General features: G+C 60.7%; 54 protein-coding genes. 25 read left to right on the forward strand and 29 right to left on the reverse strand.

Annotated features, from left to right (window positions below; translation table 11 throughout):
• Positions 1–163 precede the first annotated feature (163 nt).
• Positions 164–334, forward strand: coding sequence for a helix-turn-helix transcriptional regulator (locus OE747_RS19425; protein WP_263830162.1), 171 nt, complete (start codon positions 164–166; stop codon positions 332–334).
• A 76-nt stretch (positions 335–410) separates the two neighbouring features.
• Complete coding sequence (locus OE747_RS19430) at positions 411–611, forward strand: hypothetical protein (protein ID WP_263830163.1); 201 nt, start codon at positions 411–413, stop codon at positions 609–611.
• On the opposite strand, the gene OE747_RS19435 is transcribed toward OE747_RS19430, so the two are convergent.
• A complete protein-coding gene (locus tag OE747_RS19435; RefSeq protein WP_263830164.1) occupies positions 605–1,183 on the reverse strand; it encodes a hypothetical protein in 579 nt (192 codons plus the stop codon). The two genes, OE747_RS19430 and OE747_RS19435, sit on opposite strands and share 7 nt — an antisense overlap.
• Positions 1,184–1,315: 132 nt before the next feature.
• Here OE747_RS19435 and OE747_RS19440 point away from each other — a divergent pair, with 132 nt between their 5' ends.
• The 14 genes from OE747_RS19440 (at position 1,316) to OE747_RS19505 (ending at position 12,587) form a co-directional block, all read left to right on the forward strand.
• A complete protein-coding gene (locus OE747_RS19440) occupies positions 1,316–1,630 on the forward strand; it encodes a hypothetical protein (protein ID WP_008335576.1) in 315 nt (104 codons plus the stop codon).
• 103 nt (positions 1,631–1,733) lie between these two features.
• On the forward strand, positions 1,734–2,267 hold the full coding sequence (locus tag OE747_RS19445) for a lytic transglycosylase domain-containing protein (protein WP_263830165.1): 534 nt from the start codon (positions 1,734–1,736) through the stop codon (positions 2,265–2,267).
• Positions 2,268–2,283: 16 nt separating this feature from the next.
• Entirely contained in the window at positions 2,284–2,565 is a 282-nt protein-coding gene (locus OE747_RS19450) for a TrbC/VirB2 family protein (protein ID WP_009574106.1), read from the forward strand.
• A gap of 15 nt (positions 2,566–2,580) precedes the next feature.
• Entirely contained in the window at positions 2,581–2,859 is a 279-nt protein-coding gene (locus OE747_RS19455) for a type IV secretion system protein VirB3 (RefSeq protein ID WP_038070148.1), read from the forward strand.
• Positions 2,834–5,227 (forward strand): VirB4 family type IV secretion/conjugal transfer ATPase, encoded by a 2,394-nt coding sequence (locus OE747_RS19460; RefSeq protein WP_263830166.1) that lies wholly within the window; start codon positions 2,834–2,836, stop codon positions 5,225–5,227. Before OE747_RS19455 ends, OE747_RS19460 begins: the two co-directional genes overlap by 26 nt.
• On the forward strand, positions 5,224–5,433 hold the full coding sequence (locus OE747_RS19465; protein WP_263830167.1) for a hypothetical protein: 210 nt from the start codon (positions 5,224–5,226) through the stop codon (positions 5,431–5,433). The genes OE747_RS19460 and OE747_RS19465 overlap by 4 nt, the downstream gene beginning before the upstream one ends.
• Positions 5,430–6,542 (forward strand): lytic transglycosylase domain-containing protein, encoded by a 1,113-nt coding sequence (locus tag OE747_RS19470; protein WP_263830168.1) that lies wholly within the window; start codon positions 5,430–5,432, stop codon positions 6,540–6,542. The genes OE747_RS19465 and OE747_RS19470 overlap by 4 nt, the downstream gene beginning before the upstream one ends.
• Positions 6,539–7,306 (forward strand): type IV secretion system protein, encoded by a 768-nt coding sequence (locus OE747_RS19475; RefSeq protein WP_263830169.1) that lies wholly within the window; start codon positions 6,539–6,541, stop codon positions 7,304–7,306. Before OE747_RS19470 ends, OE747_RS19475 begins: the two co-directional genes overlap by 4 nt.
• Before the next feature lie 8 nt (positions 7,307–7,314).
• Positions 7,315–7,740 (forward strand): hypothetical protein, encoded by a 426-nt coding sequence (locus OE747_RS19480; RefSeq protein ID WP_263830170.1) that lies wholly within the window; start codon positions 7,315–7,317, stop codon positions 7,738–7,740.
• A complete protein-coding gene (locus OE747_RS19485; protein WP_263830171.1) occupies positions 7,741–8,754 on the forward strand; it encodes a type IV secretion system protein in 1,014 nt (337 codons plus the stop codon).
• Between the two features lie 17 nt (positions 8,755–8,771).
• A complete protein-coding gene (locus tag OE747_RS19490) occupies positions 8,772–9,452 on the forward strand; it encodes a virB8 family protein (RefSeq protein WP_088726004.1) in 681 nt (226 codons plus the stop codon).
• A gap of 5 nt (positions 9,453–9,457) precedes the next feature.
• Positions 9,458–10,180: a TrbG/VirB9 family P-type conjugative transfer protein gene (locus OE747_RS19495; protein ID WP_088726003.1), complete on the forward strand. Its 723-nt coding sequence runs from the start codon at positions 9,458–9,460 to the stop codon at positions 10,178–10,180.
• Between the two features lie 2 nt (positions 10,181–10,182).
• On the forward strand, positions 10,183–11,607 hold the full coding sequence (locus tag OE747_RS19500; protein WP_088726002.1) for a TrbI/VirB10 family protein: 1,425 nt from the start codon (positions 10,183–10,185) through the stop codon (positions 11,605–11,607).
• Positions 11,604–12,587, forward strand: a complete 984-nt coding sequence (locus OE747_RS19505) for an ATPase, T2SS/T4P/T4SS family (protein ID WP_263830173.1) — start codon at positions 11,604–11,606, stop codon at positions 12,585–12,587. Before OE747_RS19500 ends, OE747_RS19505 begins: the two co-directional genes overlap by 4 nt.
• A 103-nt stretch (positions 12,588–12,690) precedes the next feature.
• On the opposite strand, the gene OE747_RS19510 is transcribed toward OE747_RS19505, so the two are convergent.
• The 6 genes from OE747_RS19510 to OE747_RS19535 form a co-directional block, all read right to left on the reverse strand.
• On the reverse strand, positions 12,691–13,215 hold the full coding sequence (locus OE747_RS19510; RefSeq protein ID WP_088726000.1) for a hypothetical protein: 525 nt from the start codon (positions 13,213–13,215) through the stop codon (positions 12,691–12,693).
• Entirely contained in the window at positions 13,193–14,524 is a 1,332-nt protein-coding gene (locus tag OE747_RS19515) for an AAA family ATPase (protein WP_088725999.1), read from the reverse strand. Before OE747_RS19515 ends, OE747_RS19510 begins: the two co-directional genes overlap by 23 nt.
• Before the next feature lie 148 nt (positions 14,525–14,672).
• Positions 14,673–15,071 carry a VUT family protein gene (locus OE747_RS19520; protein ID WP_263830174.1) on the reverse strand — a complete coding sequence of 133 codons (399 nt, stop codon included), beginning with the start codon at positions 15,069–15,071 and terminating at the stop codon, positions 14,673–14,675.
• A gap of 860 nt (positions 15,072–15,931) precedes the next feature.
• On the reverse strand, positions 15,932–16,525 hold the full coding sequence (locus tag OE747_RS19525) for a 7-cyano-7-deazaguanine synthase (protein ID WP_088725998.1): 594 nt from the start codon (positions 16,523–16,525) through the stop codon (positions 15,932–15,934).
• Positions 16,522–17,715, reverse strand: a complete 1,194-nt coding sequence (locus OE747_RS19530) for a PfkB family carbohydrate kinase (RefSeq protein WP_088725997.1) — start codon at positions 17,713–17,715, stop codon at positions 16,522–16,524. Before OE747_RS19530 ends, OE747_RS19525 begins: the two co-directional genes overlap by 4 nt.
• 460 nt (positions 17,716–18,175) lie before the next feature.
• Complete coding sequence (locus tag OE747_RS19535; protein ID WP_263830175.1) at positions 18,176–18,901, reverse strand: 8-oxoguanine DNA glycosylase; 726 nt, start codon at positions 18,899–18,901, stop codon at positions 18,176–18,178.
• A 142-nt stretch (positions 18,902–19,043) separates the two neighbouring features.
• Here OE747_RS19535 and OE747_RS19540 point away from each other — a divergent pair, with 142 nt between their 5' ends.
• Positions 19,044–19,331 carry a helix-turn-helix domain-containing protein gene (locus OE747_RS19540; RefSeq protein WP_143597940.1) on the forward strand — a complete coding sequence of 96 codons (288 nt, stop codon included), beginning with the start codon at positions 19,044–19,046 and terminating at the stop codon, positions 19,329–19,331.
• A gap of 104 nt (positions 19,332–19,435) precedes the next feature.
• On the opposite strand, the gene OE747_RS19545 is transcribed toward OE747_RS19540, so the two are convergent.
• The 5 genes from OE747_RS19545 to OE747_RS19565 form a co-directional block, all read right to left on the reverse strand.
• Positions 19,436–21,346, reverse strand: a complete 1,911-nt coding sequence (locus OE747_RS19545) for a type IV secretory system conjugative DNA transfer family protein (RefSeq protein ID WP_088726041.1) — start codon at positions 21,344–21,346, stop codon at positions 19,436–19,438.
• A 14-nt stretch (positions 21,347–21,360) separates the two neighbouring features.
• Positions 21,361–23,289: a relaxase/mobilization nuclease domain-containing protein gene (locus OE747_RS19550; RefSeq protein ID WP_088725994.1), complete on the reverse strand. Its 1,929-nt coding sequence runs from the start codon at positions 23,287–23,289 to the stop codon at positions 21,361–21,363.
• Complete coding sequence (locus OE747_RS19555; protein ID WP_088725993.1) at positions 23,282–23,902, reverse strand: helix-turn-helix domain-containing protein; 621 nt, start codon at positions 23,900–23,902, stop codon at positions 23,282–23,284. The genes OE747_RS19550 and OE747_RS19555 overlap by 8 nt, the downstream gene beginning before the upstream one ends.
• Positions 23,903–24,314: 412 nt before the next feature.
• On the reverse strand, positions 24,315–24,491 hold the full coding sequence (locus tag OE747_RS19560; protein WP_168174933.1) for a hypothetical protein: 177 nt from the start codon (positions 24,489–24,491) through the stop codon (positions 24,315–24,317).
• Positions 24,492–25,113: 622 nt separating this feature from the next.
• Entirely contained in the window at positions 25,114–25,452 is a 339-nt protein-coding gene (locus OE747_RS19565) for a DUF736 domain-containing protein (RefSeq protein ID WP_263830176.1), read from the reverse strand.
• A 1,129-nt stretch (positions 25,453–26,581) separates the two neighbouring features.
• On the opposite strand from OE747_RS19565, the gene OE747_RS19570 reads away from it, so the two are divergent.
• Positions 26,582–27,979: a hypothetical protein gene (locus OE747_RS19570; protein WP_143597953.1), complete on the forward strand. Its 1,398-nt coding sequence runs from the start codon at positions 26,582–26,584 to the stop codon at positions 27,977–27,979.
• An 80-nt stretch (positions 27,980–28,059) separates the two neighbouring features.
• On the opposite strand, the gene OE747_RS19575 is transcribed toward OE747_RS19570, so the two are convergent.
• Entirely contained in the window at positions 28,060–28,341 is a 282-nt protein-coding gene (locus OE747_RS19575; protein ID WP_088726249.1) for a hypothetical protein, read from the reverse strand.
• 88 nt (positions 28,342–28,429) lie between these two features.
• Positions 28,430–29,728: a DUF5623 domain-containing protein gene (locus OE747_RS19580; RefSeq protein ID WP_088726248.1), complete on the reverse strand. Its 1,299-nt coding sequence runs from the start codon at positions 29,726–29,728 to the stop codon at positions 28,430–28,432.
• 279 nt (positions 29,729–30,007) lie between these two features.
• Between OE747_RS19580 and OE747_RS19585 the strand changes: the two genes are divergently transcribed.
• Positions 30,008–31,063, forward strand: coding sequence for a hypothetical protein (locus tag OE747_RS19585; protein ID WP_088726247.1), 1,056 nt, complete (start codon positions 30,008–30,010; stop codon positions 31,061–31,063).
• Complete coding sequence (locus OE747_RS19590; RefSeq protein ID WP_088726246.1) at positions 31,057–31,815, forward strand: hypothetical protein; 759 nt, start codon at positions 31,057–31,059, stop codon at positions 31,813–31,815. The genes OE747_RS19585 and OE747_RS19590 overlap by 7 nt, the downstream gene beginning before the upstream one ends.
• Positions 31,816–31,870: 55 nt before the next feature.
• Here the strand turns inward: OE747_RS19590 and OE747_RS19595 are convergent, their stop codons facing one another.
• The 4 genes from OE747_RS19595 to OE747_RS19610 form a co-directional block, all read right to left on the reverse strand.
• The gene (locus OE747_RS19595) at positions 31,871–32,134 is read right to left on the reverse strand and encodes a hypothetical protein (protein ID WP_263830177.1); all 264 of its coding nucleotides are present in this window, start codon (positions 32,132–32,134) and stop codon (positions 31,871–31,873) included.
• A gap of 218 nt (positions 32,135–32,352) precedes the next feature.
• Entirely contained in the window at positions 32,353–33,552 is a 1,200-nt protein-coding gene (locus OE747_RS19600) for a nucleotidyltransferase domain-containing protein (protein WP_088726244.1), read from the reverse strand.
• Positions 33,549–34,535, reverse strand: coding sequence for a CBASS cGAMP-activated phospholipase (locus OE747_RS19605; RefSeq protein ID WP_088726243.1), 987 nt, complete (start codon positions 34,533–34,535; stop codon positions 33,549–33,551). The genes OE747_RS19600 and OE747_RS19605 overlap by 4 nt, the downstream gene beginning before the upstream one ends.
• A 7-nt stretch (positions 34,536–34,542) precedes the next feature.
• Entirely contained in the window at positions 34,543–34,767 is a 225-nt protein-coding gene (locus OE747_RS19610; protein ID WP_088726242.1) for a DUF2188 domain-containing protein, read from the reverse strand.
• Between the two features lie 103 nt (positions 34,768–34,870).
• On the opposite strand from OE747_RS19610, the gene OE747_RS19615 reads away from it, so the two are divergent.
• Positions 34,871–35,941 carry a helix-turn-helix domain-containing protein gene (locus OE747_RS19615; RefSeq protein WP_088726241.1) on the forward strand — a complete coding sequence of 357 codons (1,071 nt, stop codon included), beginning with the start codon at positions 34,871–34,873 and terminating at the stop codon, positions 35,939–35,941.
• A gap of 8 nt (positions 35,942–35,949) precedes the next feature.
• Positions 35,950–36,453: a PIN domain-containing protein gene (locus OE747_RS19620; RefSeq protein ID WP_088726240.1), complete on the forward strand. Its 504-nt coding sequence runs from the start codon at positions 35,950–35,952 to the stop codon at positions 36,451–36,453.
• A gap of 87 nt (positions 36,454–36,540) precedes the next feature.
• Here OE747_RS19620 and OE747_RS19625 read toward each other — a convergent pair whose 3' ends face one another.
• The 4 genes from OE747_RS19625 to OE747_RS19640 are packed head-to-tail and all read right to left on the reverse strand — an operon-like array spanning position 36,541 to position 40,077.
• On the reverse strand, positions 36,541–37,698 hold the full coding sequence (locus OE747_RS19625; protein WP_088726239.1) for a HEPN-associated N-terminal domain-containing protein: 1,158 nt from the start codon (positions 37,696–37,698) through the stop codon (positions 36,541–36,543).
• A 59-nt stretch (positions 37,699–37,757) separates the two neighbouring features.
• Positions 37,758–38,498 (reverse strand): peptide arginase family protein, encoded by a 741-nt coding sequence (locus tag OE747_RS19630; protein WP_088726238.1) that lies wholly within the window; start codon positions 38,496–38,498, stop codon positions 37,758–37,760.
• Between the two features lie 38 nt (positions 38,499–38,536).
• Positions 38,537–39,127 (reverse strand): SMC-Scp complex subunit ScpB, encoded by a 591-nt coding sequence (gene scpB / locus OE747_RS19635; protein ID WP_088726237.1) that lies wholly within the window; start codon positions 39,125–39,127, stop codon positions 38,537–38,539.
• A complete protein-coding gene (locus OE747_RS19640) occupies positions 39,124–40,077 on the reverse strand; it encodes a DUF1403 family protein (protein ID WP_088726236.1) in 954 nt (317 codons plus the stop codon). The genes scpB and OE747_RS19640 overlap by 4 nt, the downstream gene beginning before the upstream one ends.
• Positions 40,078–40,233: 156 nt before the next feature.
• On the opposite strand from OE747_RS19640, the gene OE747_RS19645 reads away from it, so the two are divergent.
• Positions 40,234–41,331, forward strand: a complete 1,098-nt coding sequence (locus OE747_RS19645; protein ID WP_263830179.1) for a tyrosine-type recombinase/integrase — start codon at positions 40,234–40,236, stop codon at positions 41,329–41,331.
• 12 nt (positions 41,332–41,343) lie between these two features.
• Here the strand turns inward: OE747_RS19645 and repC are convergent, their stop codons facing one another.
• The 4 genes from repC to OE747_RS19665 form a co-directional block, all read right to left on the reverse strand.
• Entirely contained in the window at positions 41,344–42,624 is a 1,281-nt protein-coding gene (repC, locus tag OE747_RS19650) for a plasmid replication protein RepC (protein WP_263830180.1), read from the reverse strand.
• A 160-nt stretch (positions 42,625–42,784) separates the two neighbouring features.
• Positions 42,785–43,780: a plasmid partitioning protein RepB gene (repB, locus tag OE747_RS19655; protein ID WP_263830181.1), complete on the reverse strand. Its 996-nt coding sequence runs from the start codon at positions 43,778–43,780 to the stop codon at positions 42,785–42,787.
• A gap of 103 nt (positions 43,781–43,883) precedes the next feature.
• Positions 43,884–45,095 (reverse strand): plasmid partitioning protein RepA, encoded by a 1,212-nt coding sequence (repA, locus tag OE747_RS19660; RefSeq protein ID WP_263830182.1) that lies wholly within the window; start codon positions 45,093–45,095, stop codon positions 43,884–43,886.
• A gap of 492 nt (positions 45,096–45,587) precedes the next feature.
• The gene (locus OE747_RS19665; RefSeq protein WP_037207756.1) at positions 45,588–45,926 is read right to left on the reverse strand and encodes a DUF736 domain-containing protein; all 339 of its coding nucleotides are present in this window, start codon (positions 45,924–45,926) and stop codon (positions 45,588–45,590) included.
• A 586-nt stretch (positions 45,927–46,512) separates the two neighbouring features.
• On the opposite strand from OE747_RS19665, the gene OE747_RS19670 reads away from it, so the two are divergent.
• Together OE747_RS19670 and OE747_RS19675 are read left to right on the forward strand one after the other, a co-directional pair.
• A complete protein-coding gene (locus OE747_RS19670) occupies positions 46,513–46,905 on the forward strand; it encodes a type II toxin-antitoxin system RelE/ParE family toxin (protein WP_263830183.1) in 393 nt (130 codons plus the stop codon).
• Positions 46,902–47,195, forward strand: coding sequence for a helix-turn-helix domain-containing protein (locus OE747_RS19675; RefSeq protein ID WP_263830184.1), 294 nt, complete (start codon positions 46,902–46,904; stop codon positions 47,193–47,195). Before OE747_RS19670 ends, OE747_RS19675 begins: the two co-directional genes overlap by 4 nt.
• An 8-nt stretch (positions 47,196–47,203) precedes the next feature.
• Here the strand turns inward: OE747_RS19675 and OE747_RS19680 are convergent, their stop codons facing one another.
• The 3 genes from OE747_RS19680 to OE747_RS19690 form a co-directional block, all read right to left on the reverse strand.
• Positions 47,204–48,115 carry a DUF2493 domain-containing protein gene (locus OE747_RS19680; protein WP_263830185.1) on the reverse strand — a complete coding sequence of 304 codons (912 nt, stop codon included), beginning with the start codon at positions 48,113–48,115 and terminating at the stop codon, positions 47,204–47,206.
• 297 nt (positions 48,116–48,412) lie between these two features.
• Complete coding sequence (locus tag OE747_RS19685; RefSeq protein ID WP_263830186.1) at positions 48,413–49,459, reverse strand: DUF7146 domain-containing protein; 1,047 nt, start codon at positions 49,457–49,459, stop codon at positions 48,413–48,415.
• Positions 49,456–51,640 (reverse strand): strawberry notch C-terminal domain-containing protein (locus tag OE747_RS19690; protein WP_263830187.1); only part of this gene is annotated, 2,185 nt, incomplete at its 5' end. The genes OE747_RS19685 and OE747_RS19690, both read right to left, overlap by 4 nt.

Genomic DNA, 51,640 nt, shown 5'->3' on the forward strand with positions numbered 1-51,640 from the left:
CGGAACTGCATGCAAATTGGTCCTATTTCTCTAAGCACCGATTTTCGATTTTTCTGCTCCCTCACCTTCGAATGTAACATATATCGCGTGGCGATATTTCGCGCACCATGTCCGTTTCGCGGGCATGAACTTGCGGGACCGTGTAGCACTGAACATCCAGGAATTGAGACGCGCCCGCGGCCTCAGCCAGGAGGAGCTTGCTCATCGGGCCGATGTGAGCCGCGGCCATATGGGCAAGGTCGAAAACGCCAAGTTCGCGGCCTCCCTCGACCTTCTCGAACGCATCGCCAAGGCGCTCAATGTCGATCCCGAAGAGCTTTTCGCGAGGCGTTAATCCGCTTCCTGAGGCTTTGATCCCGCCTCAATTTCAAAAGTTAAAACGGCAAGAACGGTACGAGTAGCGCGGGTACATGGCGAAAAGAAAGACAGGCTGGCCCTTCCAGGAAGGGTTTATCATCGACGGAACGGACGAAACCCATGTGTTTACCGACTATCGCTGGGATGATGGAAGCGTGAGCCGCCGCCAGTTTGTGGATCCATGCAGTTACGACCATACGCTTGTCGAATTACGGACAGTTTCACTCAAGTTGCCGGACAGCCAAGATCAGTAGGAAAACCACTCCGAGTGGCCCATGTTGACCTCGTAGTCGCCGTATTCGACCATGATGCTGCGGGAATAGAAGTGCCATAGGCCACCACCGCTTGGGTAGGCAATCTCCTGACCGCTTTCGGAGATGAATGTCGCGGGCCAAGGCGTGTGGGAACCGTGAACCCGCTGAATGTAGCGGCAGGTCCGGTTCTCACGATCGCAAGAGCGGATCGACCAGTCCCACTGTCGCGGCTCGTCGCGCGGCTCGTACGAGCGCCCGGTGAACCAGATCACGTGGGTCCGGTTCAGCCATTCGTATTCCGGCAGATTGGTGTCGAGCTCGCCCTCCCCGCCGGGCCCGCCCAGCTCGACCGGCACATGGGCGAAGGTGCAGACCCCGAAGGGCGGCAGGCTCGGCCAGGGGGTTATGCGGCGGATCATGGTGCGATAGGCCCGCGCGCAGACCGCGCTCGGGGGGAAACCACCCGCCATGCAGAGCATGATGGCGCAGTCGATGTCATAGGCCTGCGCCTTCTCAGGGGCTCCGAACACCGCCATCACTCCCATTGCAGCTGCCATCGCCTGTCGCTTCATGTCGCTCTCCCGCAAAAGTTGCGCAGACTATCGCGCAATATGTTTTTATCTGCAATATGTCGTATTGACTCCATATGACTTTATGGATTTAAGCGCAGGAAGTAGAAGGGCTCTCGTGGGGAGAGTCCGAACATGCCGATAGCGCGCAACCAGATCCTGATCACCATCGATGGTGTCAAAGACCTGTCCGAGAAGGGCATCGCGTTCCGCTGCCGGTATGAACTCGTGGGGTTCACGGACGATGGCAAGCCGCGCTACCAGTGCATCTACCTGCGCGAGGGTGAGCCGGAAGCCATTCTGGTCTCTACCCGGATCACCCCGCACGGGCCCGAGCCGCGGTATTTCAACATATGGCCGGGGCTCTTCAAACATCATCTCGAGTTCGGTGACGGGCGCGATCTGCGCTTTGGTCCTGACTACAGCATTACCCTCGAGGAGCGCGGCTGACGTCATCGCCTTCGGCCGCGACGGGACAGCCCGGACCTCGGGCTGGACCTTTCATGGCGAACGACCTGCTTGGGCGGGGCTGGGTGATAGCGCTGAGGCCGGGGTGGTTCTTGCCTCGCTGGATGCCACACCGCCGTCCGGACGCGACGACATTTTCTCCCTAATCCGCACGACTGCTGACCGGCACCAGGGGAACCGTGCCCTGCGGCAAGTCGGCCTGGGTGCCGACGACTGGCAGATCCTGTTCCGCGCCCTGGTCGAGGCCGAGAGCAGCTACAACCCAACCGCCGTGAGCCCAAAGGGCGCTTACGGTTTGGGCCAGTTGATGCCAGACACGGCCCGCGCGCTCGGCGTCGATCCGCGTGATCCCTCCCAGAACCTCGACGGCGCGGCGCGCTACCTGCTCGCGCAGATCGCCACGTTCAAGGACATCGATCTGGCGCTCGCAGCCTATAACGCGGGCCCGCACCGCGTGGTCGAGTACTCCGGCATCCCGCCTTTCACCGAGACTCGCGACTACATCGCGCGCATCCATCGGATCCGGTCCCGGCTGGCGGGTGCGCCTTTTTCCGCGCCGGATATCCGTGTCGCGACCCGCGTGCCTGCCCGCGCGCCGGTCCTTATCGAACTTCAGTAAAACAAGGGAACTTCGCATGCTTCGACATCGCCTCAGCCGCCTCTTGCCTGCCGCCACAACCCTGGCGGCTTTCGCAACGCCCGCCCTCGCGCAAGACTTGTCACCGATCCAGACCATGCTGGAAACCGTCGAGGCCGCGCTGACCGGTCCCATCGGGATCGCAGTCGCCACGCTCGCCGTCATCGGTACCGGCTTCATGTGCATGATGGGACGGCTCAACTGGGGCTGGTTTGCCTCGGTCATCATCGGGATCGTGCTGATCTTCTCGGCCGGCACCATCGTCGACGGATTCTCCTGAGGTTGGAGAATAGAGTTGGCAGAACGATCCCCCCTTTTTCTGGGCCTCGCCCGTCCGCCCAAGTATCTGGGCCTCCCTGTCGGATACCTGGTGGTGCTGGCGACAGGGGTCGTTTTGCCGTTCATCTGGACGAAGTCCATGGTCTTCTTTCTGATCGGCCTCGTTGCCTATCCGATCCTCTGGTTCGTCGCCGACCGCGAGCCGCATTTCTTCGAGGTCCTGCGCGTCTCTTACGGCTCGGTGCGCCCGACAAAGAACCGCGCCCTGCATGGGGGTGACAGCTTTGGCGCTTGATGCGGGCACACTTTCCACTCACGGAACGGCACTCCTTCAAGCAGGCGGCCGGGAGTTCGCGCGGGAGAGCTATCTCGCCGAACACCTGCCGTATTTCGCGCTGGCGGATGAGGATGTGATGGTGCTGCGCGAGGGCGACCTCATGGCCACCCTGCGCCTTGATGGTCTGAACCCGATGACCAGTGAGGACGCCCGGCTCGATGCGCTCAAACGCGCGGTCGCCGCCATCGTCGCCCAGACCGGCAACGCCTTTGGTTTCTACATCCACCGCATCTCGGTGCCGCAAGATCTTGGGATGCGCCCCATCGAAGGGGACAGCTTTGCCGCCGCGATTGATGCGCGCTGGCAGACCCATGTCAAAGACCTCCGCCCCGCCAAGCGCCAACTCTATCTCAGCGTCATCCGGCGGCCCGACATTTCGTCGCGCATTCCGCTCCTGCGGGCGCTGGCCCGCAAGGCCTGGGTCAAGGACCGCGCCACGCGTGTACAGGAACTCAACGAGGTCATGGGCTTTTTCGAGGTGGCGCTTGCCTCGGCCAACCCGGTCCGGCTCACGAAGTCGGGCGGGGAGTGGCTGGGCTATCTCAATACTCTGAACGCGGGCAGCTTCTCCCCCATCGGCTTCGGGCAAAGCGCCCTGCCCCTCTCGCATACATTGAGCAATTGCCGCGCGACCTTCGATGGCGACGTCGTCACCCTGAGCGACGCCGTGACCGGTCAGGTCAAATACGGTGCGCTCTTCTCGATGAAGACTTATCCGGCGCTCACGGACGTCACGCTGCTCGACGCGCTCGACCTGCCCCTCGACATCGTGCTGACGAACTCCTTCAGCCCAATCCCGAACAACATCATGGCCGAACGCATCCAGCGCATCATCCGCCAGATGCATGCCTCCGACGATGCCGCCGTCTCGCTGCGGGAACAGCTCGGGCAAGCCGCCGATGACCAGGAGGCGGGCCGCATCGCCTTTGGCGACCATCACCTCTCTATCGCCGTCTATGCGCCGGATCGCGACATCCTCGAACGGGCCGCCGCCCAGATCAAGCGCGTCGGCCAGGAAATCATGTCGGTCATCGTACGCGAGAACATGGCGCTGAAAGCCACCTACTTCGCGCAGTCACCCGGTAACTTCGGCTACCGGGCGCGGAAGACGCCTATCTCCTCGATCAATTTCGCCGACTTCGCGGCCCTGCATGGCAGCGTCGAAGGGCGCGGTCCTGACCAATCCCCTTGGGGTCAGACGATCTCGGTCCTGCCCACGGTCGGCACCTCGGGTTATCGCTTCAATTTCCACGAGGCGGGCAGTCCCGGCAAGGAACCCACGGTCGGCCATACGCTTGTGCTCGGGCGCACCGGCACCGGCAAGACGCTCACCACCGCCTTCCTTGCAGCCCAGGCGCAGCGGGTCGGCGCGCGGCTCTTTTTCTTCGACAAGGACCGGGGGCTCGAGATGGCGGTCCGCGCCCTTGGCGGCCGCTACAACGAAATCCGCGCAGGCGTACCGACGGGCCTGAACCCGCTCGCCACCGAGACCGACGAGCGCGGCCGCGCCTGGCTCTCGGACTGGCTTGCGACACTTCTCACCCGCAATGGCACGCTCTCGGGCGAGCAATCGCGCCACATTCAGAGCGCCGTCGGCCAGAACGCCGATGCGGGCGCGGCCCTGCAGCGCTTCGCGAGTTTCGAGACGCTGTTTCAGTCGCTTGACGATGATGGCGAGCTGCAATCCCGCGTTGCCGAATGGGCGCCAGGTGGGCGCTATGGCTGGGTCTTCGACGAGCCCGAGCGCGGCGCCGGCCTCAAGCTCACGGGCGATATCGTCGGGTTCGACATGACCGAGATCCTCGACATGACCACCGAGCGCATGGCCGTGCTCTCCTACATCTTCCGCCAGATCGAACGCGTGGTCGAGGATCGCCGCCCCACCATCATCGTCCTCGACGAGGCCTGGAAGCTTCTCGACGATCCCTACTTCGGGGCCAGGCTGGAAAACTGGTTGGTGACGCTACGCAAGATGAACTGCGTCGTGATCATGATGACGCAGTATCCGAGCCAGCTGCGCGACAGCCGCGTCGGCAAGACCATCGTCGAGACGGTGCCAACCCAGATCCTCTTCCCGAACGATCGCGCCACGGTCTCCGATTACGATTTTCTCCGCGTGAACGCCAAGGAGGCTGCCCTTCTCGTGCAGCCCACCATTGGCCAGCGCATCGCGCTTGTGCGCTCGGCGGGCGACAGCGTCTTCGTCGATGCGGACCTCTCAGCACTTGGCGATCTCCTTCCCATCCTTGGCGGCGGCGCCACCGGCGAAGCCCGCGTGCCCGCCGATTGGCGCGCCAATCCCGATTTCTGGAGACATGTGATATGAGTTCGAAACCTCTCCTCGCGCTTTGCGCCGCCGCGAGCCTTCTGGCGGCTTGCGAGACATATACCGAGAAAACCTCGCCCTGCTTTGGACGCAATGGCGAGCCGCAGGTTACCCGGTCCGCGCTTTCCTTCTCGACCATGGGCGCACCGGCTCAGGAGACGGTCAAACCCGACTGCAATTTCGAGCCCCTGCCCCGTCCGGAATGAGCCGCGCCGCGATCATATCCGCCGGGCTCTGCCTCGGCCTCAGCGGCCTACCCGCGCATGCCCAGGGCGTGCCGACGCAGGACAATTCCGCGATTGGCCGCGCCATCGCGCGGGTGACGGCGCTGGCCGAGGATCTAGGCGTCCAGCAGGACAAGGATCGGACCGAGTCCACGCTGGCCGATGTGCAGGCCGACCAGCTGCGCGTCCTCGAAGAGATGACGGCGGCCATCACCGGGCCCGGCTTCGATATCCGCGCGCTCGAAGGAAACGCGGATTTTGGCGTGGCGGCGGTCTATCCCAATACCGATCCGAATCCGATGAACAACCGCCTCTTCGGCGAGGGACGCGAGACGGTCGAGATGATGATCGTCGAGGTCGCGGGCGAATTCGCTGGCGCCCCGGGTGTGGCCCGCGCCGGTCTCTCGGCCACCCAGTGGCGCTGCCTCTTTCAGGCCCTGATCAAGCAGGAGAGCCGCTTCAACGTCGCCGCCGAAAGTCCGGTCGGGGCCTATGGTCTGACCCAGCTCATGCCCGGCACCGCCGCCGATCTCGGCGTCGACCGCTATGACGTGAAGGACAACCTGCGCGGCGGGGCGCGCTACATCACCACGCAGCTCAACCGCTTCGGCAACATCCCCCATGCGCTCGCGGCCTATAACGCAGGCCCCGGCCGGGTGATCGAATATGGTGGCGTGCCGCCCTTTGCCGAGACTCAAGGCTACGTCCGCAACATCTCCAAGTTTTATAACGAGTACCTGGCCGTGGTGGGCGGCGCCGATGCGCTCGGTACGCTCTCGCCCTCGGACTTTGCGCTCGCTGAATATGCCAGCATCTCCGAGGCCGGCGTCTATTACGCCGCCGACAGCTCGGCCACGACCGAACAGGTCATCAGCCGGTTGCGCGCGATCATCCTGCAGATCGATGCGCAGCCCAATGCCAAGGCGGCCTGGGAGCTCAACACCTACGCCAAGGCCGAGATCGGTCGCATTCTCAACCTCCGTGTCCGGCTGATGGCGGCAAACCAGCAGCGCGAGGCGGCCTACGCGCAACACCTCGTCGCCGACCGGCTGGCCGGGCGCGACTTCATGCAGATGGGAGTTCCCGAATGAGACATTTTCTTCTGGTGACCACCGCGGTCGTCGCGCTCGGCGTTGGCGGACCGGCCAAGGCCCAGGGCGTGCCGACTTTCGATGGTTCGCAGCTTGGTCAACTCGTGGCCCAGCTCGAGCACATGGCCGAGGACCTGAACGTCCAGATGCAGCAGCTCGCGACCATGCGGCTGGAACTGGAAACCCAACTGTCACAGCTGACGAACCTCGAGGCGCAACTGACCTCGCTCATTGAAGGCAGCGGGCTCGGAGAACTCTTTGCCACGGTCGAAGAATTCCGAGCGCTGCGCGGCAAGCTGATCGCGCCCCTCAATACCGCACAATCTCTGGCAAGCGGCGATTTTCTCAGCGGCTTCAATCCCGGCGCGGAACTCTCGGCCTCGGTCGAGCGGGTTTTGTCTGGCAGCGGTTTCACGTCAGAGCGCCTGATCACGCTCTCGGGATCGGATCAGCCCGCCGACAACCGCATCGCCACCTCGGCAGGGGCCAGCGCCATGTTGTCGGTCGCCGCACAGGAAAGCCACGAAGAGGCGGGGCAAAGCCTTGAGCGGCTCGAAACCATGGTCGGGCTCATCGACGACCAGGACGGGCTGAAAGCCGCCGTCGATCTCAACACCCGCGTCACCGCCGAGCTCGGCATCATCTTGACCCAGATCTGGCGGCTGGAAGCGGCCCAGGGCGTCAGCGCCGGCCAGCTTGGCGTTGTCGATGCCGCGACGCTCGCGGATGAACGCAAGTTCCGCTCGATGGCGGTGGATCCATGAGGCAAGTCATGACCCTCAACTTGGCACCAGTTCTATCTCTTGGTCTCGCCGCGCTTGTCGTGGCCGCCCTACCAAGTGTTGCGTTGGCCCAAACTCCGACCACGCAGCCCTCCGGTGACACACCCTTCAACTCGATGGCCATCGCGCGGGACGAGGCCGACGCATGCCGTGTCCCGAAACCGCCCATCGATCTGGCCAAGACCGCCTATCTGCGCAACGGCTACCGGGCGATCCTGCGCATCCTGATTGCCGAAGAGGCGCTCGCCTCAGAGAACTGCACCTGCCTGCTCGACCAGTTCAGCTGGGATCAGGCGCTCACCGCCCTGCCCCGGTTCCAGACCACGGACAACCTGCGCCTGCCGTTTAAGGTGCTGGACCTTTACGCCAAAGCCGACGCGCTCGAGGCGCAAGTTGCGGAGGCCTGTGCCGAGTAGATGGGCGTTATTCGCGACATCCTGAGCCAGGTCGACGCCGCGGTGGATACCGTGGCGCAGGACGGCTTTCTCTCTTCGGCAGGTGCTGTCGGCGACGTGATCTCCGCCGGGGCTGCGCTCCTCGTTGTGCTCCTCGGGATCAACGCGGTGATGCAGCTCCGCCCCCTGCCCTTCGGCACCGGCTTTGCCTTCGGGATGAAGGTGGCGCTCGTGGGGATGTTCGCGCAGAGCTGGGACAATTTCAGCGTCATCTATGACATCGTCACACGGGTGCCCGACTCCGTCGGCGCGTCGATCCTGGCGCTCACCGGCTCGGGCGACGAGGCCGGGGTCTATGAGAGCCTCGACAACATGGTCGCGCGCATCACCGCCTATGGCGACACGATCGGCGACCGCGCGGGCTGGGTCTTCGGCGCGGTTCTGGGTGCCATCTTCTTTGTCCTCTCCGCCGTCTTTGCCGCCGTCACTGCCGGGATCATCGCCTTCGCCCGCATCGTCTTCGCGCTGATGATCGTGATCGCCCCCTTCATGATCGTGACCTCGCTGTTCAAGCCGACCCAGTCCCTCTTCGAGGCATGGACCCGCGCCACCATCGGCTATGCGCTCATGCCCGTCGCCGCCGCAGGCGCCGCCGGCATCATCGTGGCCATCGCCGAGGCCATCGGGGATGCTTCCGCCGATCCGGGCGATGTCGAGACCGTCAGCCTCATCCTGCCCTTCCTCGTCATTCTGATCCTCAGCGCCGGGATCATGGCCTCGGTCCCCTACATCGCCTCCAACCTCACCGGCGTTGTCGGCATTGCCTCGAATGCCGTGGGGCTGACCGGCCTCGCGCGGCAGGGGTTCGTAAACACGCGGGAGTATGGCACCGGAGCGACCTCACGCCTCGTCACCGGTAAATCTCCGCACGAGTTGAACCAGATGGCCAATGCAGGAGTGGTGAAGACAGGCGAGCTGATCCGGCAAAGCCCCGGCGCGCTTCTCTCGGCCGCCAAGGCCTTCCGAAAACCCTGATGTGAAAGACGACGACTTTGAAGAAGCTTGTGACCAGTTCCGCGAACCACGACCGCGACGCTTTCGAGGCGGATTTCATCTACGGGCCCAGGCGGCGCGAGCGCTTCGCCTGGTTCGTGGCAGCCGCCGGCGTGCTGGTCGGCGTCGCCGGCATGGTCGCGGGCGCGAGCCTCTTTCCCCTCAAATCCACCGAGACCTTCGTGGTCGTGGTCGACAAGGAGACCGGCGAGATGGACCGGGTTGCGGCTGTCCAGGCGCTGACGCTTTCCGAGAGCGACGCCATTATCCAGGCGAACCTCGTGGCCTATGTCGACGACCGAGAGACCTATGACCTGACCGATGGCGAGCAACGCATCAACTCGGTGCTGGACCGTTCGGACGGCGACGCCGCCCGCACATTGCGCGATCTCTGGTCCTCTACCAATGAGGACTATCCGATCACCGTCTATGGCCGTGACGCCAAGATCGAAGTGGTCATCAAGTCCGTCAACCAGATCGAGCGCGGCGTGGCCCAGGTCCGCTTCACCCGCACGCTGCGCCGGCCGCGCGACACGCGCACCGTCACCCGGTCCTACGTGGCGACCGTCGGCTACGACTTCCAACCCGAAACCCGCCAGCGCCTTCAGGACGTCTGGGCCAACCCCTTGGGCTTCGTGGTGACCTCCTACCGCGTCGACGCCGAGACCCTGGAGAACTGACCCCCATGAAATCCCTGCCCGCGCTCCTCCTGGCGCTTGCCCTTCCTGTTGCCGCCTATGCCGAGGCCACGCCGCAAGGCGGCCCGCTCGACATCCGCATTCGCACCGCCGTCTATGATGAAAACCAGGTCTACCGGATCGAGACCGATCTGCGGCACTCGACCACGATTCATTTCGGGGCGGGGGAGCGGTTTGAGGCCGTGATCGTCGGCGACACCGAAAGCTTCCAGGTCGATCCAATCCCTGAGCTTGGCAATGTGCTCACGATCAAACCGCATGTGGCCAATGCCTCCACCAACATGACGGTCATCACAAACCGCCGCACCTATTCCTTCCATCTGCGCGAGGGCTCGATTCCGAACCGCACCGGCATGTTCTTCGAGGTGCGCTTCCGTTACCCCGACGAAGAACGCCGCGCGGCGAGTGCAACCCAGCCCAAAGGCTTCGAGGCCTCGCGCAACTACAACTACCGCGTCTCGGGGATCGGCGACTTCCGCCCCAGCCATATCTATGACGACGGGCGCTACACGTATTTCGTTTTCCCGGAGAACGGTCGCCAGCCCGCCCTCTTCAAGGCCGATGACCAGGGCCGTGAGCGCACCGTGAACTGGACCCAGCAAGGCAACACGGTCCGGGTGCTCGGGGTCAACAGCTATTGGACGTTGCGCATCGGCGACGAGGCCATCTGTGCCTGGCGCGACGAGAGCGCCATCTACGTGAGCAACTGACCATGGCCGATCAAACCCCTCCCGATCTGCAAGACCGCCTTGATCAGTTCAGCCAGCGCGGCAAATCCAAACGCCGGGGCAACAGCCTCGGGGTCGGCGCGCTCGCCGCTGCCCTCGCCGTGGGCGGTGCCGGGGTCGCGTATTTCCTGGCCACCGGACTGCAAGAGGGCGATAGTGCGCTCGAGACCTCCGATGTCGAGACCTTCCAGGACCGCCGCCCCGGCACAGGCGGGCGGCTGGAGTTCCCGCCCGACGAGACAGAGCAAAGGGTGAATGACGCGCTGATCGCGGTCGAGGAAGCGCTCGATGTCCCCGCCGCCCCTGCCCCGGAACCGAGCACCGAGGTGCTGGCAGAGATCGCCAAGCTGCGCGAGGCCCTTGCCGCCAGCCAGGCCGCCCGCAACTCGGAAATCCAGTCCGCTGTTGCGGACCTGCGCGAGGCCTTCGACGAGCAGAAGGCGGCGCTCGAGGCGACCCTGACAGCAAAGGAAACCGAGCTTGCCAACCTGCAGCGCCAGACCGAGACCCGCATCGAGGGCTTGCAGGCCATGCTCGATGCCGAGAGGGCGCAGCGCGAGGGGCTCGAGGCCGAGCTCGACCGCGAAGGGTTGATCGCCGATCAGCGCTTGCTCGAAGAACGCCGCCGCCAGGAAGAGGAGCAACGCCAGCGCGAGGCCGAACGGATCGCCGAGGAGCTTCTGACCGCGCAAATCAAATCCCCTGCCGTGGTCTATGCCGACGGTCCGCGCGGCGGCGCGAGTAGCGCGGCGGTGGCCGATCCTGCTGCCGCTGGCACTGGCGGGCCGGTCCTCTCGGGTAATGAGGCGTTCCTGCAGAGTGCGCGCCCGCTCGAGGTGCAGGAGGCCGCCCGCCTCTCCCATCCCGAGCGCACCCTGACCCAAGGGTCCGTCATCCAGGCCGCGCTCCAGACCGCCATCAACAGCGACTTGCCGGGGTCAGTCGTCGCGGTCGTCTCTGAACCGGTTCCGGCGTTTTCCGGGGACCGGATCCTGATCCCCCGGGGTTCCCGCCTTTTTGGCCAATACCGCTCCGGGATCGAGATGCACCAGAAGCGCATCCTGATCCTCTGGACCCGCGTCCTGACCCCGGACGGCACCTCGATGGAAATCGCCGCCGTGGGCGGAGACCAGCTTGGCCGCTCAGGCCTCACCGGTCTCGTCGACACTAAGTTCGCCGAACGTTTCGGCGGGGCGGCGCTGATTTCCGTGATCGGAGCCGCGCCTGCGGTGGCGGCGGAAAGCGCCAACAATGAAACCACAAGCATCGTCCTGGGCGATGTCGGCAGCGACCTTCAGGACGCGGTCGGTTCGGTCATCGCGGATCAGGTCTCGATCGCGCCGACGATCTATGTCGATCAGGGCGCCTCGGTCACCGTGCTCGTGGATCGGGATGTGGTGATCTATTGACCAGGACAGAAAGCCCAGCCTCCTACCTCGAGCGATATCTCGACCCGTTCCGCGACCTTCTGCGGCGCTACGACGTGGTCGAGATCGCGATCAACCCGGACGGCAAGGTCTGGCTGGAGGTCGCAGGCGACGCCACCATGCGCCACGAAGGCCAAACTGTGGATCGCACCACCGCCCTCAACATGGCCCAGACCATCGTTGGCGATGCCAAGGCCCGCGTTTCTGAAAAGAACCCGCTCGTGTCCGGCAAGGTGGAATATGCAGGCCGGCCCCTCCGGGTCCAGGTCGCCGTGCCGCCAGCCATTGATCGCGGTGCCTCGATCACCATCCGCCTCTTCGCCTCGGGCAGCGTCAGGGACTACGCCCCAGCCTATCTCTTCGGCAAGGCCGTCTCGCTCGATACCCTCCGAGCCGAGAAGATGAAGAACATCGCCAGTCTTGCCGAAGAGAACCTCGAGGTCGCGCTGCAAACCCTGGTCGAGGCACGGCTCAACGTCCTGATCAGCGGCGGCACCTCGACCGGCAAGACCACGTTCGCGCGACACCTGCTGATGCATGTGAGCGAGCAAGAGCGGCTGATCACCATCGAAGACGCCTTCGAGCTTTTCCCCGGCCAGCCGAACACCGTCGCCCTCCTGGCCGACCGCGGTGCCGGTTCGCAACGCAGCGCCAACGCCCTCCTGCAGGCCTCCCTCCGCATGCGACCCGACCGGATTATCGTCGGAGAGTTGCGCGGGGCCGAGGCCCTGACCTATCTCGAGGCGATCAACACGGGCCATGGCGGGTCGGTCTCCACCATCCACGCGGAAACCGCGGAACTCGCCATCGACCGGCTGGCGATCATGGTGCTACAGGCTGGCACACCGCTGACATTTGCCGAAGTGCGGGAATACATCCGGAAATCCATCGACGTGATCGTGCAGCTCGGGCGGGCCGAGGGCAAGCGGGGGATTACGGAGTTCTATTTGCCGGGGGAATGACGCCGCTGGGCGGAAATTGACAGAAACCGGATTAGCTGCGTCCAAAATCGGATCGCTCGAAAACCCCCAAATCATAGACTGAAAAACAGCATTCTCGCCAGAACTATGACTGCAAGATGTGCTGTATTCGTGCTATGCCAAAAACCCAGTTTAGCAGCCGCTTTTGATCCTCGAGCGAGGTCATTGGGCCAGCATCCGCATAGTTCGCGACGAATTCCGCATTGATCTGCCGCCACATGTTTATGGCCGCGGACTCAATTGCCTCTGCTGCAAGCGGTGAACCCGGCTTCACCTTCGCAGCCAGGCAATAGGCCGAGCAACCTGCAACCTCGAAACTGACCTGTGCAACGGCGAAGCCAACCTCTCGAAGAAACATCACAAGGTGATGGTCAGGCACGGGAACAGCGTTCTGCTCTGGCATAAGAAGAGGAAATATCTCCGAGACAATCAAGACGCCCTTTCGTTCCGCGAGTAACTTCCAGATGCAACTCACAGCCTCGGCGATGTCAGCGGGGCGAAGTACGTGAAGGACGTTCGTCAGAAGAACGACGTCGGCAGAGATATGCGCCAGTGCTTCGACATGTGGAACTATCGTGATCCCTGGGTCATCGGCATGAAGCTCGGCCAATTTTTTTTCCGGTGTCAGCGACGGGTTCGAACAACGTCCAACGGATCTGTTCCGCCGCACCTGTCTTGCGAATTTCTTTGACAGTTCGCCCGAGGCCGGCACCCCAATCAACCACATCAAGGGTGGTCATCCCGGAGAAGTACTTTTCAAGGAAAGCACCGATCTGGGCGGTCTGCCGGTCTGGATAAGGGCTGGCGCGGGCCGGCGCAGCAGAGCACTCAAAGGCGGTTGCCATTGCCAATTTGACTGTGCTGGAAGATAGCTCTGTGCTCGAGGCTGCTTGGGACAGCAATCTGGCATCGGCAATGTCGAAGAGCTTGTAGGTATAGGCAAGCCTTCTGAAATCATCTCTTAGCCTGGTGAAACGGCGTTTCGGGATTGGCTGCGATGGGCGGCGTACAATGCGGGTAGGTCCGACAGGATCCCGTACATCTTCAAGCTCGACGAAGTAGACGTCATCAACAGCGCGACCGAAGATCATATGTGGGTGATGCGATGCCAGGATGGTTTGAGGCACGTGATTTTTGAGAAACTCCAGCACATCGGAGATGTATCTGGGATGGAAGAAATTCTCGATTTCATCGTAGGCACACACGTCGGGTTGGTCGACCGCGATCTCGGTCATGATCGTGAAGAGTGACTTCTGGCCGTCGCTCCAATCGGGGTAGGGCGCAACCACACCGTTGCCCCAAACCAAGACGAGTTCGATGCCCTTTTCATGTTTGCGAAAACCCAGAGCCGCGTTGGTGACCTTCAAGAAGACCCTGAGGAAGTCATGCTCGGCGACATCCAGCATGAAGAGCGCCTCTTCTTCATCCGGAACCATTTGGTGAACCGACTGCCGATAGGTCTCATTGTCGAGCCATTCTTCGGCCTGAAAATCATCTGGTGCCTCTATCGCCTCCAAGATATGCGGCATGAGCAGGGCAAAAAGCCCGATTTTCAACCTCAGATACTCATCGCCTAGATTGACCTTCTTTCCTGCCTGGACCTCGCCCAGGATGCCAAGCGACGTCATGCGTTCCTTGTGGTGGTGGGGGCGAACGATGTTAACCCTACCTTGACCCGTTGTCTTGAGCTTGAAGCCAGGAAAGCTTTTTGACGACTGCTTGGCTGTTGCCACCCCCTTCAAAGCTCTGAGGATGAAAGACTTCCCGGTTCCGTTTTCTCCGCAAAGAACAGTCACCGAGCCGCGTCCGTCTTCGCTCGGAAGTTTGAAGGTCAGCGGTGAAACACCGGATGCCTTCGGAATGAGAAAGCTCTCGATCAGATTTGGCGGTTCGTTCTTGGTTTCATTCTCCGACACCATGTGCAGGATTCTCCGAGCTTTTCATGCCTAATGACAATAGCGGACGCGTACGCACAGGCCCGATCCTTGAGGTACCCCTAGTTTCCTAGACACCTGCCAGGTTCACGATCACTTCAAACGCCGCGGCCTTGTCCCATTATGACTTTGCCTAAAGCGGCGTCGGGCGCTTTGCCCAAATTCCCCTTCGACGCTCCCAAATGACAATGATTAGGATGGTTACGAGTACCATGTAAAGCTTGCCCAAGACCTGTCCGGCCAAATAGTCCAAACTGCCGAACGCGAGCCAAAGAAAAACCAAGCTATCAACAATCAAGCCAACAGTGCTACTGACCAACGCGGCAACCACGAATCCGCGCCGGCGCAGCGGGGCGAAAACCGCGAAATCTGAAAGCTCCGACAAGAGGAATGCGGTTGTGGAGGCGATTAAGAGCGCTTGGGGGGAAAATATCGCAGATATGAGACTTCCTAATAAAATGGCGGAAAGCGCCCAGTACGCACCGAGATCTCTATGGACGAGATCACGCAATACCAATGCCAGGCCGACCATTAGAACGCCGCTCGGCGCAGATATCCCCGGCAAGACCGGTATCAAGCACGGTCCATTGGGAACGCAATAAGTTCCCACGTTCTGAATGAGCCAGTTCGAAGCTGGTCCCGTCAGCAAAAAGCCAATGTAGGAGAGGACCACACCACCTTTCACAATTCTTGCTTTCCGTCTCGAAATCGATGTCACTCGCAACAGGCTCCCATTTTTATCCTCCGCCCAAATGTACCGCACCTGCACCGACAAAACGGTCGGTGAAGTTCTTGCCGCCGAGGAGGGAGCTTCCTACTCTCCCGAGCACCACCGACGTCATTCCCAAACTTGTGGCAACCATGCAAATCGTCATGGCGAGCGCACCGCTGTCACGCCAAATAAGGCTGGCGCTATTCTCGTAGCAGCTTTCAAGAAATTCGATATCAGCGACGAATTGAAGGGTCGTTCCAGCTGTCGCCGAACAGAGAGAATTCACGCTATCCGAATTCGCATCTCTCACAAGGGTCGGGTCTTGGACTAGCTTGAGGGCGTGCGAGGAAGGATCATAGACACCAACTGGGTCATTCTCCCCAACCGGAATGCAAAGTATCGACAGGACATGCAATCCACCCGCTGACGGACTTGCTCGGCCAACCCACGGGACACCGAACCGCCCTGGGCCTCGACATCGCTCACGCGTCAGGTGAAAGAGAAGGTCTCCCAATTGCTGCCGGGAAACCCGCCCCGAGATTGCCGACCGACGGGCCGCCAGGACGTCCGGCAGACCTACATCCGGAAGAAGTCGCGGCTTCGGAAGTTCAACGACGCCGTTTTCTGGAAAGCTAGCTCTCGTGGTGGCTTGTGGAGGCAGTATCGGGCGAGGCTCATCATCAATAGGCGACACCGTAGATTTCCTTGGTCACCTGATAATGTTTCACGCATCCGCGACACTGGCCGCAGGCCAAATTCCCAGTGTGGCAAGAATGAGCCCATGCCAGAATCTCGCGCGGGACACCTGAATGGCGCACCAGTTCGGTGGTCGTCATTGTAAGGGCTGGAGCCGAGATGCGGATGCCGCCCTCTTGCACAGCGGTCACCCTATCCATTGCGTCGTAGAACTCAGGACGCCCGTCTGCGTGCGTGCCATCAGACGAGACCGATCCGGTCATCACCTCAGTTACGCCGAGAACTATTCCCCGAGCAGCGGCGAAGGTCACGAGCAACTGATTGCGGAATGGCCACCATTCCGGTACGGGGGCGACACCGAGGGCATCGTTTCCCGCCATGTCACCGGAACCAATGGCACGGCAGTCGATCGCAATGATCTCATGCTGCATCCCGATTTCTTTTGCCACTTGGCTGGCCGCAGTAATTTCTGCCTCGGCCGCGCGTTGCCCGTAGTCAATCGTGATGGCAATCTCAGGACGCTGCCAATAGGCGACGGCAATGGAGTCCATGCCTCCGGACAGGAGAAGTGCTCTCATGGTTCGGCCCAAACTGTTTGGTAAATCGCGGTCACCAAGTCTTCGTATACTCGACAGCCAGTGCCCATGGGCATCTTGAGATCTTCTGGCCGCACATTCTGCGCTAATGCAATGACCGGAATTCCTTTCGCCACCGCATAGCCAATCTCAAAAATTGTACCGGCGTCGCCTCCATTCAAAATCGCGAGCACGACGGAACACTCGTCAAGTCCCGCGAGATCTTGTTTCGCGACCACATCGCCCGGACCTACGCCTACATCATGAAGTGGCGAAAAGACCTCAACTTCCATGTGCAAGAGCTGTTCGCGGACCTCTTCGACAATCCAGCGCTCGGCCAAATTGAAGAACGGTGCAGCCAGATAGACTTTGCCGCCTCTCGGCTCGACCGCGTCTTTGACCACTTCGCGCAATGTATCTTTAGGCACCAGTGGGAGAGAACGCGTACCACAGTAATAGGACGTCGCTCTGGACGCGAGATCCGCGGCCTCCGCAGCTGGTTTCTCAAGCTTACCCCAATAATAGGCAAAAGCTGCAGAGAACACATCTCCCGACCCAATCTTCCAGACATTCTCGCTTCGGTATGATGGTACTGGCACAGGGGCCTCACCCCGAACGTGGACCATCGCTCCGTGTCCTCCCATTTTCAGGACAACAACGTCAGCCTTCCATTCATCAAGGATGTGTTCAACGATCTCGGAGGGTTCAGTCCGCCCAGAAAGGCGGCGGCCTTCAAGCCTGTTCAAGATGACGGCCAGAGTCTCAGCGCTGGAACCATTCTCGTGGTATGGCCGAGGATCGAATGCCGATTGCGGATCGTAGACAACCCGGCCCCCGGCAACTCGGGCACTCCCCTCAAGCATGCCAAAACGAAGCACGACGTCTCCTACCACCTCAAAAGGGGGGTACTGAGGAATAGCGTCGGGTCGAGGCGTAATCCTAGGCGTACCGAGCGAGTGCATATATTCAAACTCGACCCCTTCTTCGACCTCCGGACCGGTTGCATCTATCCCGAAGGCTGCAGACAGATTTTCAATTCCCGCTGACAGTGATTTGGCGCGAACTGTATGAAGGGAAATTGTCTCGCCTGTATCAGCTAAGGCGACGGCTGCTCGGCCCGCTGACCCAAATATGTCGTCCCAATGCGGCTCGATGCAGCTTTCACGATATACGCCACCTGCAATTGTAATCATGCAGGCCGGACCTGTAGTGTAATTGCGGCGCCGGACCGGCTTGCAACTTCAGCGACGTATTGGTGTCCGTTTTGAATGCAGTCCACAATTTGCATGTGACCGGTATGGGTCAACGCGCCAGCAATACCGGCAGGCGCGTGAACTTCCAATATGGGACGCGGACCACCTAAGTTCAAAACAACGTCCAACACGTCTCCAACAGCAAGGGTCGAAACAACGGCTGGTCGGGGACTGTTCAGGGGCGCTTGCTGAAAAATGGCGCAAGGATCGGCTCCGCCGCCTCCGGCGCCACCACCCCCTCCGGCACCTGGTCGATTGGGGATCTTCGGCGGCGTGTAATCGTCACGCCCTCCACCACCACCTGACATGTTAGTCCTCCTAAATCCAAAGCACCGCGAACCGCCTCAACCTAGGGGGGAACACACCTTAAGAAAAGTGCTTAATCAACGGATTATGGAATTTACAGCGCCAAGCTTAGTTGAACTGGCTCGGCCTTCGGCGAGAAAACTTCGGCCGAAGGGTCGGCCAGTCTTCGCAGGATTGCGGCAGGAATCTGACGCATGTTCATCCACATGACAGAATCCAAGATGGAAGCCTTGACAGAGATCGCTTCCGCGAAATCGAGGAATGCCGCTTCCAGCTCAAGATAGTGGCGTTCGACAGATTTCCCTTCAGGAAATATCTGCAGTATTCTGCCCGCGCGCAGTATGTGGATGTCCAAAATCGAAACACAATCGCTGTCACGCCAATTTCGGACAATCCAGGAAGCTGTCTTTGGCCCCACTCCCGGCAGCGCTGTCAACGCATCTCGCAGCTCTCTATCAGGGGCCTCTCGGTCCAAACTTCGCAGCGCGCGCATCGACCCTGCAAGATAGGCCGATTTCTGTTTTGCGAAACGGTAGCGAACAAGCCTCCCGTTCAGGTCCAATGGGTCGGCAAGTAGCTCAAGGACGAATTCCTCATCCAAAAGCCGACATGGGCTTTCGGCGTTCACCGCTCGCAGACGTTCATATGCAGCTAGCCCAACTTCTGCAGGAATGCCGTAACCTCCGAGCAGGCAAGCAATCAGCTCCTCCTCAAGGCTCCGACCGAGCTTGTAGTGCGCCGGCGCCTCAACTTGCCACATCCAGGCTTGCGCAGCCCAGTATGCGGGTGAACCGATTTCCTCAGCGAACCCCCAAACCAAGCCATTTATGTCCAGACGTTGATCTGCCGAGGGCAAGTTACGACCGACGTAGCCTGCCTCCGACCTTGCATAGACGGTCTGAATTGACGAGTGAGCGCTAGAATGCATAAAATGCATATATCCTGAATAATCCCCGACGACAATGAGCGACCTGATAGCAGAAGTGGAAAATGTGCGGCAATCCGCTCGAATGAGTCAGGCTGAAGTCGCTCATCAAATGGGCGTTTCGCAGGGACAGTATAGCAAGGTGGTTGCGAACCGCGTCCCATTGGCACCCAAGATGGCTGCCAAGATGAAAGCTTGGCTGGAACAGAACGAATCGACGGCAGTCAGTATCGACCGCGAGATCCTCAAAAAATGCATCGAATTGATGCATTTGCTTCGCACGCGCGTCGAAGCCGCAGAGGAAACCGACAAGAAGAGCGACTGATGTTGCTCGCCCTTGGTCGACAACACTGCGTAACGGCAGGCGTTGGGCGATAATGGCATCAGCTCTTGAGTTTGGGTACCGACACATCGTTTCAAATCCTGGCATCACCCACCCAACAACTCCTCGATGAAATCCTCCTGTCGATCGAGGGCCGCCTCCCATTCCTTCGGCATCGCCGCTTCCCGCTCGAGCGTCTCGGGCTCGGGCTGCCCGCGCCCAGCCTCCATCGTCCTCACGCTCATTGCGCGTGCTTCGCGGCGCTGTGATCGATCCCGGGGCGCGCGTTCGGCTGGTTTCGCCTGCTCGTCTGAGCCGTCCTCGTCACCACCGTCGCTACCCCAAGGCCCCACACCCTGCACGCTCGGCGGATAGGGGAAGGGCTTGCCCTCCTGTCGTGCCAGCATCTCCTTGAAGAAGGGATCATCGTAATACTTGATCCGGCTCGCCTTGATCGGATGCTGGGGCGAGGCGAGGATGATGACCTCGTCGGGGTCCATCAGGCGCGCTTCGGTCTCAGAAAGCAGCGGTCGCTCTTCCAGCCGCGCTGATGTCGAGGTTGCGCCAAGGAAGCCCTTGTTGCGGCCATACATCCGGGTCACTGCCTCGCGGGTGGTGCTGCCAACGGCGGCGGAGACCTCCTTCACCGTCCGCTGATCACGTGGCGTGATGTAGAGCTTCAGCCCTGCCCCGTTCTCGAGGCTTTCGCGGCCCTCGGGCCCGTAGATCCGGTCAAGCGAGGCCAGTGACTGCGCGATCATCGCAACCCGGCCGCCGTAGCTCGCCAGCGAATGGATCGCGCGCTCGAGATAGGGCATGGCCCCCATCTGCTGGAACTCGTCGATCATCATCATGACCGGCCAGGGCTCATCCGGGCCCGGCTCGTTCAGTCGGATCGAGGCAATGAGGTCGGCGAACATCAGGCGCAGAAGTGGCGCGAGGGTTGCGATGTGATCCTCAGAGACCGCGATATAGAGCGACTGCGGTTGCTTCCGGAAGGTCGAGAAATCAAAGTCGCTGGCTTGCGTGGCCGAGCGCACCGCCGGGTTGTCCCATTGCTTGAGACCGGCGGTCATCAGCGCCTGGATGTTCGAGGTCAGCAGCCGCGATGAGGCAGAGGCCGCATTGGTCCAGAGCTCGCGCAGGATGTCTTCCTCGGCCTCGTCTGCATAGGTCTTGTATTGCGCGTTCTTGTACTCGCCGCCCGCGACGATCTTGTTCACCTCGCCAAGGTTCGGCGTGCCACGCTGGATCGCCAGCAGACAGGCCGCGACGAAGATCGACTTGCCGGCCTCGGAGAAGGTGTCGAGTTGCTTGTTGTCCTTATCGAGGAAGAGGTCGGCCAGGATCGAGACCTCAGTGAAGCGCTGCGCGAATGTCCGGGCCTTGGCGATCCGGGCAAGCGGATTGTAGCGATGCGTGGCATTGGCCCAATCAAAGGGGCTGAAGCGATAGACCTCGTCGCCGTTGAGCGCCCGGAGCCGCGCGGTCTTTTCAAAATTCTCGCCTTTGACGTCCAGCACCACGACCGAGCCCGCGAAGCTCAGGAGGTTCGGGATCACGAAACCCACACCCTTACCTGCGCGGGTGGGCGCGACCATCATCACATGGGGGATGGTGGTCGAGGAAATGAACTCGGCCTTGGAGGTCGGCGCACCAAGCTTACCACAGACGAAACCCTTGCCCGGGGCCTGCAGCATGTCGTTCTTCTTCAGTTCCGGCTTGGTCTGCCAGTGAGCCGAGCCGTAGTCGTCCCGCTCTTTCTTCCAAGTCCAGGCCAGCGCCAAAGCACCGAGGCCGATGGCCCCGAAGCCGACGGCACCAAATCCCACCTTGAAGGCCTCGGGATGCGCCGCGCGCGTGCCGGCGCTGGCCTTCCAGAGCGCCAGCATGTCGAAGCTCTGAAACCCGGTTTTCAGGGCCAGGGTCAGGTAGAAGGCGGCGATGATCGTGCCGATGAAGGCTCCGCAGATCACACCGAAGAGAAGTGCTGCCCAGAGGGGAAGTGTCTTGGTCATGGTGGTCATCCGCCTCAGAATTCCATCTCGTCGTCGAGACCGCGGTCCCGACTGAGATCACGCCCCAACTCCTGCGCCTCCTGCTGGCCGCGCAGCCGCGCCACTTCGGTCGCCTTGTCCTGCTGCAACCCGGCGGCGCGGTCGGTGAAGACCTTGTCGCCGGTCTCCTCGAAGGTCATCTCGAGGAACTCCTGCGTGACCGTGATCTGGTCGAGCTTGCTCGGCAGGACCGCGTCCAGCACCTCGTAGTTGCCACGGCGAAGCTCGGCCAAACCTTCCTCACCCAGTTCCTTGAAGAGCTCGGATTGCAGGGTCCGCTCGACCGTGTCTTCCTGCTCCTCGGTGAGCTTGCCATCGCGCAACATGTCGGCGAGGTCCTGCAGGTAGGGATTTGGCGTCCGGTCGTCTTCATCGATCAGCGGCAGGATATCCTGTTCCTCGTCCGCGAGGGTCCGGCCGATCTCGACACCCATTTCCTTGGCGCGTTCCATCAGCGCGTCCATCACGCCGTCGACCTTCTCGAGCGCGGCATCGAGTTGGTCGTCACTCGCGGTCTCAACGCTGAGACCGTCCTTCGACAGCACCGCGTTCATGTCCCGCTCGACCCAGTCCTGTGCCATGCCGTAGTTCCGCGTGCCACCCGCCGCGATCCGGGCCACCAGCTCCTCGCTGTCCATTCCGGCCTCCTCTGCGCTCTCGAGCACATCGCGCAGCCCCTCGTCATTGCCGGACTGCAGCGCGGCGATCAGCACCTCGCTGCCCGCCCCCGGTGGATAAGGTTCTTCGAGCTGCTTGCCAAACCGCGCGCGCAATTCCGGGTCCGGTACCATCTGCGAAAGGTCCGCGATGATCGGCGCGGCCTTCGCCTCGAAGACGGCACGCTCGGCCGGATCCAGCTCCTCGGCCTTGAGCCGCAGCGCCTCGATCGTGCGCTCGGAGTAGTCGATCGCATCACCGACGGTCTTGATGTCCTTCATGTCTATCTCTCCTTCGGTGAAGTTCCACGGCGTGCCCGAGCCAAGCCCGTCCGCCAAGCCGCGTACGGCGCGGGCCATGTGGCGCTGGTCCATGCGGTCCAGCAGGTCGGCGAGGTTCTTGTAGTCCTTGGCGAAGCCCACCACCTGCGCCTGCGCGATGGCGGATTCCTGGGCCGTCAGGGCGATCTCGCGCGGCAGCCTCGCCTCTTCCTTCGCTCGGTAGATTTCCTCGATTCCGGCGGGCTTCTCGAAGATGCCGCGCTCAAGCCGGGTGGTGGCATCAAGCATGACGCCATAGCGTTCCGCGATCTCAGCCTGCTTCTCGCGCATGAGCTGCGGCGACATCACGCCCTCGGCCCAACAGGAAAACCAGGTGCCCTTCTCGACGCCGCGATTGTTCAGGATGATGTGCGCGTGCTTGTGCGCCCGGTCGTCATGGACCGCGAGAACATAGTCCCACTGATCGCCATATTCGCCGCTCTCGAAGAAATGCTCCGTCCAGTCCATCGCGATGTCGCGCACCTGGTCGACCGTCACGTCGGTCGGGAACGAGAGCAGCATGTGCGAGGTGAACCCGAGCTTGGTCGAGCCGCGCCAGGTTCCGGCCCAATCCTCGATGATGTCCTCTTTCTGCGCCTCGCTGAGCACCGCCGCATCGGTCAGCGCGTTGGTCATCGTCGAATAGGTGTAGACCGCTTTGTCGTTGATGTAGGAGATCTGCGCCCCGAGCGAGGCCCGCGTCTTGCAGCCCCCCGCCCGGATCCGTTTGAAGACCGCCGCCCGGCTCTGACCCGACGCCACCTTCAGCGCGTTGCGCGCCGACAGGGAACCAACGTGCGCGAAACTCCGCCCCTGCCGACGGCCTGCCAGCCGCGCGTCGATCCGCGCCTCGGCCTGACCCCGGATGCGCTCATCCTCCCAGAGCCGCCCCATGACCGAGGTGTAGAGGGCGAGCGGATCAGCCATTGCGCACCAGCCTCAGACCGCTCCCGATCGCGCGCGGGCCATCCTCCAGAACGGCGCTCTCCACCCCCTGCCCTTCTTCCTTTTGTGGCCACTCCTGACGACGCAGCGCCTGCGCCGCATCCTTCATCCGGCCCAATTCACGGCTCATCGATTGCGCCAGATCGAGCAACTCGATCAGCACCGCGCGGTCCGGCTCCGAGACCTCCAGCCGACCGCGATGGACCGCCTTGGCGAGCACCAATCCGGCGTCGCTCACATCCTTCGCCTGACGCCATGCGGCGCAGAATTCCGAGACCAGATCACGCGGCACATCGAGGAAACCGCACCGCCCGCGCAGCACCGCATTGAGCGCCTGCGACCGGCTTGCATAGCCCCGTTCGCGCCACTCCGCATCGAAGGCGTCCAGCTCGGAGCGGCTTGCCCGGAACGCCACCGTCTCACTTGGATCGCGCACCGCAATCCCCTCGCCCGCCTCCTCTTTCGCGAGCCGGTTCACGTGGCGCGGAGAGATGCCGAACGCCACCGCCAGGTCCTTCGCGCTTTCGCCCGCCGCAAAGCGCCGCGCGACTTCGATGCGCTCTTCAAGCTTCAGGTTTTTCGCTGGCCTCGGCACGGGTCAGACCCCTCGGACAAAATGTGCAAACATTGGGCATATCCTGCCAACGTCTCTCTTCTCTCCTTCGCTTATACTTCAATACATCACATTGCGCAATATTACGTTTTGCATGTTGTGTCTTTTTGCTGGCATTGGACTCCATCAAGACCCTGCGTCGCGGCACGACATGGAGCGGGACCCGCCCTCATCGATGCGGGACAACCAGGTCGAAAAGTCTTCCGAAACTTATGTTCAAGACGCACGCGACGTCAGGCTATCCGAGCACCCGAGCAGGTTATGGATCGGGCGCCAGAAACACGAATACGGCCCGCGCGAAATAGCACGGGTTACACCCTCTGAGGGCGTCACGAAGCTTCTGCGAGACGGCGTCAGACCCCTGCGGATTCGAAGACCCGCAGGGGTGCCTGGGTCAGTGACCCAGTCCCTGAGAGCGCAGGTTGTCGTAGCGGCTGCGGGCGATCAGCGCCTCGGTCTCGAGGCTGTCGAGGGTCTCGGGATGGGCGTCTTCGTCGAAGGCGGCGAGGTAGTCCTCGAAGGCCATGTCGGCTTGCAGTTCGGCGAGGTCGATGGATTGTTCGAGTGTCATGGTGTGATCCTTTCCGTTGATCGTCGTTGGACGGATCGTGGAAAAGACCGGGGGCATGAGAGCGGGCTGCACCCGGCACGGGGCGGAATGAAATGGAGCACGCCGGGGGCAGGTTTGTTGTGAGCGATGCCCCGCAGCGCTCAAGGCGCCAGCCGTCCAGAAACCTGTCCCCGGCGTTGCCGACCGCTCGACCCCGGGCTAGCGATCTGAAAGGCCAACAGGTCGACGGAAAGGCGCGCGGCGGTGATACTGGTGTGAGACGTTGCCCCGGGATGCATGACGTTGATCTGCGGTTTACACCCTCGCGGCACAGGGTGAGTTCGGCGCCCCTGGCAGCTTCGCCAACACGACCCAGACGCGGGTTGCTCGAATGAGAGAAGGGGTGCGCTTACTTCGTTCAGCGGGCTGCCAGCTCTCCCTGCAGACACTGGGTTCCGACTCGGGTTCGCGCGATCCGCGCTGTCGCGGAGCAGAAAGATCGTGGCAGCATCTGCGACCTATCCAGACTGACCAACTGCGTCCTAAATATGCGGCATCCTTCGGACTCGGGTTTCAGACCCGAACTGCTGCCATTCCTCAGAACGAGAAAAAGCCAGACCGCCGAAGCGGTCTGGCCGTTGGCTTAGGCGGCGTCTTTGGGCCCCCAGGGGATGACGGCCTGCATGGACAGATCGTCCTGGTTCGCGGCCTTGCCGAGGTTGGCGTTGAAGCCGTGGTCGCGGATGGTCAGCGTGTAGTAGTCGGCGCCGGTCTCCTTGTTCTGCCTCTTCCAGATGCCGCCGCACTCGACCAGTTTGCCGCGCGGGGAGCGGCCGAGGACGCGGTGCGTGGGCGCCATCGGGTTCGCGCTCGCGACGGGTTCGACCGTGATGTCGAGATCAAAAGTCAGGGTCGAGATGGAGCCGACGCCCTTGGCGGTTTCGATGTCGGCGCTGGTGAATTTGATGCAGTTCGTGGTCATTGCTCTTCTCCTTGTTTGCGTTGCAATGATGGTCACCTTGCAGCTGGCCAAGGCCCGGCCACACCGAAGGCGAAGCGCAGCGGAGAGGGGCAGGCGCCGGTCTTTTTGTCTCGCGAGGAATGACCCACCCCTGTTCTTTGGTGGGTCAGGGGAAAAAGATCGGCGACAACCTTTGTGGACGGGACGACAGCTGCGACCAGCATGTCATGCAACTCAGACAAAGGGAGACGTGCTGTGGCCGTGAAGGAAACTGGGTGAACTGGAAACAGAGATGCTGCGGGGGGCGGTGTCTTCTCTGTCTTCTTGCCCCGATCCGGACCCGGACGTGTCAGAGCTTTGCCTGACCCTGGCTCGCGTGCCGCGACGGCTGGTTTCCGTGGCACCGTGATGCGTGTTGTCTGGAAGAGCAGCAGGCAGACCGTCGAAGCCTCGACACCGTGCTCGGCTCACCCGGATTTCGAACGGTCCCTCTACGGCAGCCCCATAACTTGCGATCCGCGCATCACGACCATCGCCGGCTTTATGCCAGCTGCGGCCAATGCGATCGTGCGGTCGTCGACCATCGTTTGCGACCCAGGATGACGGGGCGGCACAGCATGTCCGGCAAAGCATGGAAAAACACCGGCCGAGACGCGAGGCAAGAGATCCCTGATGTCACGCGTCCGCCCCAGCGACCGAAACCGGAATGGCCGAGATGAAGCGTTGTCACGACCATGCGACGGCTGGGCGGGCTGGCTCCGGAGGAGACTGCCCGCCCAGCGGCACGTCGCAGGGAGAGGCGGCGTTTCAGCTCGGGGAGGGCGGCTGCGTGCAGCCGACCGAGTAGGGCGCGGTCCTGTCCAAAGGGCAGGAGGGGCCAAGATCATCGAGAGGGGCCCACAGGTAGTTGCTTGCCGAACGTCCACGATGTAAGCTCGAGAAGCTCACTTGGGGCTGGCGCGCTGTAAAGTACAGGTCGGCGCAGCAGGTGGAAACCAACCCAGCGAACCTGATCCGGGCCCATTGGATCCTGGTTTGCCGAGCTTCTGGATATTCATCGGTTTGCTCAATCAGCTGCGCGCTTTCCGACTCCTGCTATAGGGCCCACGGCTTGAATTGGTTTCGGAGGCACGCCAGAGGAATGAGCAAAATGAACCTGAACACTGATGTGCAGTCAGCCGAGACCTTCCCGATCAAGCTCGAAGACCTGTCAAAAGGCGTCGACCGAATTCTGGAAAGATGGACCGGCGAAAATCGCCCTACCAAGCTGACACTTTTGAACGATCTTGCCGCCGCAATCTCCCCAGGCTCAAACTGGGGGGCGCTGAAAGCGAAACAAACCAAGCGAGCCCACCCACAGACGGGGCAGAACACCAGTTTCATCCCCGCAATCAATCGAAGCGCAAAAGAATTCCCCGCGCGCTTGGCCGAAGTGAAGAACACAGGGAATGGAGTTGACCTCGCCTATCTGGTCGAAGAAGCCCGCCCGCTATTTACGATGCGGCACGCAGGCGATCCGATCATTGGATTAGAACTCAGCGTCGTGGAAGGGAATGGGTACAGCGAGGCATCCATCTACGCAAAACTGATCTTGAATCGTGGGGACGCCATTGGCATCGCCGAAGCATATGCATCCGACCTGGAACCGATCGCCGCGCAACTCGTCTTCAACGCAATCCAAAACCTGAACTCCATCGAATTGTACCCCACCTTGGCGCAGAATGCTTGCAGTGCGCTTCGGATCGTTGTTGGCCCCTTCGATTGCGTGCTTTCTATTCCGGAGTTCTATGGGCGTACGCCCGACGAAAGCCATGCTTCTCAAGGGGTGCGGGTCCTTCTTGATGAAGGCGATACGCCGTCGGTCACCGATCTAGATGTGGCGTTGCGCCTGTTATCGGCAGTGGCCCCCCATCTCGGCCAGAAACAATTCGTGGAACATGGGAGCATCCGGTTCAGGCTGTCCCAGCCACTCACGCAGGTTTGGGAACCGATTGGGTTTGCGACGCCTGACCTTCTCGATGATCGGCCCATGTTCTGGATTCCTGACGGCGAATACTGGGCGCATGAAGGCGATAGCTACCTCCTCGATCACAACATTTGGACGCACAGTACACTTGGCGAGCCGCTTGATCTGGCGTTGGCACTGATCAATATCGACGACCCGGATGTCTACGTGAGGGTCGCGCTGACCCCGATGCCAAAGAGGTCGCAGAGAGCCAGCCAACGACAAGAGAACTGGCGGGGCGGGTTTCATCGAGGCTTTCAGGTTCTCCGGATACGAGAGGGTGAACCAGCTCAAAAACTTCACCTAGACGACCAAACGAAAGAACGTTTCGAGAGAGGGTTCTTCGGGTGGGCTATTCACGAAGGGCACGAGGTTGTTGTGGACAGAGCCCGAACAAGAACTGAAGCGCTCATTCCACGGGACTTGAGGCGTGCCTCGCAGCACCTCCTTCAGGTGGAGGCAATTATGAACGGTGCCGACCCAACGGACAAAGAGCTATTGCGTCGTATCCGGGAGGGAAAGGGTAGCGATCAGGCTGGCTAGCGATCTGTTTTGCTTCGTCTGCAACGAACAAGCGAGGCAAAGGTTTGCCTCGCTTTACCGCCTTGCATCCTCGCTGGTAGCTACTGAACGACTATGCTTTCACCAAGCGCAAAAGCGGCCAGTGCAGGATAGCGCGAGAACACTCCCTGCTCTCCCAAGGCGATCTTGAGAAGCCGAGACTGCGCATCAGCAATCGAGCTCGGGTCATCGGGGTTCAACTGACGAAAGATCGCAAGGACGGGCATGGCGACTTCAACAGTCGTGGCAAGTGTCCCACGTTCACTGAACTCATTGTTGAAAGCTCCGTTGCCGATATCGTCGACCAAAGCAAAAGCTTCCCTACAAATTTCCGGATAGTCCATGATCAGAGGTTTCCCTTGCCTTGATATTGAACGCGCCTAGAAGAGAGCGGTTGCGAGCCAAATAATCCTTTGGCGCGCAACGCAAAAGTTATCTCACCTTTTCTATCATCGATACGGACATTTCAATGCGCCGGAGCTGCCGGCGAAGTGGGGCGCAATCCGGATAAGCGTTCTTCAACATCCGTGCTATCATACGAAGGGCTGCAACAACGTCGTCAGCAGAGGTCAATGCCTGCAGAAACGCCTGATCCTCATCGGTTCGAGTATAGTAGACTTCGAAGAACTCAGGGCCGTCGAGTTGCCCCCGATCAATCTCAAGGCTGAGCCAATCCTCGAGCTCCGACCGAAGCGAATTCAACCGCGTATAGACCCCGCCTGACGCATACTGCGACGACATCACTGTCTTGATCACGCGGCCTGCCTGCACATGGCCATCAATTCCGAGTTCACCAGCTGGACGGCGGCGCGAACACCCGGGGTTGTAGTTATAGGGCACGGTGGCCTTGCTCGGAGAGGGATAGATCATCCCCTTGCACCTTGCGCGGCGTTCGTCCTGTTTCGTCTTGGCCATTGGGCTGAGAAACGTCTCCCATGAAGGTACAGATTCTCCCGTCCAGTTTTCGCTGACGACTGGCTCTGGCATGGCATTGATCTTTTCCATCAGAGCGTCAACGTCGTATCCTGAGCGTGTGTCGATACCGACATAGAGATCGCAATCGTAGGGCCGATACATCCCGGGCCAAGACGCCTTTTCAAGCCGCCAGCCGTTGCGGGTCGCCCATGCTGCGCGATTTGAATCGTCGGGCGCGTTGCCATAGGGCTCGTCAATCAGGACGAATTGACTACTGGCCGGATCTACCCAGTCTGTCGAATGGTCGATATTGGGCAGTTTGTCGGTGTCCAGAATTCTGGGGTAGTTCCTGCGGTCTCGGTTTGGTCGCAGTCCGGTATGCTCCATGAAACGAAGCGAACGCTCAGCTGCACAAAGCCGATCCCGCGCATATTCTTGCTTGTGGGCAATGTCATCACAGACAAAATGGTCATCGGCAACCATTCGAAGGTTTCCGAATCCGCGAACATATCTGAGCGCACTTTTAGGGCAGAGTTCGAGGATAGGCTTGGAAAGCTCGATCCGCAGTGTTTCCCGCCCGCAGCGATGGCCGCGCTCCTTGTCGATCCAGTAGATCGTCAGCAACACATAGGGCTTGGAGTTCGTGAAACCACTGGTAGGCAAAGTGCGCTGTGCGTGACGAAAGTTGACACAATCGGCAGACTTGGCAGCAAGATCAAGCGCGTCAGAATGCTTGATTCCGTTTGTCTTCTTCAGCTGCTTGGCAAGGCGTTTCACCCCAACAAGGGTGGTAGGTCGTGGACCATCGATCAACATAGCTATCTCCCGGCTTGACACCGAACGTCACTCGCCTACCGCCCTACAAGCCAGAGTGTTAGCTGATGGGGATCGCTAGAAAGATCTTCGGGCAGTGCTGCCTGCAGCTTCGGAACGGCGAGTGCCATGCTCCTGCCAAGAGCGTCTACAAGATAGGACGGATCGCACCATCATGCAACTGGCATCTGACCGCGTCGCCGCCTGCGGAAGCACGGTCGGCACAGGGATCACGGTTCGCAGCGACGATACTAACATTATCCTTGAAAACTAACACTATCAATGTTAGCTTCCAAATTCATGTTAGAAGCGGATCAGAAATCCTGCCAGGACCTCATCAAGGATGCGCAGTCTCACCTGCGTACAACGCTTCATGTGCCAGCCAGCCTGAAGGCCTGGGGGAGCAAGAAAGGGTTGCCGCTCTTTCTTGCCAATGGGTTCGAGTACCGACAAACGGAGCTCTTCGGGCATACGATCTTGCTCGTCGTGCCGATGTCAGAGGACGCCAAGAATCCTACAGGCATTTCCAAACAGCTTGGAGCTATCCAACGCCACTTTGAGGGAATCCTCGTATTGGTCCTGGACCACCTATCCGCCTATCAACGCAGCCGGCTCATCGAGGAGTCCGCGGCCTTTATTGTCCCGGGCAATCAACTGTTCATCCCGCAGCTTGCCATGGACCTCCGGGAGCATTTTCGGCGAAGACGCGATTTTGCAGAGGACCAGCTTTCGCCGGCATCGCAGGCACTCTTCTTGCGACACCTGAACCTCAGGGACGTGGAAGACGCACGACCGAGCGATCTCGCGGAAATCTTGCGATACTCGGCAATGTCGATCGGCCGCGCCTTCGAAGAGCTGGAAGCCAGCGAGCTTGCGCATGTGGAAACGCGAGGGCGCAGCAAGCATATCCAGTTCTCCGAAGCTCCTCGAGAATTGTTCGAAGCCGCAGCTTCAAGACTGCGCTCACCGGTCAAAGCCGAACATTGGTTTCGGGCACCCTCCCTGCCGAAGGGCTTCTACGGCAGCCCATTGCCTGAGTATCTGCCAACCGGTGGCGAAAGTGCACTCTCGGAGCGATCGACAATGTCCAGGCCCCGCATCATGCGTTTTGCTGCCGGGCCAAAGGACTGGAAGCGGATTCAAAGTGGCGAGTTTGGGAAAGAGGTCGAACAGGAAGAGGAGCCGAACTTCGCGATCGACGTTTGGTGGTACGACCCCGATATCGTGTCGGGTGCACGTGAGGTCGATGTGCTGTCGCTCTACCTGCAGTTCCGCGATAACCCCGACGAGCGGCTGGAAGCCGCTGCGGAACAATTGTTGGAGCAATTCGCGTGGTAGTCGGTCTGGACAAGTTTCGAGAGCATTTCGCGGACCATGCCGACCATTATGCGGTTATCGGCGGCACCGCATGTTCGATGATTTTCGAGGAGGTCGGCATCGATTTCCGCCAGACCAACGACATCGACATGGTGCTCTGCGTAGAGGTGGTGGATCCGTCCTTCGCACAGTCCCTGAAGGCCTTCCTGGATAGCGGAGGTTACCAGGCGCGCGAACGCAGCAACGGCCGCCGGGAGTTCTACAGGTTCCACAAGCCGACCGACCCATCGTATCCGGCAATGCTCGAGCTCTTTGCGCGAAAGCCCGAAGCGCTGGAAATTCCGGAGGATGCGGGGCTGACGGTGGTGGAGGTTTCGGACGAAACCCTGAGCCTTTCCGCGATCCTGCTGGACACGGACTACTACGAGGCACTCCTTGAGAGCCGTCGCGCCATTGACGATATTCTTGTTCTCGATGAACGCCTGCTCATCCCATTCAAGGCCAGAGCATTCGTCGACCTGTCTCAGCGAAAGGATGATGGCGACGCGAATGCCAAGGGAAGCGATATCAGGAAGCACCGGAACGATGTGTTTAGGTTGCTTCAACTTCTCCCGACCGATCAGCCCATCGAGGTCACCGAGCCACTGAAAGCTGACCTCAGGGCCTATGTGGAGCGGGTGAACGGGCTGACAGACTTCGACCCGAATACATTTGGTGTCCCCATTGATCGAGAAACTGGCCTCGGCCTGATCTCCAGTCTCTACCAACTCTGACAACCACTAGCCGACACGTCTGCGAGCCAAGCTGAGAACGTCGCGGGTGCGAAACTCAACGCATACGGCGCAGGCTGCGGCGCAACGCGCGGTTGCCCTCGTCTGGGTCATCCTCTCCAGGGTGTTTTCCCCCGCCTTTCCAGTCGTCCGACACGATCCATTCCTCGAAATAGACCAGCCAGAGGTGGGTCCAGGGGATGATGGTGAGGTCCAGACGCTTGCTGGCGTCCCATTGCCCGGTCCCGGGCAGATAGAGACAGAGCCGATCCGGGTTGTGGTAGATATGCGGCAGGTCGCGTCCACCGGCGAGCAACCTCAAGTCAGGTTTTACGACCCGAACGTCCGGCGTCCCGTACGTCTCCAGGACAAGAGTGACCTGATACGACCGGGAAAGCGGCGTCGGTTGCGCCTGGAATCGCCACTCTAAACGACCGGGCCCGAGCACACCTTCGCCGGAGATCGTCTTCGACCTCTGAAGGAACAGGTACTGCTGGGGCAATGACAGTCGGTTTCTCGTGGTCGATCCCGCCATCGCGCCTAGTCCCCGAAGAACTCGTTCTTGGGAACGGGCGTCGAAGCGGTCGATTTTTGGGTCGTCAAGCCGACACCGGCACCAAGCATGAGAGCGCCCGTCTTGCGCCCTTCGTTCAGCGCATCCATCCGCCGGTTCATGGTCCGGGCAACAAGTTTGTCACCCAGGCTGTCCTTCATGGAGCCGACAATCGCGTCGAGGCCAACGAGGTCACGCAGGGATTCGAAATCCGCAAGCGCCTTGCCATGCCATTTGTAGAAGGCCTCGACCCGCGCGGGTTCTTCGTTCCAACGCTCGGCAAAATTTTCGCCTTCGGTCGTCTCGTTCCAGACCGCGTAGATTTGGCGGCCATTGACCAACGGGCGTTCGATGAAGACCGGCATCAGACGGATCGTGTCGATCAGCACCTGGAGCTCATCTGCGAACACGTGGCGCCTGACACACATCTCATAGGATCGCATGGCCAGGGTCGTGATGATGATCGAGATCGGCGCGATTTCTTCCTGAACATGCAGGAACTCCAGATCCCGGTGACGCTTCAGGAGCTGCACGGTCCGCCGCAGAATGCCTTTGACGGACTGACGGACTGGGAAGGGCTCGGTCGTGGCCGCATCGCGCTGCGCCGCGATGATCGACTGCGTCATCCTCGGGACAAGGGCCGCCCGTTCGTCGAAGAGGGTCCGATAGGCCCGGGGATTCGTCGCGTGCCAATCCCGCAGCTTGCGATCGGGCACCAGCTCGCCGCCGTTAATGCAGTTCGGATTGGCAATGGTCGGGGAGATATCGAGGTGAAAGTCACTGGCGTAGTTCAGGCGCCAACAGCGCTTCTTTTCTTCCAGGATCGACGCGTAGTAGGCATGTTCGCGCAGGCGCTTGCCAATCGCAGCCTTCAGGCGTGCCGGTGCGATTGCCGGGCCAAGACCGAGGATGAAGCTGATCAGGTCGACATCGAACTCGTCGCGTCCGATTGGTTTGATCGAGGTGCCGAGTGCGCCAGAGCCGTGCAGATATACATGGAGGGAAGCTAGCATCGGGTCGCTCGATCCGGACAACCAGTCCGCGACCGCCTCGTAGCTGGTTCGGGCTTTCTCAAACTGGGTCTGGGTCCATTCCAACTCCTGGCAGATTTCTTCGAGGATCGTGAAGACCTGCGCCCGCCGCTGAATGGCGGTATCGGTGAGGGGGTGCGAGAAGATCTGGTTCATGCCGCGTTCCGTTCGAGTTGATGCACGGGCACGAACGGCTCGGCAGGTTGCTGGAAGAAGATGGGGGTCAGGGTGGGGCTCGCGTGCCGAGCGCTCGAGGCGCCAAGCCCCTTGAGCCTCTGGATCTTGGTGGTGTCGTCGAGGGAAAAGAAACCCTGAGGCACGCTCGGCGAATACCGGTGAACAGCCGTCCGGTCGTGCGGATCGCCTGTCAGATGACGGGCAATGCCGAGCGCTCCGCGGGATTGCCCGTCCATGAAAAGACTGAGGGCCTTCAGCCCGAGACCGGCCTTGCCGGGAGATTCAGGCAACATGTAGACCTCGTCGACACAGCCAAGGCTCAGAATGTGCAGGTCCTTCGGAGACCAGCCGAGCATCGAGATCGCTTCGACGGTCGCGACGCCCACCGGATTGTTGCACCAGGTGCCGCCATCGAGGAGTCCGACATCATCCACCGTCTTGTGGCGCGCAAAATAGGTCGGTGCGGCCGACGTCGCCATCGCCGCGTCGAGGGCAGGCTTCCGGTAATCCTTGGTAAGCCGTGGATGATGCGACGTCTTGTAGATGTAGACGCTGCGCTGATCGGCATCCCAGGCCGGGATCAGCAACCGGGTCTCCGCTTCGCCGATGAGCTTGTCACCGATGACGGCGCGGAGCTCGTCCCGAAGCGTGGATGCCTCGTGCTTGGGCTTGACCAGGTGACGCAGGGCGGCACGCGCGTCCCGGGCCTTTCGCCCCAGCCAACTCTTGTCCCCCGCTTGCCCGAAGATCGTTGGCCCGCGGTTTTCGTAGAGTTCTAGAAGGGTCTTTGCCGGGATGCCGAGGGCGAGGCCGACCGCGAGAATACCCCCGGTTGACGTTCCCGCAATCAGGTCGAAGTAGCGGCCAATCGGTTCATCAAGGTCTTCTTCCAAACCCGCCAGAAAGGCCGCGGGTTGCGTGCCTTTGATGCCACCGCCATCGATGCACAGGATACGTCTCATAATTCACTTAGCCTTCCGGGGGATAGGGGTCTTTGCCGTAGGTGTTGCGCTCGCGGATGCGACCGTTGGTTCCGTGGATCAGCATTTCCGAGCCCTGATTGCGGGCGATGTCCCGCGCCTGGGTGATTGCGGCTTGCTGCGTCGGGTGGATGGCCGTTGCCTTCGAATTGCCGGCGCCTTTCACGGCCCAACCGTCTTTGTGGGGAACAACATGCTGATTTTTCTTGGTCATTTTAATCTCCAAGTGCCTTTTTTCCTTGACGATTCGTCAATCTTGTGTTGATATATACAGTATTAAATGTCGTTTATCAACCGACGTTTTACGGGAGCAGACCATGTTTGGACAACGGTTGCGATTGGCCCGCAAGAAGGCGGGCTTGTCGATGCAGGGGCTTGCCGACCGCACCTCACCAAGGATCACCGCACAGGCCATTAGCAAATACGAGGCGGACAAGATGAACCCGTCCTCCTCGGTCCTCGTCGGACTGAGCAAGGCGCTTGGCGTGTCACTCGATTTCCTGATGGGAGGCCAGGTCGAGGAACTCGTCGGCATCGAATTTCGCAAGCACTCCAGCACCTCTGCGAGCGATCGCGCTCATGCGGAAGCCATCGTCATAGAAATGCTAGAGGACTACTTGGCGATCGAGGACATTCTCGAGATCGCGCCGCCGGGTGACCCATTCGGCGATCTGGTGACCGATGTCGTCGCGAGGTACGAAGATCTGGACGTGCTCGCGCGCAAGCTGCGAAAGCACTGGAAGCTTGGCAACGACCCTATTCCCAGCATGTCGCGGCTGCTCGAGGACAAGGGCATAAAGGTCATCGAAGCCGATTTCGCCGAGCGCTTCGATGGGCTGGCCTGCGAGGTACGTCGCAGTGAAGGCCGCAGTTCCACCGATGTCGTCGTGGTTTCAAGCCGCACCAATGTCGAGCGCAGGCGGTTCAATCTGGCCCATGAACTCGCGCACCGTGTCATTCGGGCGACCGGAAACTCGGCGGTCAAACTCGAGAAGGCGATGAACCGTTTTGCCGGTGCGTTCCTGATACCAACCGATCATTTGATCGAAGAGGCCGGTCCCTCGCGCAGTGGCATGACCTACATGGAGATCATGCGGCTGAAGCGGCTCTATGGCGTGTCGGCAGCAGCGATGCTGATGCGCCTCGGACAGGTTGGCATCCTGCCCCAGTCGATGATCGACTACGCGTTCCGGACCTACGCACGGCGCTGGCGCACCAGCGAGCCGGACGAGATACGGGATGATGAGGGGTTCGGCGCTTTCGAGCATCCGCAGCGTTTTGAACGCCTGGTCTGGCGTGCGCTAGGAGAAGAACTGATCTCGCCGGTGCGCGCCGCTCAGATGCTGCACCTCTCGCTGCCCACCGTTGAAGAGAACATCAGAGGATAGTCCGTCTCGTGGCCCGCGTGATCGTCAACGACGCCAGCTGTTTGATCGATCTTCGGAAGGGTCGGTTGTTGCACGTCCTGTGCGCCCTACCCTACGAGTTCATCGTACCGCTTCCCGTGCGCGCGAGCGAGATCCTGGATTTCACACCTCAGGAATGGGCGCTCCTCGACGGAAGCGGCATGGCGACGTATGACCTGCCGCCGGCCCAAGTCGGCCAGGCATTCGAATTCAGGAAGCGGCACGGGCGTCTGTCGGCGAACGATTGCTTTTGTCTCGTGACGGCACAGGTGCATGCGGAAGCTATTTTGCTCACCGGAGACCGTCTGCTGCGGCGCGTCGCCGAGGACAACGGGATCGCCGCGCATGGCGTTCTATGGGTGGTCGACCAACTACTGAGGGACAGCCTTTGTGACCCCAAGTTGCTTGAAACGGCATTGAGGCTTTGGCGGGACGACAAGGCGGTCTTTTTGCCAAATCAACTCATCGATAACCTGCTGCGTCGGGTGCGATAGCGGCGGCATGGCGTTCCACCTGATGGTGACGACGCGGATCAAGTACCGCCAAGAAACCTCCATCTCCTGAGCAGCAGGAAGGACAGGTCATGGATATTCAACCTCTACAAGCCGCAGCCAAGCACCATCTTCGGACGCATCGGCATCGACGACGTTTTCAGGGCCGGCAAAGAGCACGACATTGGCGGCCGTAGACCCCAAAGCCGAAACGTAGCGGATGCCGTGGGGGCTTCCTGCAGAGAATGACCAGTCCCTGAAGAACTCAGTAACGATCTGCGTCGGGATGTAGTCGACATTCACACGATTGTCCTGCTCGACCGGCTCCGCCATCTCGCGAGTCAGTTGGTGCAGAAACGACAGGCCCTGACGAACCCGCCGAGGCGCACTCGAAAAGAACCCCGGAATCCGTGGAAGCTCGGCAAGGTCGACCAGGATGATCGGCATCTCGGTTTGGAAGCGCGCCAATACAGGCTCCTTCGCGCGAGCCTCGGCGATTGCAGAGGGACCATCTTCAGCCCCGTAGAACATTGGGATCCCCGGCGGGTTCATTCGGTTTGACTGCAGACAGATGCGGGCGGGTGGCGGGCCAAGGGCGGCAGCCGTAGGTTCGAATGGCGGCACGGTTTGGTTCCGCACGCGATAGTAGGATTGCCCAACAGGCACCGAGCGCACCAATCCGAGTTCATCGATGAGCTCTGCGAGTTCGACAAGAAACATTCCAGCAGAGCGTTCATCCGGGTGCGACACATCGCTTGCGCCGACAGAGTGAAAAAAGAACCTTCTCTCCGACATCGTGATGCGCCGAAAATCGCGCCAGCTATACGTCATGCTGTCGTCGAATTCGAGGGAAAGCCAGTCGTACTCGCACCAGACGTCGTCCTCGATCTCGCAGAGCAGATCGTCCATCAGCCGGTCATGATCTCGAGCTTCGATAGTCAGACCAATCTCGTCGAAGAGCAGTTCTTGCGTATCCCAATGCGACCCCAGGTAACCACCTTCACGGGAATTGTAGGGCAACTGGTCGACCGCGGTGCCGTAGAATGTTCCCATCCTGCGCTCGATGAACTCCGCGATTACTTCAAGGGGCAAAACCTTCCGGCGACGTGCGTGGCAATAGCTGCACCGACCGGGGTCCCCATCATTCCGGATGACGTCCTTGAGATCTTCGTCGCCAAAGCACTTTGTGCAGACGTATCTGTCGGAAATGCTGTCCTGTCGGAAGTTGGCGGGGTCGATGCGGCTCATGCTGTAAGGTATCAAAGGATTGGGGGATCGATAAACTCTGGCTGTAGGTATCTGTCTCGCTACATGGGTTCAACAACATCCGGAAGCTGGAATGCCAGATCGAGTCGCTCCAGAATCCGGGCAGCCAGGGCCTCGGTCGCCGCCCAGCTTGGTGTATAGCTATCCGGCGTCAGGCAAAGCGTAAGAACTCTGATCGTGCCACGATCCATCGCATCCTTGAGGCCTGAAGCGACGGCATCAATGTAGTCATCGGAGACCATCATGCGAATGTCAGACTCAAACTGGCAGTAGAAGTAATCCAGGTCGATGTTGACGATCCATGGCGCTTCCCTTTCGGCAAGCCAATACGAGAGGTTCTCGGGTAGTTCCCATGGCGAACTGTACATCGGATGGCCGAAGTTCGGTGAGTCCCCATCTTCATGGGTTAGGCATCGGAATGTCGTGAGGCTGTCCCCGAACTCCCGCAGGTAGATGGAGAGATAGTTGTCCCAGCGGATGACAGAACAATCGAAGCCGTCGCTCCGGTAGGTCTTTCCGAGGTAAGCGTCGATCCCAGCCGCCCAACTTGGCAAATGTTTAAGCCATTCATCCAAACGGCTCTGAAGTGCGTCGGGATGACGGTCGATGTGTATGAGGGAATGGGATGCGGTGAGATCGAGTTCCTGCAGCCAGCACCACAGGGCTGCACGATGATTGTCCATCACGTAGACATTGCCTGCTCTACAGAGAAAGTTCTGTTCGACGGACCCTGAATGGTTTCGTCCCTTGAAGGGGACGATCCACTCCCATTCGGTTGTCATTCGTGTTCGCCTTTCAATGCTACTCAACCCTCATTTCTTTAGAGTTCCAGTTCTGGCAGGTCACGCAAGCTTTCCAGATCAAACGTCACCAGGAAGGTCTCCGTGGTCACGAAGGTATGCGGCGCACCGGGTCGCGGCGAGCGCGGTCCGCTCGCGATCAGGTCCTTGTAGCGCAGCCGGGCCAGCAGATCGCGGCTCACCTCCTTGCCGAAGATGTCGGCCAGACCCGCCCGGTCGATCGGCTGGTGATAGGCGATGGCGCAGAGCACCCCCATTTCCATCTCGGTGAAGGAGAGCGGCTGGTCACCCAGATCGGCGGCGGCCTTGATGGCATCAGAGAACTGGGACTTGGTCCGGAACATCCAGCCGCCGGCCACCTGAGCCAGCTCGTAGGGCCGCCCTGTCAGCTCCGCCTGGATGTCGTCGATCAGCATCTCGACCGAAGCCCCCTGCCCCACCACGCGCGCCAGGTCCTCACGGCCGACCGGCGAGGCACTCGCAAAGAGCACCGCCTCGATCCGGCCCATCCACTCGCGCCAGCGCAGCTCCTGTGGCAGGTCGTCGAGCTCCCGGTCAAAGACGGCGCCGCCTTCCTCCACCGGTTTCCGCTTTCTGGTCGCGACATTCATGATGCGATCCCATAAAGCCGGAAGGTCGGTCGCCCGGTCAACTCCTGCGCCACGCCCAGCTCGACCAGACGGTCGCAGAACCGTCGCGCCGCGCGGTCGGACATCGGAATGTTGGTGCCACGGATGCGCGGCGACAACATCGAGGCCGGGGCCACGGCATCCTCGGTCAGGAACAGGTCGACCGCGGCCTCCGACCCTTTGGCCCGCAGCTTCGGGGCGACGACCCGAAGCGCCTCGGCGCGGCAGGCGAGGCCCCGCGCCAACCGGATCGTCTTTTCGATGGACTCGAGGATCCGCACCTGGACTGCGAGCTCAGCCCCCTGCCCGTTCGAGGTCAGGTTCCGCAGCGCCGCCTTCGTCAGCCGCCGCGCAGAAATCGGCAACACCGTCTTCCAGTTCAGCAGGCGCGCCAGGACGATGTCTGAAAGCAGGCAGGCGACCCGCTCCGCCCGATCGTCGGCATGGAGCACGTCTCGCAGAACGGCCCCGCTGCCCGCCAACGGCCCATGCGTACGGGCGCGCTCCAATCCCGCATCAAGCCAGACGCCCGCCTCGCCCGCGTACTCTGCGCCAACCAGGTCGGCAATCTCGTCAGTTTCGCCCGCTCGCGGGCGCACGGTGTCTCTCCAGAACGCCAGCAGATCGCCATCGGGTCCCCTTGCCTCGCCCGGCGGCGTCAGATGATAGGCGTCGCGGATATCCGCCTCTCGCGCCAGCCGTCCTTCCAGTTTCGACGTCGCCGTCGCAGCGCTGAGCGCTAGCCGGTTGGCCAGCAGTCTGACCGGCACGCCAAACTTGGGATCGCCGATCAGCTGATCGAGCACTGTTAGTGCAGCGCCCGACCGAAAGGCCACAGTTTCAGGGGTTTTCGCACGCCCGGAGGTGACCCAACCGGGCAACTGCGGTAGCGTGTGAGGGTCGTGGGAGATCGGGGCGGGCTGGTATGTCATGCCACAAGGATATCCCGTCACGGCGCTTTCGTCCACAATATACGGTATAAACCGCCCCACCTTGCTGCTCTCCGCTATGTCCAATAAGTTTGCATTATCGGACACGAATAGATATGCTGGGAAGCAATTCAATTTCATTGCCGGATTCACTGGAAAATGCCCTCAGAGACCGAGAAATCGACGTCAGCGCCCTCTGATGAACTGGATGATGCTCGCGTCGACGAGAGAGCTCAAGAGAAAAGCGAAGACATCGCCCTGCCCTCTCATGTCGCGGGGTCCGGCACGCTCGATCGGCTGGTCGATACAGCCCGCGACTATGCCCGAGCCGCTGCGTCCGAGAACACGCTGAGGGCCTACGCAAAGGACTGGGCGCAATTCGCACGCTGGTGCCGGATGAAGGGTGCGGAGCCTCTGCCACCATCACCCGAGATGATCGGGCTCTATCTCGCGGACCTCGCCTCCGGTTCAGGCCCCTCCCCTGCCCTCTCCGTCTCAACCATCGACCGCCGCCTGTCCGGTCTCGCCTGGAACTATGCGCAGCGGGGTTTCGCACTTGATCGCAAGAACCGGCACATCGCCACGGTGCTGGCCGGAATCAAGCGCAAGCATGCGCGACCGCCGGTGCAGAAGGAAGCCATCCTAGCCGAGGACATCCTCGCGATGGTCGCCACCCTGCCCTACGACCTGCGCGGGCTGCGAGATCGGGCGATCCTGCTGCTCGGCTATGCCGGAGGTCTGCGCCGCTCGGAAATCGTCAGCCTGGACGTGCACAAAGACGATACGCCGGATTCCGGTGGTTGGATCGAGATCTTCGAGAAAGGGGCCCTCTTGACCCTCAATGCCAAGACCGGATGGCGCGAGGTGGAGATCGGCCGCGGCTCCAAGGATCAGACCTGCCCCGTGCATGCTCTCGAGCAATGGCTGCACTTTGCGAAGATCGACTTCGGCCCTGTCTTTGTAGGGACCTCGCGCGATGGCAAGCGCGCCCTCGAGACCCGCCTCTCCGACAAGCATGTGGCCCGGCTGATCAAGCGCACGGTCCTGGACGCCGGCATCCGCTCCGAACTGCCCGAAAAGGAACGTCAGTCGCTGTTCTCTGGCCACTCGCTGCGTGCCGGCCTTGCCAGTTCCGCTGAGGTCGACGAACGCCATGTCCAGAAACAACTGGGACACGCCTCGGCCGAGATGACCCGCCGCTACCAGCGCCGGCGCGATCGGTTCAGGGTGAACCTGACCAAAGCTGCAGGTCTCTGACCCCCAGCCCCATCACGCCGCCTGCCCGCTGAGCCTGCCATAGAAGCTGCGCTCGAGATGCAACTCCCCTGCTCCAGCCTTCTCGACCATGCCGCGCAGATAGCCGCCCGGCGACGAAACCTCGCCTGCGCAATGCTTCTCGAAGACAAGCGCCAGCGCTGCTGTCGCCACCTGTTTGCCCAAACGGTCCTGTGCCACGTTCCAGGCATGCTCGGACACCCCGATCATTGGCCGGAGTTGACCGGCAACACGATGCAAATCGCCCCAATCTTTCAGGAACCCGCCCATATTGCGCGCCCACGACGCGAATTCGGGACAGGCCTGCATCACGGTGGGCAGATCCAGCGCCGCGCGCTTCTTGCGCACCTCAGCAACCCATTCTTCCAGCTCCCTATCAACCTGATCTTCGGTTTGAGCATTGGGCACCATGGCCGCGACTTCCTCATTTTCTGAGGAATTACGAGTTACAGGATCAAGTTGGTTTGTAATTAGTATATGAGGTTCAGAAATGACCTCCCTGGGGTTCATTTCTTGAGTCTTTTCAGAAACCTGTACCTTAGTTTCAAGCGTGTTTTCCACAGGCTGGGCAGCCTCTGTTGCCTTGAGATAGGCCGCCTCGACACGCTCCTGAAGATTCTTGAACCAGCCCAGCAACCGTGCAAGCTGCTCAGAAGCTTCGTGGCGGCGCGGAAGCCGGTCCAATAGCTCTTCGAAGAGACCCATGAACTGCGCCCAGGGCCCGCGCAGCGCGCTGGTGACGGCCGCCTCGATCCGAGCGCGGATCATACGGCGTGCAACCGTGATCTGGCGCTTCAGGCGCTGACAGAGTTCGCGCTCGGCCTGCAAATCGGCATGCAGCTCCTCGAACTCCTCGACACGCGCCGACAGCGGCGACAAATCAAAGCCATAGGCCTCGACGATGCGTCCCTCGGCGTCCCTGCGGCCCCACCGCTTGCCGTTCGGGCTGTCCTGGAAGGAGATCACGCCAATCTCCGCCAGGCGTCGGGCATGGCGCTTGAGCGCGGAGAGCGAGAACCCCGTCTGCTCCATCAGATAGGCGTTCGACGCCCAAACGATCGGGCGCTGCCCCTCCTCCCAGTCCTGGGCCTGGGTGAAGGCCCCGAGCGTGTCGAGGAGCATCATGTCTCCGGCCTTGAGGCCAATGTAGGCTCCTACCCGCTTCACAGCGACAAAAGCCCGCGTTTTGGGTACAGCAACCTGTTCACCGGCTTGGGCAAGCTGCTCTGCAATGCCAAGACCCGGTGTCGGCTTGCGCCAACCTGTATGTTTCATGCCTGTTTCTCACCTCCAGTTATGTGGAGGCAAAAGAAAGCCGTACGCCAAAGTGGCGTTCTTGTTGACAGTGATTCGCGGGAGAGATATCTTCTAAGCGACCAAACTTTTCAGATTAGCTCTCAGGCCACGCTGCTTGGGGGCTTTTCTTTTGCCTAGATCATTGTTCTGACTGCTCCTCTTTCGTCGCGAGGAATTCGCTGTACAGCTGATCAAGCCGACCCGAGAGAAAGTCCCCGAACTCGGTTGAATCTTGTGCCGTAAGCGAAATGCTGAATGCCTTTCCGGAACGACCGATGACTCCCTTGATGCGGCCTTTGCCGGCAGTCCAGGTTCGTTTCTTGGGCGTAGCACGCGTTTTTCGGCGCTTCGGCGCCCTGCCCGCTTCTGCCAGCTTGCTGTGCAGAAACTCAAAGCGAGCATCACTGTCGAGGTTCTGAAACTCGTCGAACTCCAAAGCGTCCTTGAGGATCTTTTCATTCGATGGTTCCGAAGCCAACTTCTTGAAGTCTTCCCAGCGATCACGCCCAATCTGCTTGGCCGGCCCAATCAGTTCGATGACGTGCCGAGGGACGTTCTGCGCCACTGACAGCATCCGTGAAAGCAACGTCCCATCGATGGTAAGGGCGGACTGGATCACGTCCTTTGCTTGCCCCATATCCAAGAGGCTCTTCGCAAATAGGGCCTTCTCAATAAAAGAGAGATCTGCGCGCGCAGTGTTTTCCTGCCCTTGAGCAAGAATGTGAGCCACATCGTCCATTGGTTTTACAACTGCGCGAACCTTACGGCCGAGCGCCGATGCAACTCGCACACGGCGATGCCCGAAGACGATCATATAGCGGCCATCCGCTTCCGGATGCGGTCTAAGCAATACCGGCGTGTCCTGGCGACCCGCTGCGATCGATGCTTTCAGTTCGTCGAAAGCAACATCGTCATCACTAAGCCGATCCGAAACGAATGAAACATCGATCAATTGCGGATCGATCTCGACAATGGTTTCGCCTTCAAGGAGACGCTTCGAGTTCTCCGCAAGGCTATCAATTGAAACCTTCATCGATTTCGAAGCACCGCGCATTGCGTATCCAGAGCGACCGGAATCCTTGGGCTGCTCCGGCGAGCCGGCCATAACGCTCTTCAGGAGGTCTTTGCGAGCCATCAAGCCATCTCCCTTTCGCCCGAATCCAACCGACGCGCAGCGCACTTTTCGACAGTTGCACGGCTGTCAAAACTGGCTCTCTGCACGGCTGTCAAAACCACATTCATTCTCGCCCCCAAGCCTTGTGGATCAGTTCAGCGATTTCGTCGTTCACATCATTCAAAGACGACACTGCGCGGTCGTAAGTAGTCCGCACGAACTGAGACCGTTCAACTTCGTAAAGCGTCTGCTTGGTGATCCCGGCGTCGGAGATCGCCGTAGACTTCAGCACAGGAGCCGACAGCATCTGATTTGGGAACATCGCCTGGAGGAACCCAACCATCTGCTTTTGGGGACCGTCCGTTGGTTCAAATCGCGTTACGAGGTAACGGAACCACTTCAGGCGCATGTTTGCTCCAGCGTCACGAATCGTCTTCATGATCCCGCCCAGCATCAGGAGAAACTGGCTCATCGACATTACGTCCAGCATCTGAGGATGGACCGTCACAATGACCGAGGAAGAAGCGGTGAGAGCAGTGAGCGTGAGGTAACCCAGCTGAGGAGGGCAATCGATCACAACCACGTCATAGCGGTCATCGACCTCGCTAAGCGCCTTCGATATACGGGTGAAGAAGGTGCGGCCCTCATGGGGATCGCTGCTCGTCAAAGCAACCGGGGTATCGTATTCGTACTCTTGAAGCTCGAGACTTGCCGGAACGATATCTAGGTTGGGAAAGTTTGTTGGCCGGATCACCTCTGAGATCGGCTTACGCTCGTCATCATACCGAAGTGTCTCGTAGAGCGAAGGCACGTCGTCGAGTTCAGGCTGAATGCCGTGCAAAGCTGTGAGCGAGGCTTGAGGGTCCAAGTCGATCGCAAGAACTCGATGCCCTTTCAACGCCAAGTGCTGCGCGAGGTGCGCGGCGGTAGTGGTCTTTCCACTTCCCCCTTTGAAGTTCACGACAGACACGACGTGCAGTTCTTCGCCAGGTTGCCGATAGGGGACATAACGGCGTTTTCCGGGGCGGCCATGCTTGTCGAGATAAGCTCTCAGTTCCAGCATCTGCTCGGCCGAGTAGCTGCGCCTCCCAGACGACGATGTTTCGGGTTCAGGACCTTTGCCTTCGAGATGAAGCTTCTTAATGGTCGACTGCGTCACGCCGAGATAGTAGGCAACCTCGGCCAATGAAAACTGACGTAGACCTTTTTGGGCGTCCGGAGGATACTGTTCCTGCCGCAACATATTGAGGCGGTCGGAAATCAACTCTCCTTGCTGTAGGATGATCTCGTCGAAGGGTTGATCCTTCGTATCAGCCGCAAAAGACCGTTCTCGCATCCGCCTGCCCTCTAAATATCGCTTTTTCAGCGATTTCGCTCACTAAAGTGTCATCTACACGGAAAACCGAGTCTTAACAACGATTTTCGCCCGGCGGCTAGTTCTTACCCAATCTACCGGCGTCCCTAGATGTCCCGACAAAGTGTAGCGATCGAAGAATGTAGCTACCCAATATCTAGGGCAAACTGTCACTAGCTCGGATGTGCAGTCAACTTCAACCTCGCGCCAGTTGCGCCTTATCTATCTGTTATTATTTTGTTTTTCTGCGCTGCACGGCTGTCAAAGTGAAAGACACTCGAAGCCTCAGAACGCTAGGGGAACCACGAACTCGTCTCCTCCGAAACAGATTGCGCCATCATCACCTTGAGCCAATTCAGTGATCAGTTGCTTCTACCAAGCGCGCCAACCACTGGTTCCAAAATGCGGGGAATGCGTGTCAGCGTGAAAGGAAACAGCGGGAATCGGCTGGGTTGCCCCAGCCGATTCTTTGCGTCACGCGGCGTCTTTCGGACCCCAGGGGATGACGGCCTGCAGGGACAGATCGTCCTGGTTGGCGGCCTTGCCGAGATTGGCGTTGAAGCCGTGGTCGCGGATGGTCAGCGTGTAGTAGTCGGCGCCGGTCTCCTTGTTCTGCTTCTTCCAGATGCCGCCGCACTCGACCAGCTTGCCGCGCGGGGAGCGGCCGAGGACGCGGTGCGTGGGGGCCATCGGGTTGGTGCTCGCGACGGGTTCGACCGTGATGTCGAGGTCGAAGGTCAGGGTCGAGATGGAGCCTGTGCCCTTGGCGGTTTCGATGTCGGCGCTGGTGAATTTGATGCAGTTCGTGGTCATTGCTCTTCTCCTTGTTTGCGTTGCAATGATGGTCACCTTGCAGCTGGCCAAGGCCCGGCCACACCGAAGGCGAAGCGCAGCGTAGAGGGGCAAGCGCCGGTCTTTTTGGTCCGCGCGGAATGGCCCGCAGGGTCAGGGGAAAAAGATCGGTGACAACCTTTGTGGACGGGACGACAGCTGCGACCAGCATGTCATGCAACTCGGACAAAGGGAGAAGTGCGGTGGCCGCGAAGGAAACTGGGTGAACAGCCGAGGGAGATGCCACGAGGGTCTTGGCTCCTTCCTAACTCACCGAAGATGAGACATAGTCCAGACGTCAAAGTCGCATCCCCAGGATCACTAACGTGCCGATAGTCTTCGCTGAAGCGCCCACGATGCGGAGGAGTGCTCGGCGCGAACAGAGCGTGGAACGAAAGGCTGGGTCGCCACGAGACACCGCAACCATCCAATAGCCCTAAATGACAGCCCGGCTGGTTGGTTCGGTCAGAAAATGCGACAGGACATTTGACCAAGGGCCACCGCTACCAACGGACGGGACATCCTCTCCAGCTCCGGCAAGCGTCGCCGACTTGTCCTTCCAGTGCTCATGCTATACGTCATTGACACATACACCGCCGAAACCTATATGGGACAAGAGATGACACGATTGCAAACAGTGGTAGAACTGCCCGAATTCCAAAGGCGCGCCAAGGCAATCATGTCGGACCAGGAACGTGAGGCGGCGATCAACTTCATTGCCGCCAATCCGGAAGCGGGCATCTCTCTTGGTGGCGGATTGCGCAAGGTCCGCATCCCGAGAGAAGGGGGTGGCAAGAGCGGCGGCTTCAGGACGGTGTATGTCTTTGGCGGGAGCCATATGCCGATTTTCCTGATCACGGTCTTCGCCAAGAATGAGAAAGCCAACCTGTCGAAGTCTGAGCAGGCCGCGGCGGTAGAGATGAGCAAGGCGCTTGTCGCGAAATATGGAGACGCAACATGAGTGCATTTGAATCCGTGTCCAAGGGACTGGAAGAGGCGCTGGCCTTCGCAGATGGCGATTTGGCCGGCGCAAAGGTGCATGAAGTTTCCGTGGCGGAGGTCGATGTCGCCGAAGTTCGGCAACGGACGGGCCTGTCCCAGGCAGAGTTCGCCAAGAGCATTGGCGTCGCGAAAGGCACGCTGCTGAACTGGGAACACGGGCGCCGGCAGCCGACAGGCCCGGCACAGGTTCTGCTGGCCCTTATCGCCAAGAAACCTTCTGTCGTGCAGGACCTTTTGCGCGGGGCGTGAACCGGGGCCTAAGCCCCGATCCTCTTGATGCGAATCCCGAGCTTGCGGGCCTTGTCGACGATGTTCTCTGTGATGCCCGAACCGGGCGTGGCGATCAGACCTTGGGGCATGGTATCGAGCATCTTGTCGTTGCGCTTGAAGGGGGCTGCCTTGCCGTGGTTCTTCCAGTCGGGCTTGAAGACCACCTGGGTGACACCACGGGTATCTGCCCAACGGGCCGCGATCATTTCTGCACCTTTTGGCGTACCACCGTGCAGCAGCACCATGTCGGGATATTTCGCATGGGTGGCATCGAGGACGGACCAGATCAGATCGTAGGCCTGATAGTCCCCGCCCGAAAACGCAATCCGCGTGCCTTCGGGGCAGTGCACCTCGGTCTCCTTGCGCCGCTTTGCCGAGAGATAGGCCCGGCTGTCCACCACGGCGGAGGTCAAGCCGCGATGCGAGACCTTGGATCCGGTGCGGGGCAGCCAGGCCGAACCGGTGGCGGCCGAGAAGTGGTCCACGGCCAGATCGCGCATCTGCTCGAAGGCGTCGCGATGGTCCCAGAGCTTGAGCCCGATCATCTGGAGGCGCTCGAGCTCGACCGAGGCGACCTCGGAGCCGTCCTGGACCGCCAGACTTTCCCGGACCTCGAATTCGTTGTCATCGAGGAGCTTCTGGATATGGGTCAGCCGGCGATGGAAGATCGAGGTGAGAGACCAGAGCATCTCTTCGAGATTGTCTTCCAACTGGCTGCCGGTGAGGAGGCCGATGCTGGTGTCGAAGAGCGTCGCCATGGCGAGTTCGACCTCGTCGGGCTGGGGCAGGGGGCGATGATCGGTCTCGCCGGGCCCGGGCGTTGCGCCGTGAAGTGCCAGGTGGTCGAGGATGGCGGAGGTCACGCCGGTCTCTTCTTGGATGTCTGTCTGATGGGGCATTGTCTGGTTCCTCTGTTTGATCTGACCCGATTTGGATGGGGCGATACCAGGACCGGCGGCGACTGGGCCGCATCCGTCAGGATCGGAGCAACGCGGAGAATGCGCCGCGGGCCGGAAATTGGTTCCGCGAGGAATGAGCCGAAGGCTCAGGGGAATTTTCCGGCTCTCGGCGCATTGCTGCCCGGTCGAGGAGCACTCTGCTCCGACCCGCCGGTCCATCGCACCCCTTATCCAAACGGGATCAGATCGAACCCGCGGAACCTTTGCCCTGTCAGGCATCCCAGAGGAGGTCGGCGGTCACCCATCCTCGATCTCCAGACCTTGTGCTTTCATGGCCTCGAGCAGGGACCGGCGCAGCGCATCTCTTCCAAATGTCCGCAGATCGTCGTTGAAATCGCCCATGGCTGGCACGAGATCGCCACAGGCAATATCAAGCGATTCCAGTTGGTTGCGCAATCTCATCGATGCATTGCGTCCTGCGTCGTCATTGTCCCGCGCGATCCAGATACGCTTGATCCCCGGCGGCGGGATGAAGAGCCCGAGATGGGTGGCGGTGAGACAGGAGGCGAGGTCGAACTCGGGCAGGGCCGTGCCGACCGAAAGGGTATTCTCGAGACCTTCGCCGACGATGAGGTCGGAGCGGCCCGTACCGGACCAGAAACGGGTGGCATGGCCGTGCAGCTGCCCCAAGATCCGTTTCGGGCTCTCGATTTCGGCCAAACCGCCGGTGGACAGGTCGAGATAGACCCTTGCGCATCCGGTGATCTGGCCCCGATTGTCGGTGATCTTCGCGAGCAGGGCAGGGGCCCTTTGCGGCGGATCGGCGTCGTCCGTGCCGTGCCGCAGGAAGACCCGTGGGTGATAGCGCAGCGCCGGACCCAGCCGTGTGATGCCACGCCCCTGCAGATAGGTGGCGGCCAGGGTGCCCAAGACCGGCTTGCCAGCGGCAACGAGTTTACGCGCCCGCGCGATGCGTTTGCTCGAGGCTGCATCCGGACGCTCAGCTCTTTGGGTTCCACGAGCTACGGCAGGACAGGGGGCTTCGCCCAGAAAGGACCGGACCTCCCTCAGCGTTTCCTTCAGCGTGACCAATCCAAGCCGTTCCTGCAGGAGATCGATCAGGTCGCCATATTGCCCCGTCGCATAATCGGTCCAGGACCCGGCCTTGCGCCCGCCTTCCGCCTGGAGCCGGATGGCAAGGCTCTGGCCCTTTGCGCCAGAGGTATCGCCAACCTGCCAATAATTTCCCTGCTTGCGCCCCTCGGGGAAATACTGGCGGCAGAAACTCTCGGCACGGTCTGCCAGATCGGCCGAGAGGTCTGCGATGCTGCGCTGCGCGCTCATGCGGCGGCATCCGCTGCGCTGGCGCCAACAGGATGCTCGGCAAGGATCCGCGTGAGCACGTCAATGCCCTCCACCGGGATGAACACCCGCGTCTTCCACTGGATCACCTCGGTGAAGCAGCCCATGGCCTTCAAGCCGGGCAGGGCCGCGCCCGACGCGCCAATGAGTTCAAGCCTCGACTGCCCCATGACGAGTGAACGGCGCAGTTGATAGTCGCCAAGCAGACTTAAGGTCGTCCTGGCCTCCATCACTACCGCGAAGACTTCCTGCGGCGACATCTCGATCTGGCAATCAAGACCGAGCCGCACGTAGACGTTCAGAAGCTGCTCGTGGCTGACCAAGCGACCGATGGCGCGCTCCCCGTCCTCGGTCTGCAGGCGATAGATGCGCATGTTGTCAGCGGGCAACCGGTCCCAGATCGGCAGAAGGAGGCCGCAGATCAGCGTGATCTTCGATGTAGTGAACTCCGGCACCGCCTCGACTTCGGCCTGCCAGAGCTGTTCGAACATCCGATCGTCGACCTCTTCCCAGTGCGAATTCGAGAACTCTGAAAGCGCGAGGATTTCGGTCGCCATGGGCCGCAGGAGCTTCACCCGAAGCATCGGCACGCCGTCTTCGTCCATGAAAGCCGGCGCATTCACCATCAGCGCCGCGCGTTTGGAGGTTTTGTTCCAGCACAGCATCGCGCCCTTCGTGTCGGCGCAGATGGCTTTGACCCGGGGCAGGGTCAGTGGGTCGTTGCGATCGGTCCGCTCCACGGCCAGGGCGGTGGCCGTCGCCCCCGTCGGCTCATGCTCGAAGATGACCTTGCGATCGATGATCTCGAACTTCTCAGCGCGCAGGGTCTCGAGGCCGACATCGAGCGTTCCCGCCTGGCGCGCGTCTTCGATGATCGCCGACAGAAACCCGCCGAAGGCCTCAAAGATCGCATCCTGCATGTTGATCCGGAGCGCGAGACAGCGATTCAGGAACTGGTGGATCGGTGGCAGGTTTTCTTTCATGGTGCCATCCGCTTCATCGAGCGTCAGCCCGGTCATTTCCTGAAACTTCGCGTAGGAGCAGGCTTCGATCTTGCCCGCGCGCAGCTTGTAGAAAAACTGCCGCAGCGCCGCCCGGGCATAGGGACTCTCGAGGTTGTCTTCGGCGCGAAACATGTTCTGCCCGCCAGTCTCGCGCTGTCCCTTGGTAATCGCCCCAAGCGTGTCGAGGCGACGCGCGATCGTGGAGAGAAACCGCTTCTCGCCTTTCACATTGGTCGCCACAGGCCGGAAGAGCGGGGGCTGGGCCTGATTGGTCCGATTGGTGCGCCCCAGCCCCTGGATCGCGTTATCGGCCTTCCAGCCCGGCTCCAGCAGGTAATGCACCCGAAGGCGCTGGTTCTTTGCCCCAAGATCGGCATGGTAGCTGCGCCCGGTGCCACCCGCATCAGAGAAGATCAGGATGCGTTTGGCATCGTCCATGAAGGCTTGCGTCTCGCCGAGGTTCGACGAGGCGGGGCGGTTCTCGACCTTGAGCCGCCCCTCGCGCGTTTTCACGATGCGCCGCTTGCGCCCCGTGACCTCGGCCACGGCCTCCCCGCCGAAATGCCAGAGGATCTGATCGAGCGCGCCCTGCACTGGAGCGAGCGCCCCAAGATGCTCGATAAGATCATCCCGCCGCCGCTCTGCTTCACGGCAGATGATCGGGTTGCCATCGCCATCGAGGGCGGGGCGCGAGCGCAGATCGCCATTCTCGTCAGTGTATGGCTCGAAGAGCTGCGTCGGGAAGCTGTGCATCAGGTAGTCCATGATGTTCTCCCTCGGCGTAAAATCGACCTGCAGATCATCCCAGTCCGAAGGAGGAATGTCCTCGAGGCGGCGCTCCATCACCGCCTCGCTGGTCGAGACCACCTGGATCACCGCCGAATGCCCCGCCGCCAGGTCCGCTTCGATGGCGCGGATGAGTGAGGGGCATTTCATGGCGGTGATGAGGTGATTGAAGAAGCGCTGCTTGTTGCTCTCGAAGGCCGAACGCGCGGCGGATTTCGCCTGAGGGTTCAAGGTGCTGGTCTCGGAGGAAATACCCGAGGCCTGAAGCGCGGCCTCAAGGTTGCTGTGGATGATCTGTAATCGCGAGGACGCGATAATGCGAAGGAACGCGGCACCATCGCTATCATTTGAGGAGTTCTGGGTTACGTCCTTC

Origin of the sequence: Ruegeria aquimaris, assembly GCF_025751555.1 — a bacterium.
Taxonomy (GTDB): domain Bacteria; phylum Pseudomonadota; class Alphaproteobacteria; order Rhodobacterales; family Rhodobacteraceae; genus Ruegeria_B; species Ruegeria_B aquimaris.

Excerpts from the sequence above, each read along its gene's own strand:
- OE747_RS19430 (WP_263830163.1), top strand. The coding sequence starts at position 411 with ATGGCGAAAAGAAAGACAGGCTGGCCCTTCCAGGAAGGGTTTATCATC.
- OE747_RS19435 (WP_263830164.1), bottom strand. The coding sequence starts at position 1,183 with ATGAAGCGACAGGCGATGGCAGCTGCAATGGGAGTGATGGCGGTGTTC.
- OE747_RS19440 (WP_008335576.1), top strand. The coding sequence starts at position 1,316 with ATGCCGATAGCGCGCAACCAGATCCTGATCACCATCGATGGTGTCAAA.
- OE747_RS19450 (WP_009574106.1), top strand. The coding sequence starts at position 2,284 with ATGCTTCGACATCGCCTCAGCCGCCTCTTGCCTGCCGCCACAACCCTG.
- OE747_RS19460 (WP_263830166.1), top strand. The coding sequence starts at position 2,834 with ATGGGGGTGACAGCTTTGGCGCTTGATGCGGGCACACTTTCCACTCAC.
- OE747_RS19465 (WP_263830167.1), top strand. The coding sequence starts at position 5,224 with ATGAGTTCGAAACCTCTCCTCGCGCTTTGCGCCGCCGCGAGCCTTCTG.
- OE747_RS19470 (WP_263830168.1), top strand. The coding sequence starts at position 5,430 with ATGAGCCGCGCCGCGATCATATCCGCCGGGCTCTGCCTCGGCCTCAGC.
- OE747_RS19475 (WP_263830169.1), top strand. The coding sequence starts at position 6,539 with ATGAGACATTTTCTTCTGGTGACCACCGCGGTCGTCGCGCTCGGCGTT.
- OE747_RS19480 (WP_263830170.1), top strand. The coding sequence starts at position 7,315 with ATGACCCTCAACTTGGCACCAGTTCTATCTCTTGGTCTCGCCGCGCTT.
- OE747_RS19485 (WP_263830171.1), top strand. The coding sequence starts at position 7,741 with ATGGGCGTTATTCGCGACATCCTGAGCCAGGTCGACGCCGCGGTGGAT.
- OE747_RS19495 (WP_088726003.1), top strand. The coding sequence starts at position 9,458 with ATGAAATCCCTGCCCGCGCTCCTCCTGGCGCTTGCCCTTCCTGTTGCC.
- OE747_RS19500 (WP_088726002.1), top strand. The coding sequence starts at position 10,183 with ATGGCCGATCAAACCCCTCCCGATCTGCAAGACCGCCTTGATCAGTTC.
- OE747_RS19515 (WP_088725999.1), bottom strand. The coding sequence starts at position 14,524 with ATGGTGTCGGAGAATGAAACCAAGAACGAACCGCCAAATCTGATCGAG.
- OE747_RS19520 (WP_263830174.1), bottom strand. The coding sequence starts at position 15,071 with ATGGTCGGCCTGGCATTGGTATTGCGTGATCTCGTCCATAGAGATCTC.
- OE747_RS19525 (WP_088725998.1), bottom strand. The coding sequence starts at position 16,525 with ATGAGAGCACTTCTCCTGTCCGGAGGCATGGACTCCATTGCCGTCGCC.
- OE747_RS19530 (WP_088725997.1), bottom strand. The coding sequence starts at position 17,715 with ATGATTACAATTGCAGGTGGCGTATATCGTGAAAGCTGCATCGAGCCG.
- OE747_RS19540 (WP_143597940.1), top strand. The coding sequence starts at position 19,044 with ATGAGCGACCTGATAGCAGAAGTGGAAAATGTGCGGCAATCCGCTCGA.
- OE747_RS19545 (WP_088726041.1), bottom strand. The coding sequence starts at position 21,346 with ATGACCAAGACACTTCCCCTCTGGGCAGCACTTCTCTTCGGTGTGATC.
- OE747_RS19550 (WP_088725994.1), bottom strand. The coding sequence starts at position 23,289 with ATGGCTGATCCGCTCGCCCTCTACACCTCGGTCATGGGGCGGCTCTGG.
- OE747_RS19560 (WP_168174933.1), bottom strand. The coding sequence starts at position 24,491 with ATGACACTCGAACAATCCATCGACCTCGCCGAACTGCAAGCCGACATG.
- OE747_RS19565 (WP_263830176.1), bottom strand. The coding sequence starts at position 25,452 with ATGACCACGAACTGCATCAAATTCACCAGCGCCGACATCGAAACCGCC.
- OE747_RS19570 (WP_143597953.1), top strand. The coding sequence starts at position 26,582 with ATGAACCTGAACACTGATGTGCAGTCAGCCGAGACCTTCCCGATCAAG.
- OE747_RS19575 (WP_088726249.1), bottom strand. The coding sequence starts at position 28,341 with ATGGACTATCCGGAAATTTGTAGGGAAGCTTTTGCTTTGGTCGACGAT.
- OE747_RS19580 (WP_088726248.1), bottom strand. The coding sequence starts at position 29,728 with ATGTTGATCGATGGTCCACGACCTACCACCCTTGTTGGGGTGAAACGC.
- OE747_RS19585 (WP_088726247.1), top strand. The coding sequence starts at position 30,008 with ATGTTAGCTTCCAAATTCATGTTAGAAGCGGATCAGAAATCCTGCCAG.
- OE747_RS19600 (WP_088726244.1), bottom strand. The coding sequence starts at position 33,552 with ATGAACCAGATCTTCTCGCACCCCCTCACCGATACCGCCATTCAGCGG.
- OE747_RS19605 (WP_088726243.1), bottom strand. The coding sequence starts at position 34,535 with ATGAGACGTATCCTGTGCATCGATGGCGGTGGCATCAAAGGCACGCAA.
- OE747_RS19610 (WP_088726242.1), bottom strand. The coding sequence starts at position 34,767 with ATGACCAAGAAAAATCAGCATGTTGTTCCCCACAAAGACGGTTGGGCC.
- OE747_RS19615 (WP_088726241.1), top strand. The coding sequence starts at position 34,871 with ATGTTTGGACAACGGTTGCGATTGGCCCGCAAGAAGGCGGGCTTGTCG.
- OE747_RS19625 (WP_088726239.1), bottom strand. The coding sequence starts at position 37,698 with ATGAGCCGCATCGACCCCGCCAACTTCCGACAGGACAGCATTTCCGAC.
- OE747_RS19630 (WP_088726238.1), bottom strand. The coding sequence starts at position 38,498 with ATGACAACCGAATGGGAGTGGATCGTCCCCTTCAAGGGACGAAACCAT.
- scpB (WP_088726237.1), bottom strand. The coding sequence starts at position 39,127 with ATGAATGTCGCGACCAGAAAGCGGAAACCGGTGGAGGAAGGCGGCGCC.
- OE747_RS19640 (WP_088726236.1), bottom strand. The coding sequence starts at position 40,077 with ATGACATACCAGCCCGCCCCGATCTCCCACGACCCTCACACGCTACCG.
- OE747_RS19645 (WP_263830179.1), top strand. The coding sequence starts at position 40,234 with ATGCCCTCAGAGACCGAGAAATCGACGTCAGCGCCCTCTGATGAACTG.
- repC (WP_263830180.1), bottom strand. The coding sequence starts at position 42,624 with ATGAAACATACAGGTTGGCGCAAGCCGACACCGGGTCTTGGCATTGCA.
- repB (WP_263830181.1), bottom strand. The coding sequence starts at position 43,780 with ATGGCTCGCAAAGACCTCCTGAAGAGCGTTATGGCCGGCTCGCCGGAG.
- repA (WP_263830182.1), bottom strand. The coding sequence starts at position 45,095 with ATGCGAGAACGGTCTTTTGCGGCTGATACGAAGGATCAACCCTTCGAC.
- OE747_RS19665 (WP_037207756.1), bottom strand. The coding sequence starts at position 45,926 with ATGACCACGAACTGCATCAAATTCACCAGCGCCGACATCGAAACCGCC.
- OE747_RS19670 (WP_263830183.1), top strand. The coding sequence starts at position 46,513 with ATGCTATACGTCATTGACACATACACCGCCGAAACCTATATGGGACAA.
- OE747_RS19675 (WP_263830184.1), top strand. The coding sequence starts at position 46,902 with ATGAGTGCATTTGAATCCGTGTCCAAGGGACTGGAAGAGGCGCTGGCC.
- OE747_RS19680 (WP_263830185.1), bottom strand. The coding sequence starts at position 48,115 with ATGCCCCATCAGACAGACATCCAAGAAGAGACCGGCGTGACCTCCGCC.
- OE747_RS19685 (WP_263830186.1), bottom strand. The coding sequence starts at position 49,459 with ATGAGCGCGCAGCGCAGCATCGCAGACCTCTCGGCCGATCTGGCAGAC.